This is a genomic window from Pedobacter sp. R20-19 (assembly GCF_000708265.2).
GTDB lineage: Bacteria > Bacteroidota > Bacteroidia > Sphingobacteriales > Sphingobacteriaceae > Pedobacter.
Map to the genome: position 1 here is coordinate 1 of NZ_JCKI01000009.1, position 57,671 is coordinate 57,671.

A 57,671-nucleotide genomic window follows, 5' to 3' on the forward strand; every position below is an offset into this window, starting at 1 on the left:
TTATTATGTCAATACTGTTGGGCAATATGCAAATGAAACAGTTATTATGAAATATATTCAAAATCAGGGAGAGGATAAATCATCTTACAAGATGTTGAATAGAAATCAGTTGAGCTTGAGTCTTTAAATTATGCGATACCCCGATAGCTCTGCTTCGGGGTCATTCATTTTTCATAATTGTGTGATTAACTGGTGTTATTTTAATTAATTACTATGGTTAGGTATAATATGCTTAGCGGAATATTGAGTAATACACAAATGATTGTTACCGCAATATTTTTCCAATGTGCTGTGTGTAAGAAAAGTGCTGCAATTAAGGCTAGTAAAATGATCGTATTCATGATGAAAGCAAGCATTACATAATTTAAACCTATCGCTATCAATAAATTTTGCTTGCTGATTAGAAAAGCGAGCAGAAGAAATGTCCCAATGGCGGCCGAGTAAGGGCTGCCTTTTTTCCAATTCTTATAATCAGTGGTTCCATTACGTTTTTTCGTTTTTAAAAGTGCTTTGTATTTCAAAGTAAATAGTCAAAAAAAATAGCTTATAGCTTTTTTATCATTTTTTCAAGTGCATCCAAATGTGCTTTAAAGGCTTGTTTGCCTAAAACCGTGATGGAGTAGGTGGTACTGGTTTTTCTACCAATGAAACCTTTGTGTACCTTGATAAATTCAGCCTGCTCCAAAGTATTCAAATGCGAAGCTAAATTACCATCAGTAAGTTCTAGCATTTGTTTCAGGTCGTTAAAACTAATTTCATTGTTTACCACAAGCATAGACATTACGCCCAGTCTGATCCTGCTATCGAAAATTTTATTTAAATCTGCTATCGGATTTTTCATCTTAAGCGCCTCTTTCGTATTTAAAATACATCACCAGGCCATAAATAATGTGGAGTACACCAAATCCAAATGCCCAGAAGAATAAGCCATATCCAACATAAAACATGCAGATTAAACCCAATATTACTTCCAGATAACCCAGATACCGGATGTCGCTAAGGGTATATTTACTTGCATTAATGAGTGCAAGACCATAAAAGATTAAACAAGTTGGGGCAATAATGCTGTAGGTATCCGGATGATTAACCAGCAAACCGATGATAAATAAACCACCGGCAATCAGGGGAATCATCAAATTAAATAATAAGGCTTTAGATGTTTTATCCCAGATGGGTAGGTTATTTTGCTGACTTTTTCTATAAGTAAATAAAATACCACCAGCCAATGCCACAAACAATACAATTAATCCGAGTTTGATTAAGTTAAATTCCAAGTCCATTTCGCCTTCCACACCATAACTGTAACCTCTTTTGGCAAAGAATTTTTCTATTTCTTCATGTGCAAAATAAGCGCCAATTATGGCTATTCCTCCTGCAAAAACGCCAGATAAGCCACTCAAAGAAATAAAACGGGATGACCTGTCCATCATTTGTCTGATATCCTTAAGGGTATTAAGTTGTTCTTCTTGATTGCTCATTTCGAAAGTGCTTTGTTTTTCAAAGTTAATTAAGAAATTGATAATTGCAAAATTTATTTTTTTCCAGATTGAGGTATTAAAAGAATTTGGTCTTCAGCTTTAGCCTTGTAGCTTTAATCTTTCAACTTTGATCTTTCAGCTTTAGTCTATCTGCTTTAGTCTTTCCGCTTTGGTCTTTCAGCTTTAGTCTTTCTGCTTTGGTCTTTCAGCTTTAGTCTTTCCGCTTTGGTCTTTCAGCTTTAATCTTTCCGCTTTAGTCTCTAGTCTTTCCTTTAAAACATTCCTTAACATTTGCAACTTTTAACTATTTTTACGGCATGCTAAAAGCCACCGGAGTAAAAAAGTCATATGGGAATCTTCAAATCCTTAAAGGGGTAAATTTTGAAGTACAAAAAGGAGAGATTGTGAGCATCATAGGGCCATCTGGTGCCGGCAAAAGTACATTGCTGCATATTTTAGGTACATTAGATAAACCAGATGAGGGTGATGTAGAATTAAAAGGATCGGTGATTAGCAAACTTCATGGCGATTTACTGAGCACGTTTAGAAATCAGAATATTGGTTTTGTGTTTCAATTTCATCACTTGTTACCAGAGTTTAGCGCCATTGAGAATATTTGCATTCCGGCATTTATTGCCAAAACCAATAAAAAACAGGCAGAAACAAGGGCCTTGGAATTGTTGGATTTATTTGGTCTTAAAAATAGGGCCAATCACAAGCCTAATCAACTATCTGGTGGTGAACAACAGCGTATTGCAATTGCCCGGGCTTTGATTAACAATCCATCTATTATTCTGGCTGATGAACCCTCTGGAAATCTGGACTCTGAAAATGCATCAGCCTTGCATCAGCTTTTTGTGAGTTTGAGGGATAATTTTCAACAAACATTTGTGATTGTTACCCACAATGAACATTTGGCGAAAACCAGTGATCGAGTGGTAACCATGAAGGATGGATTAATTGTATAAAACCAACTGAATTATGGATTTGGAAGAATAAGTTCAATTTTACAATTCTACCATTCATGCAATCATTTTTTCATTCATTCACTCACTCAATAATTCACTAACTTATTCATTCATTAATTCAATCTTACTTATAAATTTTGAAAATACTGATCACCGGCGGAAACAGTGCTAAAGCGTTAAAGCTTTTAAAAGCTTTTCCTAGCCATTTTATTTTATTGGCAGATTATGGAGATGTGCCAGGCGTTATTACTGAAAATTATGCTTTTACTTCCCTAGGTTTACTTAATAAGGATAGTATTGCACACCTTTTACTCAATTTTTGTATTACAGAATCAATTGATAGTATTATTCCGTTGCATGATTATGAGGTGGAGCCACTGGCAAAGTCTGCGGTATTATTTGGGGAATATGGCATTCAGGTTTTAACGCCGCAACCAGAGTTAATTAATTTTTTCCGCTCTGATGAGAAAAATACCTTTAAAAACTTTGCCGTATTTATTCATGGTGAATGTGTTTATTCGAGTGGGGGAGAAATTTTTATTCGTCGTGAAGATGAATTAAATGGTGTGTTCGGTTATAACTCTCCTGATGATGAATTAAAACTTTTTACAGTTTAGCAAATGATGGATATCGCAGCAATTTTAAAAAACAAAGAAGCTGTATTCTTTGAATTGGATGATGTTTTGTTTCCAGAAAAAGATTATCTGCTACAGGTATATTATCTGTTTGCTCAATTTATAGAATACACCGAGCAAAAGGATGCGGGGGCTACTTTAGCCTTTTTACGGGCAGAGTTTGAACAAAACGGAGTTGAAGAACTTTGTAATAAAACAGCTGCCCAATTTGGAATTGACGCTAAATACAGATATAACTTCGAGTTGCTACATCAAAATGCCCGTTTACCTTTAAAATTATTATTGTATCAAACCATGTTGAATTTGATGCAGGAACTGGTGGTGAACAGGAAAAAAATCTTTATTGTAACCGCCGGTAATCCGGAACAGCAACTGAACAAAATTAAGCAAACAGAATGGAATGGACTCGAGCAATACCTCACCGTTTATTTCACTGATGAATTGAAACTACAGAAGGCAGAAATTTTTCAGAACATCCTAAACGACAATAATTTATTGGCTGATGAGGTGTTAGTTATTGGTGCAAATAATTTTGATGAGCAACAGGCTAAAATTGTTAATTTGCAGTATATTAGCTCACTAGAAATTTTCAAATAAGTATGCTGAAAAAAGTTTATTCGCAAAAAAATATTTTGTGTTTTCTGATGATGTCCTTCGGGTTAATCACCTCTTGTAAAAAAAACAACTCTGTAGATGAATCGCCGAGTCAAACCACTGAATCCAATACCCTTCAAACGCCCACAACCAACCGGGCAGAGTTAACCAAAGATTCAATTTTCTTGTATGCAAAGCAAACCTATTTTTGGAATATCGGGATGCCTTCCTATGATGGTTTCAATCCTAGAAAGTACAGCAGCAATGAGCAGGTTTTAACCGCTTTAAAGGCATTACCCAGCACGGGTGGAAAGGATAAATATTCTTTCATTGATGATGGTACAGTTGCCGGCGAACTTGGTGGGGTAAGTGGCGATTATGGATTTTCAGTCAATTATGATGGGGCTAACATCCTACGTGTAAAATATGTTTATGCAACCTCTCCGGCAGCAGTTGCAGGATTAAAAAGAGGAGATATTGTCACCAAAGTTAACGGTCGGACTACTTTGAGAACAAGCCAATCTGATATCGATAATATTAATGATGGCGTTTTTGGAAATAATGCTTCGGTTACATTAACCATCACAAAGGCAGATCAAAGCATTCAAAATCTGGTTATTAACCGGGGTTCGTACAACATCAACCCTATATTGTTTAGCAATACTTATATTGTTGGGGCAAAAAAGATAGGTTACGTGGTATTTAATAGTTTTACTACAAACTCTGTTCCTTTGCTTGATGCCGCGTTCAGTAAATTTGCAACAGACGGAATTACGGAACTGGTTGTTGATCTGCGGTATAATGGGGGCGGTTCTGTTGCTACCTCTGAAGCATTTACCAATCTAATCGCACCATCTGCACAAAATGGGAAAATTATGTACACTACATATTGGACCAAAACCATGCAGGATAAACAAGCTACCATCCTTCAAAATCAAAAGTTTTACCAAACCACTTCAGACGGTGTAAAGCGTTTGTATTCTATGTTTGATTATGATTATAAGCCTATTGCAGCTGCAGGAAATCAGGAGTTTTTTAAAAAGCGGGGATCGCTTAATGGGATCTCAAGAGTGTATTTTCTGGTAACTGGTGGAACGGCTTCTGCCAGTGAATTATTAATTAATAATTTAAAGCCAGTAATGGATGTGAAATTAATTGGTCGCAAAACTTATGGAAAACCTGTAGGTTTCTTTTCTATTCGTATAGATAAGAATGATCTGTACATTCCTCAGTTTCAGACCAAAAATCAGGCAGACTTTGGTGATTACTTTGATGGGATGATCGTTGATAAGGATATTGCTGACGATTTAACGAAGGATTTTGGTGATCCATCAGAAAGCTTACTTGCGCAAGCCCTCAATTATTCGGCTACGGGAAGTTTTACTTCATTTTTAAAGGAAAATACATTGAGTAGTACATCTGGTGCTTCAAGAGTATTGATTGATCAAACGAATGAGAAGTTAGATCATGAATTTAAAGGAATGGTGGAAACCAGGAAGATGAAATTGAATTAAAAATCATTTAATAAATGCAGGCAGTATCATTTTTTATAAATATGATACTGCCTTTTTTATAGATAACTTTCTTAATGCTTTTGCCCTTTATTAACTTTGAAAAGATGCAGGATTTGTGGGAATAATGCATCCATATATTCTTCCACACCATTTTTAGATCCGGGGAAAGTTAATACTAGCGTATCACCAATAAAGCCAGCTACACCTCTGGATAGCATTGCATAAGGCATGCGATCCTGGCCGTAGTTTCTTGCGGTTTCCATAATTCCATCAATTTTGCGTTCAATGAGTGGACTGATGGCCTCAGGAGTGACGTCTCGTGGTGACAAGCCTGTTCCTCCGGTTAAAATCAGCAGATTAATCTCATTGCTCACGAGTTCCGCAGTTGTATTCTGGATCACTTCAACTTCATCAGGTACAATGGTGTATTCTTTTGTAACAATGCCAAATTGTTCCAGTCGGCTTATAATGGCCTTACCAGAATAATCTTTGGCTGTTTTTTCAAAAACAGAATCTGAGCACACCACAACGGCAGCCTTGATTTCAGGAAACTTTAAGTGTTTTAAATCTGATTTGCCACCAGACTTTTGAAGTAAACGGATATTTTGTATTTCTACACCTTTGTCGATAGGTTTTAACATGTCATACATTGTTAACGCCGTAACGGAAGCACCATGCATGGCCTCAACTTCCACTCCGGTTTTATAAATGGTATGCACTTCTACTTTAATCAGAATCGTTAAATCCACAATTTCATAAGTGATGGATGTAAATTCAATGGGTAAAGGATGACAATCAGGAATAACATCACTGGTTTTTTTTACACCAAATAAACCTGCAGCACGTGCAAATTCAAAAACATCACCTTTAGGAATTTTTCTCTGTACAATGGCATCAATTGTTTCCTGTTTTGAAACTTTTACTGTTGCACTCGCCACCGCAATCCGCAAGGAGTTTGATTTTTTAGTAATATTAACCATATTAAATATTTTCTTTCCACTGATGGGTATCGTCTTCAAATATTTCTTTACCCCAAATCGGAAGTTCAGCCTTAATTCGCTCTACCAATTCATTACAAGCTTCTATTGCAGGTTTACGGTGAGCAGATGAAGTGAATACAAATAAACAGATTTCTCCTGCATTTATCGATCCTAAACTATGGTAAACGTGCATGCAGTTCAGTGGATACTTCATAAAAATCTCCTCCCTAATTTCGTTCATTTTTGTGAGCGCCAATTCTTCATAAGCAGTATAATCAATAGCGGCTACAAATTTACCGTTTACTTCATCTCTTCGAATTTGCCCCATGAAAATGCTGTGACCACCAATAGCCGTTTTTGTGGCATGCCTGGAAATGCTTTCAGCTATAAACGAAGGGCTTATCGCCCCGTTCACAAAGATGTTTTTTATTTTCTTTTCACTCATTTTATCTTTTTAGAAAATGATTTCTCCATTTTGCAATGCCCCCCTTTAAGCTATAAATTTTCTTTTTATCGCCATATTTTTCCTGAAGCAATTCTGCAGCGGCAACACTTCTAATGCCATGCTGGCAAAGCAATACAATGCTTTCTGCATCAATATTGTTTTGCATAAAGGTATTAAATTCAGACATTGGTACTTGCAGAAACACATCCTGATCCAATATGGGAAATTCATGTTTTTCCCTTACATCAATTAACAAGGCCAAATCTTGCTTCCTCAACAGTAGCATTTGCGTAAGGTCTATTTCTTCGTAGGCAGGTGCAATAAAATGCGATTGGTTATCTTCCATTAATAAAAAGTCAGCTTTGCTTTTGGGTAAAACATAATCATTACCTACAGAAATATTTAGAGTGTATTGTGTTTGGTTGAGCAAATTGTAATGAAGCAATGTATTAATTAGCGGCTGGCCAACTCCGGCAATCAGTTTAATGGCTTCTGCTGCAGCCATTGTACCTATAATTCCAGGGAGTACACCCAATATGCCATTCTCGGCGCAGTTTTGAATTTCACCAGGTGCAGGCGGAATAGGGAAGATGTCGCGGTAATTGGTTGCAATATTATTTTTATCTTTTACATTAAAAATGGCCAGCTGGCCTTCAAAACCAGATACAGCTGCAAAAATTAAGGGCTTTTGGAGAAATGCACAGGCATCGTTAATGAGGTATCTAGAATCGAAATTGTCGGTGCCATCGATCACGATATCATAATGTTCTATAACGCTGAATATATTGCCTTTATTCAGCCGAAATGGATGTTCTACAATCGAAATTTCCGGATTCATTAACCGCAATCTTTCAGCAGCAACTTTTACCTTAGGCTGGCCGAGGTCTTCTGATGTGAAAAGAATTTGCCTATGCAGATTGGAAAGTGAAATGGTGTCATTATCCACTATTCCGATTGTGCCGATACCGGCTGCGGCAAGATACTGTATTATCGGACAGCCCAAACCACCTGCTCCAACTACCAGTATGCTTGAATTGATAAGTTTGTTTTGTGCTATAGCTCCAAAGCCTTTTAAAACCAGTTGCCTGCTGTAACGTTCATGATCTATCACGTATTAACCTCCAGAAAATGGCGGCATAATGGCCACTACATCTTGATTTTTAAGGGATTGATTGGACTGTATGATGTTTTGATTGACGGCCAGTTTGTACTTCATGTCCGCTAATTCAGGAAATGATGTTTCCAGATAACTTTTAAGCTGATCAGTATTCGTAACATTTGAAATCTCCACCTGCTGATGGTGGATAAATTCAGAAATTTTACCAAAACTGATGATCTCTAATTTCATATCAATTTACTTTTTGAATATTTATTTTATTCAGACCTTTTACAAACCTTCTGCCTGTTGCTACATCAGTCGTCGTAATCATGGCAATATTACCCTTTTCCGCTTTCGCAGGATCAGCAACGAAATCGGTTAAAATTAAAATGTTGTTCTCCGATTTTGTATTGAAAACCTCATTCCATGAAAAAACCACTTTATAGTTATCGGTAGCAGAACATACCAGGTAATATTCACTTAATTTTTTAGGCGATGATTCGTTAATCTCCACCTGACTTAAAATCTCTTTCAAAGGTACACCTTTAATGTTTTTAATACTGCTTTTTCGCTGCAAGAGGTGATTCAAAATGGTTATGCTGTCAATACTAACTTTTTTATAAGTGGAAAGTGATGCCAGATTGATGGTTAGCTTTTGCTTTACATCGCCTTCAATTGTAAATTGTTTGCTTTCTTGTGCCTGGCTTTTCATGCCAAATAAAAATAAAATGGCAAATAGGTATTTAATCATTTTTTTTAAAAAAAAATATTGGTTTAGGGTTAGTTATGGGGTAACAATAGTACGGTTACTTTTTCTCCAGCCATAAAATGCTGCTGATCTTCCTTCAAACGAATGAGACAATTTGAATGCGCAAATGAACTCAAACGAAATGACTCTTGCGCATTTAATGGCTTTGCTTTACCATTTGCGTAAACTCCTTTTAAAAAGTGGGTTAAACCAGGTGGCTTTTCATAATCAGTTTCCAGTTCTGCTTCCACTTCAGCAACACTGTTTGGTAAATTTGATAAAAGCTTAATGGCTGGTAAAACATAATTGTAATAACAACTTAATACAGAAGACGGATTTCCGGGCAACCCAAAAACAAGTTTACGGTTTTGCGTGCCGAAAAACAGGGGTTTACCTGGCTTTTGTTTAATCTTATGAAATTTTTGTGCTATCCCACATTTTTCTGCAGCAGCAATTACAAAATCATAATCACCAACACTTACGCCTCCGGTTAAAAGCACAACATCACTTTGATTTAGTGCTACATGCAGTGTTTCTATAAGTGATTCCAGGTTATCATTTACCCAAAGCACTTCAATGTGCTGAATGCCTTCCAGTTTTAAAGCTGCTGATAAGGAATAAGAATTAGATTCGTAAACCTGACCAAATGCCAGTGGTTTTCCAGGTTGCTGTAACTCATTTCCAGTAAGTACAATGGTTACTTTGGGCATTGGAAAAACTTCAACGGTACTGATACCTATTCCTGCCAGAAAGCCTATTGCAGCAGGTGTGAGTAAACTTCCAATCTGCATGGCTAATGCTCCGGCTTTAATTTCAGCACCTTTTTCTCGTACATTTAAACCTTTAGCAATTTTTGGGTCTTCCAAAGTAATTTGATTTGCAGAAAGTTGAATTTTTTCCTGCATCACTACAGTGTCAGCACCTTCGGGTAATGGGGCACCAGTAAAAATCCGGCTGGTTTCTCCGTGAGCAATCGCGATGGATTGAGTAGTTCCGGCAGCCATTTCTCCAACCAGTGTATAGGTTTTTAATGCTGACTCAAATTTTATTGCATAGCCATCCATAGATGACTGTCTGAATGCAGGAATATCAACTAAGGCATAAATATCTGCAGCTAGAACATGCCCTAAAGTATCTTGTAATGGGATTTCTCGCGGATCTAAAAGGGTAATATTATCACGAATAATTTGTTTCGCCTGGTCTACCGTAATCATTTTATCCTCCGATTGTGATCATACTTCGATTCTTAATAGCATCTGCATCTAACGATTCAAAATGCGAAACAAGTTGACCACCGAGCGCTTTCTTTTTATCCCAAATGGAAGCCATAATTAAAGGAAGCACATCTTCATCATTTCTCAGGGCCGTTAGTAAATCTGTTTCACCGTTAGAGAACAGGCAATTCTTCAACTTTCCATCAGCGGTTAGTCGCATTCTATTGCAGGTACTACAGAAGGGAGCCGTCATGGTACTGATAATGGCGAAAGAACCTTCATGGCCTGGAATCATAAAATGTTTGGCTGTATCATGTGGAGCACCTTCAACAGGTAATACCGTAAAATCTTTTTCAACCGTTGTTAAAATTTCCTGCAGGGAAAACATTTTATTGCTGGTCCATTTGTTGCCACTAAAGGGCATAAATTCAATAAACCTGATTTGTATCGGATTGTGTTTCGTCCAGTCTATAAAATCTTTAATTTCGCTATCATTAAGTCCTTTCATCACCACCATATTAATTTTGACGGTTATTTTTTCATGTAATAGTAACTCAATATTGCTGCGTACCTGATGGAAAACATCACGACGGGTAATGAGCATAAATTTCTCTGCCTGAAGTGTATCCAAACTAATATTAATGGTTTTTATTCCGGCCTCTTTCAATACCGGAAGCATTTCTGCGATCCGGGTTCCGTTAGTGGTGATAACCAGTTCAACAGGGAGTTTGCCTAATGCTGAAATAATGGCAGCAGCATCTTTCCTCACCAGAGGTTCACCACCAGTAAGCCTGATCTTTTTTACACCCTGATTAACAAATATGGTAGCCAATTTGATAATTTCATCCGTTTGCATCAATCTGGAAGCAGGTGTAAAATCGTATTCTTCTTCTGGCATGCAATAAAAGCAGCGGAAGTTGCAGTTATCCGTTAAAGATATCCGCAAGTAATCATGAACTCTTCCAAATGAATCTGCTATCATTATTGCTTAATTAAATTATCGTAATCGGTTTCGGTATCAATATCAATATTACCCAGCGCAAATGCAATAGTTGCCACATCATTACCATGTAATTTTAACATTGATTTTGCACCATTATTTCCAGTTAAGGATAAAAGTTGAGGGAAGTATTGTTTATTGAACAGCACAGGTGTACCAGTTGTTTTGGCATAAGTGCTAGCAACGATACCTTTTTTGGTACTGATTTGTTTCTGCTTTAATGCTTGGAAGATTTCAGCGGTGATAAATGCCTGATCTGAAACCGCAATAATAATATTTTCGATCATTGGCGATTGTTTAATGAGTGCTGCTACCCCGGCAGTAATACTGGAAGACATTCCTGCTGACCAGTTATTGTTAATTACTAAATTAACTTCAGCAGGCAGTTTTTCCTGAATCTCCTTTGCATAAGCGCCCAGTACCACAATGATCGGTTGAAAATTTGCTTGCCAGGCTGCTTTGATAGTGTGCTCAATAAGTGTTGTTTGCTTAAACGCCAATAACTGTTTCGGTTGGCCTAAACGACTAGAATTTCCTGCTGCCAGAATCACAATACCTGTATCCATTAGTTAGTTCTAATATGATGAACGTGGATGGGCGCAATTTTTTCCTTCAACCTACCGGCTGAAGCACCGGATAAAACGGCCTTGATTTCTGCAATAATTGAAATGGCAATTTCTTCAGCTGTTTCTGCACCAATATCCAACCCTATCGGACCATGTACCCTGGATTGATTTTCAGCTGTATTCAGGTTGAGTTCATCCAGCATTCTGATTAATTTCTTTTTAGGCCCTAAAGAACCAATATAGGGCGCATTGGTTAACAGAAGGAGGTGTAACAACTCCAGGTCGTAATTGTAATTGTGGGTCATTAATACAAAAGCGGTATGATCATCTATGGTAATCTGCGGCAAAAGTTGCCCCGGTTTGGTAACTAAAATTTGATTGGCTTTAGGAAAGCGCTGACTCGTGGCATGGGTTTGTCGTCCGTCGGCTATAGTGACGTTCCAGCCCAGTACATCTGCAATATTGGCGAGTGGTTGCGCATCATTGCCGGCACCCGCAATAATTAGCGCAATAGGTGGACTTATAAATTCCAGAAATGCAGTGATTAGTTCTTTACCTGCATTATAATCTAAAAACGTTGATTTTTTTTCTGCTAAAACCTTTTGAAGATCATCAAAAAGTGAGGGGAAGTAGTCATTTTCTTTATTTTTAAATTGATCATGTTGCCTTAGCAACATGTATGTACCAATCTGTTTTTTACCTTCCAAAGAAAATAATACGGCCAATGCTGCATTTTTGCGTTTACTTTCCAGTTCAGCTAAAATGGTAATTGGGTTTACCTCTTGGTCATCAAAAATAGGTTCGAAAAGAATGTAAACAATTCCATTGCATCCCAGCTGTACACCAAATTTAGCATCATCCTCATCCATAGAATCATAAGTGACCAACTTATTTTCCTGCTGATGGATAGCACTTAATGCCTTTCTTAAAGCATCACCTTCCAGGCAGCCACCACTAATGGCTCCCGTTAAGATGCCATCTTCCGTAATCAGCATTCGGGCGCCGGGTCTGCGATAAGATGATCCCTCCACTTTGACCACGGTTGCCAAAGCTGTTTTTTTTCCATCTTTCCTGGCCTGGGCATGTGCTTTTATAATGTCTGCAATTTCTTTCATTGGGCGATTTTCAAATGAAGCAATGTAACCACTATGTTTTGAAATCGGTTATTTGCTATTTAATTAAAACAATGTTTAGCGTCAATGTTTTTATTTTTCAGCGGAATTTGAATTTTAAATAAGCAACACGCTAAATGCTTTTTTGATCATCACCAAAACCCTCTAGCCAATTACCTGTTAATTTAGCTAAATTAGCCATTTGAAATTGGCATCACTTATTTTCATTCATGAAAAAAAAACCTACATTTAGAATTTTAATTTTAACGCTATTATTTTGCTTAGCCGGTAATGCACAGCTTTCTGCACAGGTTTTGCGGATTGCTGTTGCGGCAAATGCGCAGCAACTGATTAAAAGACTACAGAAAGATTTTGAGCGGAAAACCGGAATAAAATCTGAGGCAATAGTGGGTGCATCAGGGAAACTGACAACCCAAATTATGAATGGCGCACCCTATGATGTTTTTCTTTCAGCAGATACTGAGTTTCCACAAAAATTGTATGCGAAACAATTCGGATTGCAACCCCCAAAAATTTATGCATTGGGCAGTTTGATTATTTGCGGCAAAACCAATCTTGATTTAAAGAACTGGCCTAAAATACTATCTGGTAATAAAGCCAGACGAATTGCCATTGCCAATCCAAAAACTGCACCCTATGGAAAAGCTGCAGAAGAGGCGCTGAAATATTATCAATTAAAAGATAAGATCAGCTCCAACCTAGTTTATGCGGAAAGTATTTCGCAGGTAAATACCTATATCCAAACGGGAGCGGTAGAATTAGGTTTTACCACAGAATCTTTTCTATATGAGCATAACGATAAATCAAAATTGAAATGGGCCAGGGTAGATGCTGGAAGTTATGGTGAAATTGAGCAAGGTGCCATCTTACTGGCTTATGCCAAAAAAGGAAAACTTAAGGAAGCAACTCAATTTTTTGATTATCTTTCTTCTTCTGCTGCACAACAAATTATCAGGAAAAGTGGCTATCATTTACCCATAGTAAAGAAAGGTTAAATGGATTTTGAACCAATTTATCTCAGCCTCAAACTTGCGCTCATTACTACAGTAATACTGCTTTTGATTGGAATTCCGGTGGCCTACTGGCTTTCTGGTAAAAGTACCATGGCGAAAATTATCCTGGAGGCTTTAATTACTATGCCCCTGGTATTGCCACCCTCTGTTTTAGGATTTTATCTACTTCTGGCGTTTAGTCCAAACAATGGTTTTGGTAAATGGCTGCATGAGCACTTAAACCTTCAACTTGTTTTTTCATTTGAAGGATTAGTTTTGGCTTCCATTATTTATAGCCTCCCTTTTATGATTAGTCCGGTAAAATCAGCCTTTGGACATTTGCCTAAAACGCTGGCACAAGCTTCTTATACAATGGGTAAAAGCAGGTGGCAAACATTTATCTACGTTTTGCTCCCTAATATAAAAGCTTCCGTTTATACGGCTGCGGTACTTACATTTGCCCATACCTTGGGTGAATTTGGAGTGGTATTAATGATTGGCGGTAATATTCCGGGAGTAACCAAAGTGGCTTCGATTGCCATTTATGATGCGGTAGAAACCATGGATTACCATGCTGCTAATCAGTATGCATTCATTCTTTTTGCCATTACCTTTGCTATTGTACTGGCCGTGTTCATCTTTAATAAAAAAGCAGTTAAAAATCCATTCGAATGATAGAAGTTGACATCACAAAACGGATTAAAACCTATAGAGGCTGGGAAGATTTAAGGGTGAAAACTCAATTCGAGATGGGGAAGATCACGCGGATTACCGGACCATCTGGTATTGGAAAAACAACATTACTTAAGATTATTGCCGGATTGATTACACCGGAAGTAGGAACGATTAAATTTAATGGCGACACTTGGTTTGATGGGGAAAAGAAATTTTCTAAAAAGATTCAGGACAGAAAGGTGGGTTTTGTTTTCCAGGATTATGCTTTGTTTCCAAATATGACGGCGGAAGCACATTTAGCCTATGGTAGCAATGATGAGAACTATATCAATGAGTTACTCCATTTGGGTGAAATGGAGAATTTTCGTCAACATTTACCCCATCAACTATCTGGTGGACAACAGCAAAGGCTCGCTATTTTAAGGGCCTTATCTACAAAACCTGTGTTGCTGTTAATGGATGAATCGTTTTCTGCGCTTGATAAAGAACTGAAAGTTAAATTAATGGAGAAACTGCATGACTTATTTTTAGTTCAGGGTACAACTGTATTGGTTGTTACACACCATGATGAAGTGTTCTATTCCTCTTCGGCATTATTCAGCCTGGAAAATTGATTAGCTAAAATAAATTAGAAACTGGTGGTGATCATTAACTGCCAAACATTAGTTTTTGCATAATCTTCCTCTTCCTTTTGTGTCCAGAATAGATATCCAAATTCTGTATCTATTTTTTTGCTCCACCGATAACCTAAAGAGATAGAACTACGATTCTGATCGAATACACTGCCATTTACATTATTTTTATTGATAACGTTTAGAAAAAGTTCATTTTGAACGGCGGTATAAAGGCCTCTGCTAAATTCTTCATTAGCCACAATTGGAATCTGTGCAGCCGCAAAAAATCTGGCACGTTGTGAAAAATTGGTTTGCTTTTCTGCTGTGATCAATCGCTGTTCCAACCGAAATCTCAAACTCCATTCTGTACGGCCAATGTCGGTATTGAATAGGTATTGCTGATAAATTCGATTTTCAGGGTTTAACGTTTTGAGACCGAAATCATCCTTTTCCCATTTACCTAAAAAGGCATAGCCAACAGCAACAGCATGGTGTTTATTGAAATTGTAATTTAAGGCAGTCCGCAGGAGCAATGCTGAAAAATCACTTAACTGATCTGACGACCGAAACTGTAGATCGGCAAGGACATCAAATTTCTGATTAATTTTCTGACTGTGCGAAATAAACAGCCACCCTGTATTTTCAGTTTGGGCGGCTGTATGAAATGCAATCAGGCAAAAAGTTGCCATTATCCAATACTTTTTAATGCTCATTTCTAAAAGTTGTTGTTGTGAGCATGCATATGATAGCACTTATAATAACTCATCAAAATGAATAGGTAATTTATTGATACGCTTTCCTGTTGCATGATAAATGGCATTCGAAATGGCAGCAGGCATACCTACAAGTCCAATTTCACCAACGCCTTTTACGCCAAGTTCATTAATTAGCTCATCATTTTCTTCTGCAAAAATCACATCAAGCTGACGGATATCTGCATGAACAGGAATATGATACTCACCCAAATTGGCATTGATGTATTTCCCCAGCTTTTCATCCATAATGGTTTCTTCATGGAGCGCTTTGCTAATTCCCCAAACCATCGATCCATAAATCTGACTTTTAGCTGTTTTAGGATTGATAATTTTTCCTGCCGCAACCGCAGTAACTGCTCTGGTCACGGTCACTGTACCCAGATCTTTATCTACCTCAACCTCTACAAAAGAGGCGCTATGTGTAGCCATGCTGTATTTTTTGAGTTTCAGCATATGCGGCTTTCCCATATTGGTGGTTTTAATGGTTTTACCTTTATTAAAAGCAATAATCTCTTTAAATGATACCGCAACATTTGGATCATGTTTCAAGGCAATTGTACCATTTTTGAAAGTAACCTCGTTATCTTCCACTTTTTTGAATGGAGAATCAGTTATTTCCCTGGCTTTTTTTAGTAACTTTTTTCTAAGCTCTTTTGCGGCTACAACAATGGCGACACCAGTTGAAGAGGTCATTGCTGAGCCACCCTGAAACATGGAAAATGGTTTTTTGCTATCTCCATAGCGGAAATCTACATCCTCCATCGGAAGTCCAAGTTCATCGGCTGCAATTTGTGTCATCACTGTAAATGTTCCGGTGCCGATGTCCGTTACCGCATTATTGAGAATCATTTTTCCATCTGCCGTTATCATGGCTTCCACACGAGAAGGAAACTGAAAGGCATCCCAAATTCCGGTAGCCATTCCATAACCAACCAGTTTATTGCCACGTTCCATACTTCTGGGTTTGGGTGTCCGCTTTTCCCAACCAAATTTCTCTGCAGCTTCCAGATAACACGCTTTCAGGGCTTTACTGGTGTAGGGTTTTTCTGCTGATGGATCCATTTCCGTGTAATTGATTAACCGAAATTCCAGCGGATCAATATCCAGTTTGTAGGCCAGTTCATCCATGGTGCACTCAATAGCATGCAAGGCTGTACTTCCTCCGGGTGCCCGCATATCCATTGGGGTATAAACATCCAGCGGAACGAGTTCTTGTTCAAATAAAGTATTCGGGGCCGGGTAAAGCCTATGGCTCCAGGAGGCTATGGGTTCGAAGTAATCTTCAAATGAAGAAGTTTCACTTTTTGAAGAATGGTTCATCGCCATAAGTTTGCCATCGGTATCGGTTGCAAAGCGCAGGTTTTGTACGGTTGGCGGGCGGTGGGTAAATGAAAACATTTGTTTCCGATCCAATACCACCCGAACATTCCTTTTAAGATGCAGGGCGGCCATCACACATAAAAACAGCTGGTATTGCGGGCGAAGGCCTGAGCCAAATCCACCTCCTACAAATGGAGCTAATACCTGTACATTTTTGTATTTAAGTCCAAATATATTGGCTACATAAAGCTGATTATTAATCGTACCCTGTGTTTTATCATATATGGTTAACTTACCATCGCCTTGATAAATAGTAGTGGTTGCAAACAATTCTATTGGGTTATGGTGTTCGGTGCCATGACGATATTCAGTTTCAACTTTTACAGCAGCATTTTGATAGGCTTTTTCAAAATCACCAGTTGGCGGCGGTGGAGGTGGTTTTAAAGCTGTCGCAAAACCTTTTTTAGCAACCCTGGACGAATCAAGATGATGATCCAGGCAGGTTTGAAAAGGTTCTTCACTATAATCAAAAGTGATTTGTGTGGCTGCATAGCGGGCCATTTCAAAACTCTCCGCTACCACCAGGGCAATTGGCTGGCCGTTGTATAAAATGTTTTCATCATAAAAAGGCTTAAAAACAGTTCCCGGAGGGGCATCCATATCGGTATATTGCAAATCAAACCAGGCCAGTTTGGTTCTGTTTTCATGAGAAAGTACTTCTATTACACCTGGTAAAGCCAGTGCTTTACTCAAATCAATACTTAAAATTTTTCCTTTGGTGATGGTACTGTTTACCACATAGCCATAAAGTAAATTGTGTACATCATATTCTGCAGCATATTTAGCTGTACCAGTTACTTTGAGTTTACCTTCTAAACGGCTAATGGGTTTACCTACAGTTTTATTTGTATCTATTTCCGTATGTTTCATAAAATATTATGCTGATGGCTGTGCGCCGGGTAACTGACTGGCTGGATTTAAAGCCATTAAACCATTTCGAATAATCGCTTTTTTAGAAAGTTCAATTTTAAAATCATTGTAACCAAAGCCTTTAGCATCACGTAAAATAATATCAGCTGCTGCTGAAAAATTTTCTGCGTTTGCTTCCTTATCTTTTAAAAATTCTTCTGCTTCAACACTACGCCAGGGTTTATGGGCAACACCACCTAATGCAATTCGTGCAGATTCGATCATGTTTCCATTAAGCTTTAATGCTGTAGCTACTGATACCAATGCAAATGCGTAGGAGTGGCGGTCTCTCAATTTTAAATAAGAATAGTGATCTGCAAAACCCTCTTCTGGTAAATCGATAGAAGTAATAATTTCTCCGTCGTCTAAGGTATTATCCAGATCAGGTCTGTCACCAGGTAAACGGTGAAATTGTGAAAATGGAATGTTTCGATCGCCATTTGGCCCGCTCACATTTACAGTGGCTTCCAGTGCGGCGAGTGCGATACACATATCCGATGGAAATACTGCGATACAAGCTTCACTCGTACCTAAAATGGCATGCATTCTATTATACCCGTCTTTTGCAGGACAACCAGAGCCTGGCTTGCGTTTATTACAAGGTACATCCGGATCATAAAAATAATAACAACGGGTACGCTGTAACAGATTGCCACCATTGCTGGCCATATTTCTGATTTGTGCAGATGCACCTGCCAGAATGGCTTTAGAAAGTAATGGATATTTTTGAGCAATTAAAGGATGGTATGCCGTATCTGCATTTTTTACGGCAGCACCTAAACGGATATTCCCATTTTCTAAGATTGATATTTCTGCATTTTCATGGAGGTGATTGATATCTACCAAACTGGATGGATTGGTCAGGTTGTACTTCCAAAGATCGATGATGTTTGTACCGCCGGCAACAAATGCAGCTTCAGGCAAATGATTAATTAAATCTATCGCATCCCGGGTATCAGTAGCCTGCTTAAATTCGAAATTATTCATGATTACCTCCATCTTTAACCTGCATAATGGCATCTATAATCCCAATGTTGGCTCCACAGCGGCACAAGTTACCACTCATTAATTCTTGAACTTCTTCACGGGTGTGGGCATGACCTTCCTGCAGCATACCAACTGCACTACAGATTTGTCCGGGTGTGCAATAACCACATTGAAATGCATCGTGATCAATAAAAGCTTGCTGAATGGGGTGGAGGGATTCACCTCCGGCAATGCCTTCGATAGTCGTAATTTCAGAATCATTCTTCATCACGGCCAGGGTTAAACAGCTTATAATTCGTTTGCCATCACAAATAATGGTACATGCGCCGCATTGCCCATGATCGCAACCTTTTTTAGTTCCTGTAAGTTTAAGGTGTTCACGTAAAGCATCAAGTAAAGAAACCCATGGAAGCAGGTTAAGCTCATAACGCTGTTGGTTAACGGTCAGTGTTGTTTTTGTCATTATAAATCTGTTTTGTAGTTCGGAAATACCCTATTACACAACTGACTTCATACAGAAAAGTTTTGCGGGAAATGATTTATACCATATTATTTATACACTGAAAATATCAATACCAATATTGCCTGTTACATAATTTTAACGCTGGCATCCTTAAGCTTTTTTACCAGCTGTTGTAAGAAATCACTTTTAAATTCTGCTTCAACATAAATGTTATTGATCCAAAGCAGCACTTTAATTTCTAAACTATCTGCGGTGATGTTATTGAGCAATACTTCAGGTGGTAATTTTTTGACTGTATTTTCTGCATCATCCAACATCTCTGAGATGATTTTTTTGATTTCTTCGAAATTACTTTCTGCACTCACTTTAAAAAGAAGTTCGGTTTTGATAAAATCATTACCCAATGTCCAGTTCACTAACCTTCCAGAAAGTAAGTCGCCATTCGGAATAATCACTTCCGAACCCTGAGGTGTTAAAAGTTTGCTGGATCGGATTCCAATGTCACGGACTTTTCCTTTTTTATCTGCAAGTTCTACATAATCTCCAATGCGAAAGGGTTTTTCAAAAATCAAAATGATGCCGGAAACGAAATTATTAACAATGTTTTGCATACCTAAACCTATCCCAACACCGAATGCACCCAAAACAACAGTAAGCTTATCCATAGGTAAACCAGAGGCCATTACGGCAAGGAGTAACCCAATTACAATGATAACCAGGCGAACCAGGGCCACCTTCGATCCTTTATGTCCGCTATCTTCATTAAAGGTGATGCGCTCTTCACCAAATAAAAGGGGAACATGTTTTTGCAGTTTATTGGCAATGTAAATAATGGTAATGAAGAAGAAGATGTTTCCTAAACTGAAATGAATGCTTCCAAATGCACGTGGTTTTGAAAGTATTTCGGTCGCCCAACCCCATAAACCACCCAAAATGCTCATGTTGATCATTAATACCATTACCCATAGCACCACGCAAAGGATTGAAAGCATTTTTTTAAGCTTAGCCCTGGTTTTATCATGACTGATTCTCGAAAAAATACCTTTGTTACAGGAGCTTATTTTCATCTGTAGATCAAGTGCATCCAGTATAATCTGCATAAATACACCTAACCCAATGAGTTGAACCAATCCTATTACACCAGTTAAGCTGGTTACTTTTGCCAAATCTACCCTTCCAAATACATTTAGTAGGATGGAGAGTATATTCATAAATATCAGGATATAGAACACCCAACGGACATACTTTTTGGAAAACTCTTTAAAGACTAATTTCCTGGACAGTTGAATACCCATCCATATAAAAAAGATGTTAATAGCCATTAGCACCATGCGAAAGGGCAAACTCTGATCTACAGCTGCATTTCCTAGAATTAACACAGCGTATAAAGAAATGAGGATGATCCAAAACTGAAGTTGCTTCTTTTCCAATACCTTCCAGAGGTGTATTGTCATCACCAATAATAGGAGGAATTGAATGAGCTCAACATATAATGAAGGCGCATCAGGCTCAAAAAGAGGGGTAATGTTAAGCAATACAATAAGTGAAGAAAGAATAGGGAAAGGTTTTAAGTATTCGAATTTTAATTCTCCAATTTGCTTTCTGATTGCTGCCCGCTTAGAACTTTTGAAATTTCGGCGCACCCAAATGAAAAATATAATGGATGTTAATATGGCCAGAAACCGGTTATCCCAGGTGGAGTCTATAAAATATTTAAGAATTTGCTGTTGTCCCTGAAAGGAAGCCTTAATTAAATTATCAGTACTTCGATGTGCAGGATTTTGAAGTGGCGCTTCCCACAGATATGGATCGCGTTTGCTCCAGGCTTGTTTTCCAGAAATTTCTAATCTTTCTGCAGTTTGTGTTTGCAGGTTATTCACCTTAACATTTAAGGCAGATGCACTCGCCAAGAGCGTATTTACCTGATTAAGTTGATCTCCAGTTGTTTTGCCGGCAGACTGCAAGCGTGATTTAATTTCTGTAATCTGAGGTTGATACAATTGAATTTCCTTCGTATTTTGATCGTTTTTTAGCAGGGTATCATTGCTTAAAGCAACTACCTGATCAGACATTTTTTGAAGGTTGTTACTACTTTGAACCAAGATAGCGGTAATACTTTTGAGTTTGGTATCTGCATCCCTTAAAATGAGGTCATAGCTTAACAAGCCTTTGGTATCGAGTTCTTTTTTGGTTTCAAAAGATTTAATCAGAGGTGCTACATTATCCCTGATGGATTCAATTTGTTTCTTAATGGCCTCGGTTTGATAACCTTTTTTATTGGCAACATTAATCTCCGTAATGGCCGATTGGGCTGTCTGCAATTTAAAGAGCAGCGTATCAGGAATGGTTTTAACGGTGGTATCTTTTGATGGTGTTGCTTGATTCTGCGCTTCACAGTGATAACCAGAAAACACAAATGCTAGAATCAGGTTAAAGAAAATACAGTTTTGTTTGACGGTAAATTTCATTATGGATGAAGAAATAAATTTAAAATAGGGAAGTCATGCACAATAATCCTAAAATCGATTATTTTATCTGCTGTTCATTTTTTACTGGATTAATAAAATTAGCAGTTTTTATAGGTGGCCTTGTTGATGGTTTTTTTTGTTGCTGGTTTAATAGCTTTTTTACTCCAAATCTGGCAGCGGCCGAAAGTATGATTCGCTGGAGGAAACCTTTTTTACGAAGTACAGTTGCATTGAGTATTTTTCCAGCCATACGTGGCAAAAATTCTTGCCTCATATTGCCCATTGCTTCAATATCACTTTGCCATGCTGATTTACCAACGTTCAGATTGATTTTTTTTAAATCAACCTTTTTCAATTTACTTGCTGAATGTAACAAATAGCTATTGCTCTTTTCAATTTGTTTTCTTATTGCATTACGCTGCAAATCAAACGTTGCAATATCATTAATATTTCTATTGATTATGGTCTTCATTGCCTCGTGTATTTAAGAACTTTCGAATGGTAAAATTAATGATGACAGACTCTATAAAATTGGTTTTCATCATCGTAACGAATATGGCAACAAGTGCATAAAATAAAGTGAGTCCGCCAAAGCCTAATGCATAACTATTAAATAAATCGGAGAAGAAAAACCCCAAGGTTACTGTTCCAAACAGAAAGGCTAAAAGACCGCAGATTAAGGTGAAAATATTTGTAATTAAATTGGCACTTAACTTTGCTACATAATGTACAGTGTCTAGTTTCAGAAGTGCTACCCGCAGTTCAGCATTCTTTTTTACTTCTTCAAAAATAATTTCTGCTTCCTTTAGTTTTTCATCAATCATAGGCCATTTATTTGAGTTTTATAGGAGGTTGATCTGAATTATATATAAAATAATAAGATAAACCACTTGAGTAAATTCTAATACCTATAGCAACCGATGTAAACTAACATTGTTTTATTTTTATGGAATTATGAACTAACTGATTAGAAGATTTATGGGCTGTCGGATGCTAATCTGTAGGAATTGATCTAAGAACTTTTGCGTCATCCTGATAATGATTAGGCTTATCAGTAAGAATACTGAAATGAAAATGAGTTCATTACAACCAGGCAAAAGCTGATGCAATGAACTCATTATTTACAATATTTGAAATTATAGGATTGTCTTTTCAGGTTTAATCATTGCATACTGCCCAAACCGATACTGAACCGGCATCACATAGAAATTCTCCCCATCCATTTTCATCAATGGTCACCTGTTGTTCTAAGTGTCCTAAACAATCTGTAAAAGTTTTTCCTGCAAATTGAGCACCCATTTCCATACGCTTATTGCCTGCCTCGCCATTTGATAAAACCACAGCCAAACCAGAGCCTTCATGTTCCTCATCGCCTGCTCTTGTCCAACCGATACAGCTTGGATGGTCAAAATAATCACGCTGAAAACCATAAGCTTTGTGTTTTCTTAAGCTTAATAATTGCCCCAATTGCGGAAGTGATTCCATGGTTACTTCATGATCCTTTCCGTCTGTTCCTTTATCTGTATAAGAAGATCCATAAACATCCGAGTAGAATACACATGGATAACCTGCTTCGCGAAGTAAAATAATGGCATAAGCATGCGCCCTGAACCATGGTTCTACAGTTTGTTCTAAGGATTGCAGTGGTTGTGTATCATGGTTTTCTACCAGGGTAACTGCCAGTTCCGGGCGCACCTGTACCAAACTTCCATTTAAGATAGTCGTTAAATCAAATGACTCCCCAGCTTTAGAGGCCTTTGAGAAATTCGCCTGCAGACAAGCATCAAAAAGCGACATGCGTCCTTCGGTAGCATCAATATAATTAAGCATGGACTGCAAATCGTATGGCGACCAATATTCACCTACCGTAAAAAGCTCAGCACCCAATTCTGCACGAAGGTAGTCAAGCCATTCATTAAAGAAAGCATGGGGCATATGTTTGATTGCATCCAGTCTGAAACCATCAAAACCTACGGTTTCATGAAACCATTTTCCCCATCTTTTAAGTTCTTCTCTTACAGCAGGGTTTCTAAAATCTATATCAGTTAACATGAGGTAATCATAGTTGCCGTTTTCATGGTCTATTACCTCTTCCCAACCCTCACCATATTGATTTTGAATGCTATAAACTGCTGTTTCTTGTGTTCTGGCATCATAATCTACACCAGTAAAACATTGATAATCCCACTTAAATTCAGAATATTTTCCATTCCGGCCAGGATAGGTAAATTTGGTATAGGCATCAATTTCAAATGGCTCTGAAATAAATTCGTTCCGGTTTTCAGGATTTACCTTTCTTACCATCACTGGCTCAAAGTCATCAGCACCGCCAAGGTGATTAAGCACAATGTCTACATATACCTGAAGCCCTGCTTCTTTTGCTGCTTTTACAGCTTCAATATATTCTTCTTTAGTTCCGTATTTAGTTGCAACACTACCTTTCTGATCAAATTCGCCCAAATCATAAAGATCATAAGAATCGTATCCAGTAGATTCTGTGCCGTCCATCCCTTTATGGGCTGGGGGTAACCAAATCGAATCTATTCCCATTTCCTTTAATCCATTTGCATCGTCACGAACTTTTCTCCAAAGGCTACCATCTTTAGGGTAATACCATTCGAAGTATTGAAGCATTGTATGATTTTCCATTAATTTTTATTTTTGAATACAACTCTAAAAGTTTGTGTTTGTTTGGGTTATTGCACAAATCTTCTAAAAGGTAATTAATAACCATAACAGGCAAGCTTTTAAGCAGTCTATCGCAAAAATGTTTGATACAATTCTAAAGCTAAGTGCAGATTATATTATGATATTAATCCATTACCTTTTTTTTTGATGATAATATAATCAGTTAAATTCATTAATAGTTGTTGATAAAAATCAAAAGAAATTAAGTTGTCAAGATGCTGTATTTTTCATATAATCAAGGTTATAAGTTTTTTATGACGTTTATGTAAATAATTTGTTTGTTTTAAAAATACCAAATGTATTTTTTACGTTACATGTTAATCATATGAGCTATTGTTTTTTCATCTTAGAAATACTACATTTAAACATTATTTATTGAAGCAGATATAACAATGCTCTCCAACATAAACATCCCGTATGTTTCTGCAATGCGATAAGCTCGTCTTATCGCATTTGCATTTTTTATAAAGCTTTTATAAGTTTGATCACTAGCTCAATATCCATAATCACTGGTTGATGAATACATCCCCATTTTGAAATCAATTAGTTATACGCTGGATCTTACCATTTTCTCCTTTAACCTCTGTAAATCAGCTCTTAAAATATTCTAACCATCAATATTTCTACCCAAAACGAAATGAAAATTCAATACTATGCACAGATTGACCAGTGCAACATATTAATGGATTTAATTACTTTCTTTTCCAGTGCGGAAATTTAAGGCAATCTCTTTATCCATTACCGAACTTTCTATTGGATTAATAGAAGTTTTTAAAGCTGCGAAATTTTCAAAGGTTAGCCTGGGCGCTTTACCTGTAACAAGGAAATGGTTACCTGTAGATCCGCTAAGGGTCAATTTTGACTGATCTGAAATATTAGTATAGAGCGAAGAGGTTTCACTATTTATTTCTACCTGAGACTCGCCCTTCAGGAATATTTGAAGATTTGGAATTTTCAATTTGCCCTGGGTTTTCAAAACAGCATGATCTTCAGCTTCAATTCTATAAAGATCATTAACATAAATGAAGATTTTACTCCTCTCTGTACCTTTGGCTGTAATGCGAAGCAATGGACCAATTTGAATTACATTTACAGATCCAAGGTTATCTTCTGCATAGCTAATACCAATGTCTTTTGTTTGCACCAGTATCACTTCTATATTACCTTTTACTGAAATTTTTCTAAATGAAGCTAACGACTTAATCTCAATAGGATAGGCCTTTACGGCATAGATAAATGTCGGAAAGATGGTGGTTAGAAAAAGGATTGCGATAAATACAGTTGCGATCTTGGTTTTGATAGTGATTTTCATAATTTCTATTTTTAAATGAATAGTGTTTTTATTTTAATTTTGCATGTTAACCAAGGTTATGCCAACGCAAAAAAAACTATTCTAAATAGCTTTAATCAATGGTTTAGAGAAATTGAGGATCAAAGGTGTCCGGTATCGATCAGTTTCTGTTCATATGCGTACAAGAAGACCAGGCTGCCCTTTATACAAACAAAACGGTAAAATTATTAATGCAACAATGTTGCTATAATTTGGATAGTTTCCATTCGGTCAGTACCTTTGAGGCAATTTAGATTTAGTTAATGATAAGCAGGGGAGAGTGGTTCCTTCCTTGCTTTTTTTTTGAATTTAATTGTATCAGCTTTATGATAAATCTAATCTGGTAAAGACCACTCTAGTATTTAATACTTTATTCGATTTAGTAATACGTTAAACGCTAAAAATGCGCTTAGGAGCACTTTTAAGTATGATTAACTAAGTTCATTGAAAAGTCATTACGTACAACAATTTCTACTATTGTATGTTTAATAAGTCCAAAATATGTGTAATTACGTAGTTTTGTGACAATGATTCCTTTTTCTTTTTAGCCGCAAGTAAAATATTCCCTCTTCCCCTTTTTGATGATTTTATGTAAACTAATACATACCCTTTGGGTATTTTATGAAAAAATTTATTTTATTTTTGATATTTATTTTATGCTGTACAAACGAGATGTTTGCACAAAATGCTGTAAGAGGTTGCCTTGTTGATAATGTACTTTATACTGAACCCTCTGGCAGAGGTAATGATTATTTCCTTCGGACACCAGGCAACAGAACATCAACATGTGGTTTTACAAGGGTTGGTAATACCAGTAACTGCAGGCTATATAATAGCGGCGATAAATCTGTTGAAAGCAGTTATACATTATATCCTGATGCTGCCAGTAGTGGTTGGGTTGAAGTTGCAAACTGTCCGGTAGATGGTGATGTATGGATTCTTTTTGTACCGGTATCATTATTAAGTGCGGTGACTATAGCCAGAAGAGGAAATCATTCTTATAAAGAACTTAGCCGGAAAAATTTTGTTGATCAAAAGAATAAACCCACTCGTAACCGTTCATTAGTTTTTAATTACAGCGATGCGCTTCAAATTGATAAAGAAGCTGTCGCTGATTTTAAAGGATGATACATCAAAAATGTTTGATCCTGTTTTATAGCCCATAAATTTAAATACTGGCCTGGCATTTAGTTGCTGATCCTGGTTAATAGATTTTTTTAATAAAATCCTTAGATATTATAAGTCACCTCCAATCCTAAATATGAGAAATTCAACTCAACATCCCCAAAACGAAGCTGATAGGTTAAAAGCACTTAATCGCTATCAAATTCTTGGTACATCAGCTGAAGCCAGTTTTGATCGGTTAGCCGAACTGACTGCCAAAATTTTTGACCTTCCAATTTGTCTGATTTCTTTTGTAGACAAAGACGAGGTATTCTTTAAAGCTAATATTGGATTTGGAAGTCAATCGAAAGTTTACAGTAGGGAAAGCCTTTGTAATGAGGTGATTAAATATGATGATGCAACCGTTATTGAAGATGTTTTTAAAATACCTGAATTGGCAAATAACGTATATAATGTGCGTTTTTATGCAGGCGCACCATTAATTTCTGACAATGGATATCGGATTGGTGCATTGTGCGTAATGGGGTACGAGCCTATGGAATTCGATGAAACAAAACAGGGAATTTTGAAGGGACTTGCCAAAGTGGTGATGGATCTGGCTGGAATGAAGCTGCAAACAGATCATTTAATGATCGAGAACGAGCATATTGTAGCTGATAATGCCGGATTAATCGATTATCAACAGCAAATCGCAAAAGCCAATCGGGATCTGGAAGGCCTTCAGGATCATTTTGAAATTCTGTTTCAGCAGGCGCCTATGGCCATTGGAGTTATTTCAGGAGATGATCATATTTTCGAGCAGGCCAATCAAACTTTGCTGGAAATTTTAAATAAAGATGCTACTGTTATTGGGGAATCACTTTCTACAGTGATTCCGGATTTGGAAGAACAGGATTTTCTGACATTAATTAAAAAGGTTTGGAAAACAGGAATGCCTCAGCAAGGTAAAGAGCTTAGGCTATTGGTATGGAATGATCATCAGTTAAAAAATCTATACATCAATGTAACCATGCAATTGACCAGGGGTATAGAAGATGGATCAAATCATATCATCTTTATACTGGCAGATATTACCGAGCAAGTTATAGCAAAACAATTGAATCAGGAAGCTAACATTGTTCTGATGAGTGCAATTGAAGCCGGAGAAATGGGCTACACTGTAGTTGAATTTGCTACCGGAAAGATGACATCAAATGATCAATTTAAGCGAAACTATGGTTATCAGATAGATGACGAATTTGATTATTCTGATCTTTTCGAGGCCATGTTACCCAAATACAGACAGCAGATAAAAAAGTCTGTTAAAGATGCTATAGACCGTAATGATGTATATCACGCAGAATATGAAGTGAAATGGAAAGATGGATCTATTCATTGGATCCGGGCATTCGGAAAGCCAAGATATGACATGCATGGAAGGGCTTCACACATTATTGGTTTAAATAAAATTATAGAAAAAGCTTAACAGTGAGGATAAAGTTAAGTTGATTGACAAAGTTTTATCAGGAATAAGGTGAGTAAACCTTTTCAATCTGCAAGTGAAAATGGCGAAGTCTTTCTGCCGCACAGGGCTTTCAGACTTCGCAGATTGATTTATGATGATTTAGATTGATCGATCAGTTCATGAATGGTTTTGCGTTCTTCTCCACGATCTGCAGCATTGGCATCACCTGAAAAACCATCCGCATCATTATCTCTTTTTATTAGAGATCCCTTTCGGTCGAAGTGATGATGATCATAAAATAACTTACGATCCAGTTCAGTTATTTTTTCCTCCATTCTTAACGCAGCAGGACTACCAATAACATCTCTGATGGTATCTTCTGTTTGATGGGTAACTTCACCTTTAATGTATAACGGCATGGCATGAAGTTGATCTGTATGAAAGTCTGGCACCACCACATTTTCCTGATCATGCAGATGACCTAAACCAATCGGAATCAGAATAGGCTTTTCATCAGGCTCATTGCCAGTATTTTCCAGGTTAACCACCATATACCTCACGGCAAGGTGCTCCGGGTCAAATAACAGATCCTTTACTTCACCAATTGTAATGCCGCTTTCGTTTCTTACTTTCCACCCTTTTATGTCTTGTTCACCTTCCGTTAACCGATAATCGCTCGTAGAAAGTTCTAGTAAATTGCTGTATATTATTTTGTTTTCTCCCATCATATATATTATTGCTATTATAGCTTTAAGTATTCAATTTCAATACTCAAACAACATCCTATAATAAGCAAAGGTTTTACTGTAAGATGGGCTAATTTTTCAGCGGTGATGTGCAGCAATAATTTTATAAGCTGATTTGTAGGTTATTCACCTCAAAACCTTTGTAACTTAACATCTCGGCATTGTGTGAAACTTCCAGGTTCAGCTCTAGCATTTCAATGATCTCCTTTGCGTGGGTAATATTTCGGTGCATATCATTAATTCCACGAATTTCTATGCCTTTAGGCATCACCTTAAATTTAGAAGGCTCAAATTTATTAATGAATGCCTGAAGATCAGCACTGATTTTTGATGACATGTTTTGCATATTTAGATTCTATTAAATAATCGCAAAGCAAGTAAAGTATCTTTAACTTATTACACAGTTGATGTTATCTTATCAATAACTATTAATCGCATCAGTAATAATGTGAACGCAATAGCAATTCTCTCTTAAAAAATTTAGGTAGTGATTAACTCAAAAATCATCTGTTTTTAAGCTAAAAGGATTTACAACACGGCATAATTTTAATATTCTGTTAAAATAGAGCGCCGTATGTTAACAATAACATAACCCTGACTAACCAAATTCCTAACGCTGTCATTCCATCTTTGTGGCACCTAACAAGCACCTGATTGATGTTTGCCTGAAGGGTTAAAAACCAAACAATCATAACTATTCATTCATGAAATCAAATTACAAATTCATTTCTTTGTCTTTTCTCAAGAGGTGGCAGTGTCTGGCCATGTTAATGCTACTTTTCGCCCTAAATAGCTACTCCCAGAGTAGTAAACTGATTACGGGCAAAGTTATTGACGAAACCAATCAATCTATTCCTGGTGTTACCATCAGAATTAAAGGGGGTAATATTGGTACATCAACCAATTCAGACGGATTTTATAGTATTCAGGCTAAAAGTACCGATATGTTGGTTTTTTCCATGCTTGGAGGAATCACAAGGGAAGTAAATGTTGGTAATCAAACAAAGATTAACGTAACCATCATGCCTGATAACCAAACCTTAAAAGATGTAGTGGTAATTGGTTACGGAACAGCAAATAAAAAAGATTTAACTGGTGCAGTAACTTCTATTAAATCTGAAGAATTTAATCAGGGTGTAATGGTAAATCCGGCACAACTTTTACAAGGAAAGGTAGCCGGACTAAACGTAACTAAAAGCGGTGATCCAAATGCCAAACCCTCTACCATTTTACGTGGCCCATCTACATTAAGAGAAGGTGCGGCGCAGGAGCCATTTTATGTTATTGATGGCGTGCCTGGTGCATCTATTGATTTATTGGCACCATCTGATATTGAAAATATCGACATTCTGAAAGATGCTTCTTCAACAGCAATTTACGGCTCACGCGCAGCCAATGGCGTAATCATCGTCACCACAAAAAGATCTAAAAATGGGCAGTCAAGGCTTTCATACAACGGTTATGCTGCGGTAGAAAAGGTATCAAAAAAATACGATATGCTTTCTGCACCTGAATTGAGACAATACCTTGCAGATAATAAACAGACTTTAAACTCGGTTGATGACGATGGTTCTGATACCAACTGGCAATCTTTATTAGAAAAAACAGGTTATTCACAAAATCATAATGTTTCTTTTGGTGGTTCGGGTCAGGCTTCAGATTATGGCGCCAGCGTAAACTACCTGGATAATCAGGGAATTTTAAAAAACACTTCGTTAAAGCGGACAATTGTAAGGGGATATTTAAACCAAAAATTTTTTAATGATAGGTTGAAGCTCGGTTTAACGGTTACCAATAGCAATTCAAAAAGCTCAGATATTTACCAATCACAGGCTTTATCTAACATGCTGTTTTATTTGCCAACGGTGAGCCCTTTCAATGCTGACGGAACCTATAAAGAAAACTATAACCGTACCGGAAGCGGCACCCGGAATCCTTTATCCATAGTAGATAACAATGATATTGATAACCTGAACAACAAAACGTTGATTAATGGAATGGCACAGCTAAACATTATCGACGGATTAAAATTTACAGCGAGTGTATCATCGCAACGAGATCAGAATAATTATAGCACTTACCTGAATAGCCAATCTGGTTTGGCAAGAGGAGTAAATGGTCAGGCGCAAAAAATCGATGTTTTAAATAAGAGTCAGGTACTGGAAGGCTATTTTAATTACGATAAAACTTTTGGAAAACACAGTCTGAAATTACTAGGTGGTTATTCATGGCAGGAAGATAGAACCAATGATGGATTTGGTGTAACTACACAGAATTTCTCAAATGATAATTTAGGTTATAATAACTTGTTTCTTTCCAATCCTAGTTTACTATCACAGATAGCTTTTAACAATGCGCCCATTTCTACCTTGAGGTTAATTTCTTATTATGGTAGGGTTCAGTATAATTATAACGAAAAATACCTGCTACAGGCTTCTTTAAGGAATGATGGTTCATCTGCCTTTGGAAGAAACAACCGTTGGGGTTTATTCCCGGCTGTTTCTGCAGGATGGAGAATTATAGGTGAAGACTTTATGAAAGCGGTTCCAGTAATCAGTGATTTAAAATTGCGTGCTGGTTATGGGGTATCAGGAAATAGTTTAGGTTTTGATGCTTTTTCTTCATTGCTGATTTACGGAACACTTTCCGGAAGTAACAAGTTCTTAAATAATGGAAACATCAGCAATGCCATTGGCCCGGTTAGAAATGAAAATCCTGATTTAAAATGGGAGAGTACGGCAACCACTAACATTGGTTTAGATTTTGGTTTGTTTAAAGACCGGATTTCGGGCTCGGTTGATTTTTACATCAAGGAAACTTCTGATTTAATTTACGATCGTTATGAAGTGTCTACCACACAATTTTTCTTACCTACTATAACAGCGAACGTAGGTAAAATTAAAAACACAGGTGTGGAGTTTACTTTAAATGCGGTAGCGGTTAAAACAAATAATTTTAAATGGACAACCTCTCCAAACCTTGCCACCAATAAAAATAAGGTTGTTACCTTATCAGATGATTTTTATAAGATAGCAGCCATCCAAACGGCACAGTTGGGTGGTAAAGGCCAATCCGGAAATTTCAGTCAGCTGATTCAGCCAGGTTATGCCTTAGGTACCTTTAACCTATGGAATTACGCTGGTAAAAATGCTGCAGGTGTAAGTACTTATATTAATGCTGCCGGACAAACCATTGCCACACAGCCTTTAACCACTGATGCAAAAATTGCTGGTGATGCACAGCCTAAATTAATTTACGGCTGGGCAAATAGTTTCAACTACAAAAACTGGGATATGAATTTCCTTGTTCGCGGTGTGTTGGGAAATAAAATTTTAAATGCTACAGCAGCATCTTTAAATAACCCGGCCGATGCAAAATTGCAGAATATTCCTCGCAGTACCTTAGGCGAATCTTTCAATGATATTAATGCTTACCTCATTTCCGATCGTTATCTGGAAAGTGGTTCTTACCTGCGTTTGGATAACGCCACGGTAGGATATACCATTAAACCTAAAACACCTTCTATTAAGGCCATCAGGTTATACGTTACCGCAAACAACCTATTTGTTATTACTAATTATACAGGGATAGATCCTGAAATTAACATCGGAGGATTAACTCCGGGAATAGACAACAACAATTATTATCCAAAAACAAGAACATTCAGCTTTGGTGTAAGTGCATCATTCTAAAAATTATAAAAATGAAAAAGTTTATCATCCTATTTAATATTCTTGCTTGCCTGGTGGTTCTGGAATCATGCAGCAAACTAGATGTCGATGTAGAATCTCAATATGTGAAAGATAATTTTCCGGTTACTAATTCTGATTATGCAGCACTTTTTGGAACCATGTATTCTAATTTATCTTCACAGTATGGTGTGCCTTACTGGAGAATGCAGGAGCTTTCTACCGATGCAGCAATCATTCCTGCCCGGGATGGAAATTTTGACGACGGTGGTCAGTATCGCCAGCTTCATTACCACACCTGGACCATCGATCACCCGAATGTTCGAGACATTTGGCAGTGGGGTTTTGGTGGCATTAACAATTGCAACCGTTTAATCAATCTTACCAATGAATCTGCTGTTTCAGCGGCTTCTAAAACAGCAAGTTTAGCTGAAGTGAGAGCCATGAGGGCATTATATTATTACTTCATGATGGATTTGTATGGAAACGTGCCTATTATTGATACTTTCCCGGTAAGTACCCTGCCTGGAAATCAAACCCGTGAAAAAGTTTTTGAATTTATCGAAAAAGAACTTTTAGCCGTTGTGTCACAACTTCCTGTTAAAGATAACAACAATCGTGTACTGGTTTATGGCCGGCCAACGCAGGCGATGGCTTATGCTTTATTGGAAAAAATGTATCTAAACGCAGAAGTTTATACTGGAAAGATACGATATAATGATGCGGTAACCATGGCTGATCAAATTTTGAAAAACAGCAATTATGCACTTGATGCGAAGTATAGCGATATTTTTGATGTAAATAACGGACCACAGGTAAACGAAACCATTTTTGCCATTCCTTACGATCAGCAGATTCCAGGTAACCAAATAACCAGGTTTGGTTTCTATCCGGCATTGGCAGCATCATACGGTATAAACGTAGGTTTTAGTATTGCCATGAGTACCACGCCAGAATATTACAACCGTTTTAATTTAACCAATGATATTCGCAACAGTTTTTGGTTAATCGGTAAGCAATATGCGCCAGATGCAAACCGCAAGCCTGATTTATCAAAACCTGTTTTTGTTGCTGGTACAACTACTCAAATTGAAATTACACCAGATTTAATTCTTAAACCAGGCAAACCGATGGATTTAGGCAATACCGTAGCCGATCAGGCAAAAGGTGTGCGTTCCGTAAAATACTGGCCAGATGTAAATGCTATCCAGGCCACCCGTTTAAATGGAAATGACATGCCGGTTTTACGTTTAGCCGATGTGATGTTGATGAAGGCGGAAGCTATTTTAAGAGGCGCAGCAGCCACTACTGTAAATGGCGAATTGCAAACACCATTGTTGCTGGTAAATAAAATAAGAAGTCGCGCTGGTACCACTGCAGCCACTACGGTAACCTTAAGCACTTTGCTTGATGAAAGAGCCCGTGAATTTAGCTGGGAAGCCTGGAGAAGAAACGATTTAATCCGTTTCGGACAATTTGAAACAGAATATCCGCTCCCGAACGATGTATTATCCATGAACAAAGATTTAACCAGAAGAATTTACCCGATTCCGGCTAATGAGTTAAAGTTAAATACCAATTTGAAACAAAATCCTGGTTATTAATTTACCTATAAACTATAAAAATATGAGACTGGTTACCTGTATTGGCTTATTGATGGTATTGCCTGCAATAGGCTTGATTGCTAAAAAAGAAGACTTACCCATAAATAAAATTCAGGTAATTGGTTCTCATAACAGTTATAAACAGGCCATTAATCCTGCATTGTTTAAGGTATTTAAATCTCAGGATACTATTGCTGCCAATGCATTGGATTATGAACATATCCCGATGCCGGCACAGTTGAATCTGGGCTTAAGAAACTTAGAGATTGATGTGTATGCTGATGAAAAAGGCGGTAAATACGCACATCCTAAAGGTTTTGATCAGGTAAAAGGACAGCCAGCTTTTGATCAGCAAGGAGAAATGAAGACACCAGGTTTTAAAGTTTTACACGTTCCGGATTTGGATTTCAGGTCTTCTGCGCTCACCTTAAAAACTGCTTTGCAACAATTAAAAAAATGGTCGCTGGCCCATCCCGATCATACACCTGTTTTTGTCACTTTAGAGGCAAAAGATGATACGATCAGGAGTAAGGGATTTACTATTCCTGAAGTATTTACAAGTAAAATTTTCGATCAGCTGGATGCTGTTATTCTCGAAAATTTAGGTCATGATAAGGTAATAACACCAGCAGATGTTAAAGGAAAATACAAAACTCTGGAAGAGGCTGTATTGCACCAGAACTGGCCTTTGTTGAGCAAGGCAAAGGGCAAATTTATATTTGTTTTAGATGCTACCGGTAGAAAGCGATCAACCTACATGGCAAATCATCCTTCATTAATCGGACGGGTAATGTTTGCCAATGCAGATCCTGGAACACCAGAAGCTGCACTGATGATTCGAAATAATCCGAAAGATGCCCAGATTCCAGCATTGGTGAAAAAGGGTTATATCATTAGAACCAGGGCTGATCATGATACCAAGCAAGCCAGAAAAAACGACTATAGTGATTTTGAAGCCGCTTGCAAGTCGGGAGCACAAATCATTACTACAGATTACTATCAAAAAAGTACGCATTTCACATCTACATACGCAATCAGCTTTCCGGGCGGAAAGTACTTTAGAAAGAATCCTTTATTTTAAAAGGTAAGAAAAGATATGAATAGAAGATCATTATTAAAAGGAGGTTTGCTCACCGGTTTGGGCTTACCTTTTGTAGGTTTAAAAGATGTGGTAGCCAAACCACTGATAGGCGGTAAAAAAGCTAAAAACATCATTATGATGGTTAGTGATGGGATGAGTATCGGTACGCTGAATATGGCAGATTTATATGCCAATCGCACCTTTGGTAAAAGCAGCAAATGGTTAGGTTTATATCGCGATAATAAGGCCGTTAGGGCTTTAATGGATACCGCTTCTGCCAGCTCTATGGTAACTGATTCTGCTGCGGCAAGCTCCTCATGGGGCGGCGGTATGCGGGTGAAAAATGGTTCGCTAAATGTTGGGATGAATGGTGAAAAGCCACAACCTATTTTACAAAAATTTAAAGCGCAAGGTAAAAAAGTTGGCTGCGTAACTACGGTGCCCATTACCCATGCTACGCCGGCAGGGTTTTGTGTTAATATTGATAACCGTGGCGGGCAGGATATTATTGCTGAAATGTACCTCAGCCTGAAATTTGATGTAATGATGGGTGGCGGGCATAAATACTTTGGCGAAAAAAGAGCAGGCGGTAACCTGATTCCTAAATACCTAACCCAAGGGTACCAGGTTGCAGAAAATCGCACAGAAATGTTAGCCTTTACTTCATCTAAACCGGTTCTGGGCTTATTCGCTGAAGATGGAATGCCATATGAGGTAGATCGCCAACATGATCAGGAACTGATTAAAAGCACCCCAACATTAGCAGAGATGACAGTGAAGGCCATTGATCTAATGAAAAATAATAAAGCTGGTTTTGCACTTCAGGTAGAAGGTGGTAAAGTAGATTGGGCTGCGCATGCGAATGATTTAAGCGGATTAATTTTTGATCAGCTGGCTTTTGATGAAGCCGTTGGAAAAGTAATTGAATTTGCTGAAAAAGATGGCGAAACATTGGTTATTATCACTACAGATCATGGCAATGCAAACCCCGGTTTATTCTATGCAGATGAAGCAAATAAAAAATTTGATACCCTGCAGCGTTTTAAACACAGCAATAGCTGGCTTTTAGCGCAGCTGAATCAATCTTTTAGCGAACAAAAGATTATTGATCTGATCAAAGAAAATCAAGGTTTTGAAATGAAACCTGATGATGTAAAGTCGCTGCTGGTGCATTTTAAAGATATTGTTCCAGGGCAACTTTACAATGAATCTAACCTTCCATTTTATGAATATGGAAAAATTTTGGGGAAATGTACAGATGTACAATGGGCGGGCATGAACCATACCGGAGATTATGTGGAGTTAACCATGTTTGGGCCTGGATCTGAAAACCTGAAACCCTTTGTTAAAAACTATGAGCTTCACAACTTTATGCTGAAAGCAGCAGAAATGCCAGAAGCCTTTTTAGTAAAAGCTTAAACTAAACTACAACCTCATCATCAAAATGCCTGCTTTTGCAGGCATTTTTTCCTATTAATCATCTTTAAAATTAATCATGATATTTAATTTAAAATACATACTGTCAATAGGTTTTGTTATGCTATTGCTCAACCTTAATCAAGCTAACGGACAAGAAAGCAATACACCAAAAACAATTGATTTAGGTTCTGGCATTTGGCTAAAGGGCGATTTACATGTCCATTCAAGGCACAGTACGGAATCTTCAAATAATTCTATCTCTAAAATTATCAACTTTTCGAAAGCTGTAAAAATGGATTATTTATGCATCACCGATCATGATAATCATGTAAACGGCGATGTGGCACACCACACCTGGACTGATCCTGAATTTAAGTCAGATTCTTTGTTGCTGCTTTATGGAGCAGAATGGACCACCACCAGGGGCCATGGAAATGTATTTTCTGCTAAGCCATATGATCATCAGCGACTGTTTGATGTACGAGATCAACGTGATGTAAATATTGGAAAAGTTAAAAAATCACTGAATATCCATTTATCGGCTAACCACCCAAGCGGTAAGGATAATTTTGGTTTTTCTTATGATTTGGTACAGTCGATAGAAGTCTGGAATTCGGCCATGTGGACTAAAAATGCAAATGCCATGATGATTTGGGATGATATGCTTTCTTCAGGCCGAATGATGACGGGTAGAGGAGGAAGTGATACACATCATGGAACGCCAACTGCTGGAGAAAAACCAAGTGAAAATACTTATCAGGCTGCATTTAATTATATTGGAACACCAACTACCTGGGTATACGCAAAAACAAGAAGTTTGAGTGCCATTGTTGATGCCTTAAATCATGGTAGGGTAGCAGTGAGTGCAAACCCTTATTCGCCACGTGTGGAGTTTTATGCAGATGCTAATGGAACGGGTAAGTTCGACCTGATGATGGGTGATAATACCGTTTCAACAGGCAAGCCAGTAAAATTTCAGGTACAGTTGATGGGTAACACGCTTTCAGGTGAAATGTATTCGGTTTCCGTTATTAAAAATGGAAAGACACTAAATACTTATCAGGTTAAGGGCGATGCTCCGGTGATTACCTTTACAGATGTTCCTGATTTGAAGGGACGTACTTATTATCGGGTAATGGTACAGGGTAAGGTTAATGATTATCCTCAGGTTCCAAAATCAATGGCCTTGAGTGAGAAAATGGTGAGCTTGTCTAATCCAATTTACTTTAATTTTGATCCGAAATTTTAAATGCTGTATTAACTGCAGGAACATGACGATTTAAGAATAGTGAAGGGATTTTGAAATATATATCAGATTTTAAATGTATTTTAAATCTTATGGTATTGTATGTATTATTGTTAATTAATAATCTTTGCTTACTGATTACTATCTGCAAGATCATTTCTATAGATATTTACCTCCTTTGGCAACATTGGTTTTATCGTAATTGCTTATATAAATACGATTTTGCCGCTTAAATCATACTAAACATTTGTGCTAGAAAATTATTTAATTGATCCAGTTATCCATAAATGCATTGGGTAATTTTATTTCAATTAATAATTTATCTAACCAAAAATAATTCCAATGAAAAAAAAACTATTCAGTGTTATCGCCATTGCATTGCTTATGGCAGGCTGTTCCAAAAATGAGGTTGACAATGTAAAGCCACAAGGTTTGTCTGATAAAAATAGTTCGGTGCAAACAGATTCTGCAAAAAAAGCTGCGGTGGAAGGAACCGCATCAATTGATGCTTCAACAATTCAGCAAACTATTAAAGGTTTTGGCGGGGCGAATATTGTTGCCTGGACAGGAGATTTAACCAGCGCACAAAGAACTACTGCATTTTCACCAACAAATGGTATAGGTTTAAGTATTGTCCGCGTACGTGTGCCTAATTCCAGTTCAGAGTTTGCCGCAGAAAAGCCTACTATCGATGCTTGTAAATCATTCGGAGGTTCAGCAATTGCATCTGCCTGGTCTGCACCTGCATCTATGAAAACCAACAATAACATTGTGGGTGGCAAAATTAAAACTGCTTCTTATGGTGCTTATGCTGCGCATTTAAGTTCATTTAATTCTGCAGTAGGAGGCCTTGCCGCCATTAGTCCAACCAATGAGCCAGATTATCAGGTAAATTATGAGTCTATGGAACTAACTGCACCAGAAGTGGCTGATTTCGTAGCTGCACAAGGTAGTAATTGTGGTGCGCCAATCATGGCCCCGGAGCCTTTTCAAATGAATCAAACTTATATCAATTCATACCTTAGTAATGCAACGGCAAAATCTAAAACAAGTTTTGTTTGCGGTCATATTTATGGCAAAACACCTTATAATTTGGGTAACGTAGGTAAACCCGTTTGGATGACTGAACACTACACCAACTCCAGTATCAGTGGTGATGATTGGTCTAATGCCATGAATGCTGCAAAAGAAATTCATGATTGTATGAATGCTGGCTGGAGCGCCTATGTATGGTGGTACATCAGAAGAAGTTATGGACCAATGAGTGAAAGTGGAAACATCCAGAAGGTTGGTTATGTAATGGCCCATTATGCACGGTATGTACGCCCTGGATATAGTAAAATTTCTTGTACTTCAAACCCAACAACTGGTGTTTATGTAACAGCTTACAAAAGCGGATCTAAATTGGTAATTGTAATTGTGAATCAGAACAATGCCGTAACCTATCAGCCATTTAGCTATAGCGGGATCACAGTTAGCGGTTTTAACCGTTATTTTACAACCAGTTCTACCAATCTCAGCACCAATAGTATTGCTGTTTCTGGTGGAAGCTTTGGAATTAATCTTGAGCCTTCAAGTGTAACCACCTTGGTGTCATACTAAATAGCCCTGATATTTAACATTGAGTTAAAGGCTGTATCATTTTTTTAGAAAATGATACAACCTTTTTTTCTTAAATGTTACATTAAAAGCATTTATGGGCTTGTTTTTTCTGCTAAAATTTAATAAGCTTGTTTATTATAATTAGTTAGAAGCAGATTATGTCAATAGAGATTGTAGCGAAAGAACATATAGAATATTTAAATATTATTAACGCAAAAGAAGATCATACCACAGACCTGAAAACTAAACTTGATGAAGCGCAGCGACTTGGGAATGAATTTAAATCAAAAGCTGTAATTACATTTAATACCACAATCGGACCAAAACGGGTTGATACTACTGTTTGGTCTGTAACAGAAAAATATATTCAACTTAAAAATAACATTCATATTCCTCTTAAAAGCCTGATTGATATCGAATTTTAGGTTGCTTGTAAAGGAAATAAATCATCCCGCATTTATTAACCTTAACCTAAAATGAATGAGTACGCTCCATAAAATTGCTTTAACGTTTATCAAATCCATTGGTCCGGTAAATGCTAAAAACCTGTTGGCCTATTGCGGAAGTGCCGAAGCTGTATTTTCAGCCAGTCGAAAACAATTACTCCAAATTCCTGGGATAGGAGAGAAAACCGTTGAGGCCATTTTAAAAACCAATGCTTTAAAAAGAGCACAGGAAGAGTTAAATTTTGTAGAAAAGCATGGAATAGAAATTCTATTTTTTTCTGATGAAAATTATCCCAAAAGGTTAAAGAACTGTATTGATTCACCTATTTTACTTTATTTTAAAGGTAAGACTAATTTCAATCATCCACGCATCATTAGTATCGTAGGAACCAGGAATGCAACAGATTATGGGAAGAATTTGTGTAAGCAACTTTGTGAGGTACTCTCTAATTACGATGTGTTAGTAATAAGTGGCTTAGCCTATGGGATTGATGTTACTGCCCATAAAGAATGCCTGGCAAATAATATTGCTACGGTAGGTGTTTTAGGTCATGGATTAGACAGGTTGTACCCGCAAATTCATAAGCCTGTTGCACAGAAAATGGTGCTCAATGGTGGCTTGCTTTCAGAATTTCCTACACTAACCAATCCTGACCGGCCAAATTTTCCGCAGCGCAATCGCATTATTGCTGGTATTGCAGATGCAACTATTGTGGTGGAGGCTTCCATTAAAGGTGGCGCACTGATCACTGCCGAAATTGCCAATTCTTATAATAAAGATGTTTATGCTTTCCCTGGCAGAACCAATGATGCGTTTTCTGAAGGCTGCAATTTTCTCATTAAAACCAACCGTGCCGGATTGATTAATAGCGCTAAAGATTTAATTTATTATCTGGGATGGGATGATGATATAAAGGAAAAGAAGAAACAACCTCAAACTACTTTACAGCTTCACCTCACTGCAAATGAGCAAAAGGTTATTGATTTGCTACAGAATGGCCAGCTGGCTATTGATGAACTCTCTATAGCTACAAATATCCAGCAAAGTAAACTGGCCATTGTTATTCTTACACTAGAAATGCAGGGGATTATCATTTCATTACCTGGAAAGGTTTATAAGTTGGCGTGAAGGTTTATATTTAACTTCAAAGATTTCTTGGCTACGCTCAAAATGAAGATTAATATTCTGAATGATTGTCATTTTTACACTACAAATAATAATGATGTCGTTATCGATGAGATGAGGACTAATACTCCGAGCGATTGTCATTTCACGCTCGAAATGATAGAGAAATCCTTATTGCGAAGCACGAATCAATCTATTTTATCGATTCTTCTATGGAGATTGCTTCATCGGCTGAAAAATCCTCTTCGCAATGACGATTTTTCGTAAGGCGAATCATTAATATTTAATTGCTATATGTCTTTTTACTAAAGTGCAATGGTAGCTTAGAACGCTGTTAACTAGGCTTACTAAGTTCAAAGATTTCTCGGTTACGCTCGAAATGACGATTAAAACGCCGATAATTCACATCGCATAAAAAACCTTAATTGTATTTTACCCAATATTCAACCTATAATGCCTATGTAAATTGTAGTTAATGAAATATAATTCTATTAAATGAATGTTTTTAAAATTATGTTTCAAATAAAATATAGATTATAAAATACTTAATGCCTTTGCTTAAATTTGTTGCATGTGGTATAATAATATTTTAGAAACCATTGGCAATACGCCTTTGGTAAAATTAAATACAATAACGAAGAATGTTCCGGGTACAATCCTGGCCAAAATAGAAACAACTAATCCAGGCAATTCAATCAAAGACCGTATGGCGGTTAAAATGATAGAAGATGCTGAGAAGAGTGGTAAGTTAAAACCGGGTGGAACCATTATTGAAGGAACCTCAGGTAATACAGGAATGGGGCTAGCTATGGCTGCGATTATTAAAGGCTATAAATGTATTTTTACCACCACTGATAAGCAATCAAAAGAAAAGGTTGATGCTTTGCGTGCTTTTGGTGCAGAAGTAATTGTTTGCCCTACCAATGTTGAACCTGAAGATCCACGATCTTATTATTCTGTTTCTTCGCGTTTGGAACGTGAGGTTCCAAATTCATGGAAACCAAATCAATATGATAATTTAGCCAATTCTCAAGCACACTATGAACAAACTGGTCCGGAGATCTGGGAGCAGACCGAAGGTAAAATTACTCACTTAGTGGTAGGTGTAGGTACCGGTGGAACCATCTCCGGAACTGGTAAATATTTAAAGGAAAAAAATCCCAATATCAAAATCTGGGGAATTGATACTTATGGATCAGTTTTTAAAAAATATAAGGAAACTGGGATTTTCGATAAGGATGAAATTTATCCTTATATCACTGAAGGTATTGGAGAAGATTTTTTACCCGCAAATGTGAACTTTGATGTCATCGATTTATTCGAAAAAGTAACAGATAAGGATGCGGCCTTAATGACTCGGGATATTGCCCGTAAAGAGGGGATCTTTGTTGGGAATTCTGCTGGTGCTGCTATCGGAGGTTTAATTCAGTTGAAAGATAAATTAAAACCTGAAGATGTGGTGGTGGTGATTTTTCATGACCACGGAAGTCGTTATATGGGTAAAATGTATAATGAAGACTGGTTACGTGAACGTGGATTTTTGCAAGATGAAAAACTGACAGCAAAATCAATCATTGCAAAAAAAGAATCAACAGAGATTGTTACACTTGATACGCAGAAATCCGTTCTGGAAGCTATCAATACCATTAAATCAATGAATATCTCTCAAATTCCGGTTACACAGCAGGGCATGATTGTAGGTAAAATTGCAGAAAGTGATATTTTAACCGCGTTACTCGAAAATCCAGGATTGAAATCAGCGCCAATTTCTGAAATCATGACGGCTACTTTCCCTTTTGTTGATTTGAACACTTCGATTGATAAAATTTCATCATTAATTAATAAAGAAAACTCTGCTGTTTTGGTTGAAGATGCATCTGGAAAAATTGAGATCATTACGCAATATGATATTATCAATGCTATTTCTGGGTAGAAAGGGTAATGGGAAACAGATAATAGAATGTTGTCAATAGAAAATAGAAATGGTGAAGTCTTATCTCAATTTATTGATTGTATTAAAGGGCTAAATTAATTGCAAACGGAAACGAACTATTATAAATTACAAGAATCAACTCGCTTTATCTTCATTGAGAACCGAAGCGTTTGATGAAGCGAAGGAGTGAAGCAATCTGACTAACAGATTTAACAAAATAGATGGCTTCCCCGAAAATTCGGGGCGGGCTGTCGTGCCTCCTCGCAAGAACGAAAATGTAAATAAAAAACGCCCAGGAAAAATTTTTCCCGGGCGTTTTTACTTTAATGCTCTCTTCGCTTTAAGCGCTAATTTTTCGGCTTTAATCCTTCAGCTTAACCTAGTGGCTTGGCGCATCAGCATTCACACGCTTAATTTGTGCACCTAAGGCACGTAAACGCGTATCAATATCCTGGTAACCACGTTCAATCTGTTCGATGTTATAAATGGTTGATTTACCTTCTGCAGAAAGCGCTGCAATCAATAAAGAAACACCAGCCCTGATATCTGGAGAAGTCATGCTAATTCCACGAAGTTTATATTTTTTATCAATACCATTAACCGTAGCACGGTGTGGATCGCAAAGAATGATTTGTGCACCCATATCAATCAATTTATCCACAAAGAATAAACGGCTTTCGAACATTTTCTGATGGATTAAAACATTGCCTTTCGCTTGCGTAGCCACAACCAAAACGATGCTCAATAAATCTGGCGTAAAACCTGGCCAGGGAGAATCGGCGATGGTTAAAATTGAACCATCTATAAAGGTGTCAATTTCATAATGTTTTTGCGAAGGCACATAAATATCATCACCTCTGCGCTCTAGTTTAATCCCCAGTTTCTTAAAAACTTCAGGTATTACACCAAGTTCATCATAACACACATTTTTGATCGTGATTTCTGATTCTGTCATGGCAGCCATACCAATGAAAGAGCCAATTTCAATCATATCAGGCAGCATTCTATGTTCTGTACCGCCTAAAACTTTAACACCTTCAATAGTTAATAAGTTAGAGCCGATACCAGAGATTTTTGCACCCATTCGGTTCAGCATTTTACAAAGCTGCTGTAAATACGGTTCGCAGGCTGCGTTGTAAATGGTGGTTGTTCCTTTGGCTAAAACTGCGGCCATTACAATGTTGGCTGTTCCCGTTACTGAAGCTTCATCCAATAAAATATAAGCACCTTGCAAGTTGGTTGCATCAACATTAAAGAAAGCTTTTTTGCTATCATAAACGAATTTAGCACCCAATTTTTCAAAGCCAATGAAGTGTGTATCCAACCTTCTGCGGCCGATTTTATCACCGCCTGGTTTAGGAATAGCAGCCTTACCAAAGCGGGCCAACAGTGGGCCGACAATCATAATTGAACCACGTAAACCACCACCTTTAGCTTTAAAAGTTTCAGATTCGAAGAAGTTTAAATTGATGTTCTTAGCCTCAAAAGTGTAAGTGTCTTTATTGATGCGTTCAACCAAAACACCTAAATCGCCCAGTAATTCGATTAATTTATTTACATCTTTAATATCCGGAATATTGCTGATGGTTACCTTTTGTTCGGTAAGCAATACTGCTGATAAAATCTGCAAAGCCTCATTTTTAGCGCCTTGTGGAGTGATTTCGCCTTTTAATTTAATTCCGCCTGTTATTTCAAATGCGTTCATATATTTTTCTTTTACTAACCCGTTCGTCATGCTGATCCGATAGCTATCGGATTTATTTCAGCATCTAATTTTATTGATTCTGAATCAAGTTCAAAATGACGGATGGTTATTAATATTTTGGTTTATTGTTGTTATTTGTCCTTCCGCGGTTATTGTTGTTATTGGTATTATTCTGGCGGTTTTTTCCGTTGTTGTTATTGGTTCTTCCGCGGTTGTTGTTATTGTTATTATTCTGACGCGGATTTTGTGCCCTAAATTCAACCTTTGCCAAATTTACGCCTTCATCCAGTGATAACAAGCCACCAGATAGATATTTTAAATCTTTAATAATAGTATCATCACTCACATTATCCTTATTCCAGGTAACGTAAGCCATTTTCATAAAGTTTGCAATCCCCTGAACCATTACTTTTTTATTTTCAGGATTTTCTTCACGCATGGCTTTCTCAATCAGGTTTTCTACCGTTTTACCATAATGTTTGTAGGTAATTCGCTGCTGCGGATAGGGAAGAGGCTCTGGTTTTTTAAAGGCGTTTTCTGGAAGTGGTTTCGGATATGGACTTTCCACATCGATCTGATAACCAGAAATGATGTGGAGGTGATCCCAAAGCTTGTGTTTAAAATCGGCAACATCACGTAAATGAGGTTGCAAAAATCCCATTAGGTCGATTACGGCCTGTGCATATTTATTGCGTTCTTCAATGGTGGGTAATTCGCAAATATACTTCACCATATTCTGAACATTGCGGCCATATTCTGATAAAATCAGATGACTGCGCGTTGTATTATAATCAAAATTCATGTATAGATAATTTAATGGATAAATCTTCCGGCGATACGAATTATGAAATAACCAAGGGGGGGAGATGAGGTTATGAATTCACCGAAATGTCTATTGCCGGACTTTCGTTATTATATTTTCAAAGATAATAAAATATATTAAAGTTACTAACCCGGAATAAAGTTACTAACCCTAATCAACATATTGCCTGATAGGGTTAGTAACTTTTAATTTTAAACCTCATCACTATTTTTTGGGTAATCGAAAAATACTAAATCTCCGGTACCTTTGCTTACCATTTGCCATGAATCAAAAGGGAAGGAGATCAATACCATGCCGGCAGTAGGAACATTATAAATATCGGCATTGCTTAATTCGTTAGCTAAATCTGTAAAACCAGGATTATGACCGAACATTATAATGCTGTCTGCAGCATCATCAAAACCATTAATTACTTTTAGAAGCGTTTTAGAATTTGCTTCGTAAATTAATTCTTCAAATTGGATTTCATCAACCTGATAGGCTTCAGCGAAATATTTTGCGGTAGATTTCGCCCGTTTTGCCGGACTACTTACCATCAAATCAAATTTGAAACCACGGTTGATCAATCGCTCTGCCATTTCCGGTGCATTTTCTTTACCTCGTTTATTCAGTGGACGATCAAAGTCTGTTAAACCTGCATTTCCCCAGTCAGATTTTCCGTGTCGAACCAATAATAATTGCTTAGCCATTTAAGTTTTCTTTAATTTTGTTTACAATGGTTTGTGGATCAATAATATCCATGCAACTTTCAACACCACACAGGCAGGGTTTGTTTCCATAAATAGAATTTGGCCTGGAGGGATGCTCGATTTGAACACAGTTGCTTTCAGATTGACCATAGCCTAAGAAACCAGCATAAGGATGTGTTGGCCCCCAAATAGAAACCACAGGCACGCCGACCAGAGATGCCATATGCATGCCGGAAGAATCCATGCTTAACATTACATCAAGATTAGAAATAAGGGCAAGTTCTTCCAGAAGATTATACTGGCTTATTAAACTATAAGTATTTGGGAATGTTTTAGCCCATTTTTCTGCCTTTTCCTGCTCTTGCTTGCCTCCCCCAAAAATGAAAATCTCGTAACCCGATTTAGATAAATCTGCTATTACTTTTTCCATTTTTGCAGTAGGATAAACTTTATAGATGTGTTGCGCAAAAGGAGAGATGCCTATCTTTTTTTTCAGCTCATTGGCAAATAAATGCTTGGCCTTTTCCGGTATGATTTGTGGCTTTTGATTTAGCTTATGACTTAATTCAACTTTAAAACCCAATGCTCTGAAAACATCAGCATAACGCTCTACGGTTTGACGCAGCGGCTTAAAAATTTTATTAACAGAACGTGTTAACGCCTTCTTTTCTGCCCTTCCTTTATCAATCCTGTCGATTTTTATTCCTGTAAACCGGAAGAAGGTTGAAACTATCCTGCTGCGGAGATTGTCGTGTAAATCGGCTACAGCGGTAGGCTTATAACTCTGAAGTTCTTTATAAAGTTTGAATAATCCAAAAATGCCTTTATGGGTAGTTTTAGGTTGAATGGCGTGGAAAGTAAGGTTTTCAATTCCTTCAAAGAATGGCTGAAAAGCTCCACGACTAACCATAATGATTTCCGTCTTTGGATTTTGCCGGGAAAATTCTTTCAATACACAAGCGACCATTGCCACATCACCCATGGCTGAAAAGCGTAAAACGATAATTTTTTCTTTTATTAACATTGGCTTTCCGCTTTAACCTTTTAGCTTTAATCTCTCAGCTTTTGGCTTTCTGCTTTAATCTTTCACCTCTAACCTTTATTATACAACACCGGATTCAAACTTGGATCGTTATACATTTTCATCTGTTTATATACTTTCATGTATTTCTTGCCGGCTTCAATATCTGCCAGTAATTCATCAATACTGTTTGATAAATCTTCGCGCTGCGATAATAGAATATTAAGTTTAGTTTGGCATTGTAAACGGTGTTCGGCTGTAGCTGTTACACGTTCTGCTTCCTCCTGCATGTGGTAAATTTTCAGTGCCAGGATCGAAAGCCTGTCAATTGCCCATGCCGGACTTTCCGTATTAATTTTTGCCTCTGGCAAAGCTGTTATTCCCTGGTAAAGATTTAGAAAATAACCATCAATAAATTCAACCATATCCGTACGGACCTGGTTTTGTGCATCTATCCGTCTTTTCCAGCTTAAACCTTCAACCGGATCAATGTTCGGATTGCGAACCACATCTTCCATGTGCCACTGTGCCGTATCAATCCAGTTTTTTACATATAAAAGATGCTCCAGGCTTTCAGCATCATACGGGTTTTCAACTGGGTAGTCAATATCGTCGAATTGATGGTAATCGGTAATAACCTGATTAAATATGCGGTTGGCAATTTCACTGATCATGAGGGCAAAGATATTAAATTTAGGATGATTACACAGATACCTTTGGCATGATTACATTGATTGATGGATGACACAAATTAATTTGAAGAGATTAAAACAAATAAAGAAAGTTTAATTTTTCCCTAAAGCCTAAAGCCTAAAGCCTAAAGCCTAAAGCCTAAAGCCTAAAGCCTAAAGCCTAAAGCCTAAAGCCTAAAGCCTAAAGCCTTTTTCCATCAAAATATGTCGTGATCTCTTCCAAAGAAAAAGCATTTAGGCATTTATCTGCACTTAAGCCCCCTTTCCGGGCAACCAAAATTCCATAACGTGTATCATGAAAACCATCAGTTCGGTGGGCATCTGGATTTACTGAAAGTAGTACACCTTTTTCAAGCGCGTAACGGTGCCAGCGCCAGTCAAGATCCAATCGAAGGGGATTTGCATTAATTTCGATCACCACCTGGTTTGCAGCACAGGCATCAATAATCTTTTTATAATCGATCGGGTAACCCGCACGACTCAATAACAAACGGCCAGTTGGATGGCCTAAAATAGTGGTATAAGAGTTTTCAACCGCTTTTAACAAACGGGCAGTTGCCTTTGCTTCATCCATTCTTAAATTGCTGTGAACTGAAGCCACCACAAAATCAAAAGTTTTTAAAATATCGTCAGAATAATCTAAAGAACCATCACTTAAAATATCACTCTCAATGCCTTTAAATATTTTAAAAGGGGCCAGTTTTTGATTCAATTCGTCTATTTCCTGGTGCTGGCCAAATACCCGCTGTTCATTTAATCCTTTAGCATAAACCGCGGTTTTGGAGTGATCGCAGATACCTAAGTATTCGAGATTTAAAACATCCTTGCAATACACAGCCATTTGTTCTAAAGTATGTACGCCATCGCTCCAGGTAGAGTGATTGTGCAGACTGCCTTTTAAGTCCTTATCGGTTATTAAAACCGGTAGCTGATGGGCTTTAGCCAATTCAATCTCATCAAAATCTTCACGAAGTTCGGGTTCGATAAAAGAGAGTCCTGCTTTAGTGTAAATTTCATTTTCATTTGCAAAAGGACCATCACCAGCAAGTGTAAGTACTTTTTTTGCATGCTCAGGATTTCCTGTAAGCCTAAACCATTCTAAATAAAAATCAGCTTTATTTACCACGAAGATTTTAATTCTTAAACCAGCTTCAGTAGTAGTCATAAAAGCTTCTTCACCAGCAATAAGCGACAACGGTTCAAAAGAGACTAATTGATCTTGAACATGTTCAAGATTTTCTGCTCCGACAACGATTTCAAGCTCGTCTATAATTTCACAGGCCCGGCGGTACTGCCCTGCAAATCCCAGTAATGAGTGGTTATCTATGTTGATCAGCCATTCAGAAATCTGTGTAAACAGCGTATTGGCAAAACCTTCCACCTGTGCAAAAAGAAATCTGCCGTTCGCTGCCAGTTTAAACTCAATGGCATTTTTGATTTCTTCCTGGGTTTTCAAACCAAAACCTTTAGCCTCAATTAAGCGATTTTCGTTACAAGCATAATACAATTCACCAATGCTTTCAATGCCGAGTGTTCTCCATATAATCAGAATTTTTTTTGGTCCGATACCTTTAATACTCAACATTTCTATCACACCATCAGGCGTTTGTTCAATAATATCATTAAGTTCTTTCAGCTCTCCGGTTTGTAGTAACTCTACTATTTTTGCGGCTAAACCTTTGCCTATCCCTTCAATCTGATCAATTTCATTTATGGGCTTATCTTTCAGTGCAAAAGGTAGTTTATCCACTTTAAAATAAGCATTGGCCACTGATTTTATTTTGAAAGGATTCTCTTCATGCAATTCCATTAATTGCGATAAAAAGCGTAAAGTACGGGCGATGGTTTTGTTTTCCATAAGCGGTAAAATTAGAAAATATTGTGCTAAAACTGTTGAGGGTGGTAATTTTTCAAACAGAAATGGTAAGGCATTGTTTTTCAGTGATGAAAGTGGTAAAAATGATCTTATTGGGTTTAAGCCTGAGCTTATCTGCCTGCAAATCAAACCCAAAAACGGATTTAAATGGCAATCAGGCAACAGCAAATGATAACGGTTCCGGTAAAATTTTAGATGAAAAGTTTTTGATTGTTCCGGGCCGATCAGTAGGTGAGATTTCTTTAGGCGATGATATACATATGCTGAATAAACTTTTAGGAAAGCCTGATTTAAGCGACGCTGCAATGGGTAAGGCCTGGGGAATATGGTTCAGCAAAGATTCTGTTGATGGAATGCGTAATGAAATAGCCATTTATTCTGCTTATCGTGATACCAGTATGCGGGTAAAGGAGGTAAAACAAATCCGATTTACTGCCGGTCAATTTAAAACACAAGGTGGGTATTCAACGGGGAGGACTTTAAACGATACCAAATTAAAGTTTCCGGCAATAGAAAAAATTGTTTCTTATTTGAATGAAAAATTAGATACTGTAACCGTATATGATTCAAAGGCTGATGGCATTAGTTTTGAATTTTTGAAACAAAAAAGCATCGCCATAACTATTCATCCCCTCAATCAAGCCATGAATAATACCTATTTTACCTTGCATCCAAATTGGAAGTTAATAGAATAGCCAGCTCCATTAATAAAAGAAACATCAAACAAGTAGTGAAACAAAATCAATAATCAAAGTTTCTTTTGTAAGCTGAAAATTAAATCTCCACCTTGCAAGCCAAATATCATATAATGAAAAAGTACTTTTTAATGCTATGCTGCATATCCGTTATTGATGCCAATGTCTTTGCACAGGCACCAAATCCTATATTTAATCAGGATAGTTTAAAACTTATTTCTTCACAATTCAAGTTTACCGAAGGTGCATCTGTAGATCGGAATGGGAATGTTTTCTTTACCGATCAGCCAAATGATAAGATCTGGAAATATGACATAAATGGAAAACTAAGCTTGTTTATGGAAAAATCGGGCAGGGCCAATGGTACCTATTTTGACAAAAAAGGCAACCTGATTGTTTGCGCTGATGAACACAACGAGATCTGGGCAATTGATCAGCATAAAAAAGTAACTGTTTTATTTTCTGATTTTGAAGGGAAGAAGGTGAATGGTCCGAATGACCTTTGGATAAATGCCAAAGGTGGAATTTATTTTACTGATCCCTATTACCAGCGCGATTACTGGACGAGGAAATCGCCAGAAGTTGATGGAGAAAAGGTGTATTATTTACCTAAAGGGAAAAAGCTTGCAAAAGTAGTAGCAGAGGGGATGGTGCGACCGAATGGTATTGTCGGTACGCCTGATGGTAAATATTTATATGTGGCCGATAGAAATGCCGATGTTACCTATCGGTATGAGATTAATCCTGATGGTTCATTAAGCAATCGAAAACTTATTTTAAAGCAGGGATCTGATGGGATGACATTGGATAGTGCCGGAAACATTTATATTACAGGAAAGGGCGTAGATATTTACCAACCGAACGGAGAAAAAATTGGACATATTAATGTGCCGGAAGATTGGTGTGGAAACATTTGCTTTGGAGGAAAGGATAGAAATGTACTTTTTATCACTGCATCTAAATCGCTATATATGATTAAGACAACTGGGAGAGGTGTCGAATAATAGCGCTGGATGTGTATGTCATATTCTATTCACTAAAGAGTATTAAAATGAATTAATTTTATTTCTGTTCAGTTTATTCAACCCCCTAAAATATTAAATCGATTAATTAGTTTTGGTTTCCTACTTATAGGGATAGACAACTAAAAAAGGCCTTTTCAGGATTGAAAGGCCTTTTTCTTTTTACAGCCCGTTACCTCCATTCTAAAACATGCTTATCAGCTAATTCATAAAAATAAGGTAGCGCATTTCTGTATAAATCTGTAGAAAAGTGTAAACTTAGCTTTACGATTTTTGATCATAATGAGATGCTAATGCTGAATTGCTGACCATCAGCGGTAATTTTGTTTCAAATTGTCTGATTATGAAACGATTGTTATTTTTATTCTTGTTCCTTTTTCTCTTTGCTAAGTTGAATGCACAGCAGAAGCCAAGAGTACTCACTGCAAAAGTGGTATATGATGCAGTTTATCATGCGGAGAAAGGAATGAAAATTTATCCTAAATTTCAAGGAAGTATAAATGATCATGCAGATTTGGTATTTAATACCTGTTTTTATCTCGAAAATGGGAAGGAACTAGAAAGTTTTAATAACTTTTATTGTTGTGAAAGCGGTAAGATAGCCACAGTCGAACATCCAACCGCCCAGAATTTGATTGCAAATGATGGATTATTTATTTTTATACCTTATGCTAAACTCAATCTTAGTCCGAAGAAAGTACATAAAGTTAAATTTGCACTAATGGCATTTGAACAAGACCAGTTGCCAAAATCAAGTGTATATTACCATAGTATTATCAATATGCTATAAAACTGGTTTTCATTCAAAGGCCGATTTAAAACTTAAATTATTTTTCAATAGAACAGGTTACCACAGGATGGTTCGTACCCCTGATTTTTGCATATTTGAACATTAAAATTTAGTTTAGCTCAACGAGATCTCACCCTTGATCAAACATTTCGGAGATTCGTAAATCAACAAGGCATTTTCATGAGTAGCAACGTTTTATCAGTCAATTCAAAAATCTTTATGAATTATAAGTCGCTGTTTCTACTTAAAATATTTTTGTTCGTACTATTTTCGAATGTATCATTTGCACAGCAAACGCATTATAAATTTGATTTTGGTTCTGGTAGAATCGCTAAGGGTTTTCTGAATGTTTCATCTAATACCAGGTTTGAAAATAATGGGAAATATGGTTTCGACTTTAATTCTAAAGTTAAAGATGTAAAGCAGAAGGGTAAAAGTCCGCTATTGACTGATGGCGTAATAAGTAACCAACCTTTCTATTTTTCAGTGGCTGTGCCTGAAGGAAATTACCAGGTAACACTAACCTTTGGAGATGCAAAAGCCGCTACATTAACCACTGTTAAAGCAGAATCTCGGAGGTTAATGCTAGAAAACGTAGAAACAAAAGCCGGAAAGTTTCTGACTAAAACTTTTATTGTAAATATTAAAAATCGAAATATTGCAGGTGGGCAAGTCGTTGTTTTAAAACCTCGTGAACTCACCAAACTGGATTGGGATGATAAGTTAACTCTAGAATTTGATGGACATACTGTGCTGAGGACTATGGAAATCAGTAAAGCAGATAACCAGATTACGGTGTTTTTGGCTGGAAACTCTACGGTGGTCAATCAGGATGACGAACCCTGGGCCTCCTGGGGGCAAATGATTCCCCGTTTTTTTAAACCCGGCGTAGCCATTGCCAATCATGCAGAATCTGGATTAACTTTAGCTTCATTTATCGGAAGCGGGCGTTTAAGCAAAGTCTTGAGTGTTATGAAACCTGGCGATTATTTATTTATCGAATTTGGTCACAATGATCAAAAAGAAAAGGGTGCAAATGATGGTGCTTACCGATCTTATACCGAAAGGCTTAAAATGTTTATTTCTGAAACCAGGAAGAAAGGTGGGATTCCTATAATTGTAACCTCTACCAGCAGAAGATCATTTGATTCTGTAGGTAAAATTCAGAATACTTTAGGTGATTTTCCTGAAGCCGCCAGGAAGGTCGCTCAATCTGAAAATGTTGCTTTAATAGATCTGAATAAGATGACCACCCAACTTTTTAATGCTTTGGGTGAAGAGCCGTCAAAAAAAGCTTTTGTACATTATCCAGCAAACCGTTATCCTGGTCAAAATACGCCTTTAGCTGATAATACTCATTTTAACCCATACGGTGCTTATGAAATTGCAAAATGTGTAGTTCTTGGCATTCAACAGCAAAAGTTAGGCTTAAACAAGTACTTAATCAACAATCGACCGAGTTTTGATCCATCTCAACCAGATGATCCAGCCAGTTGGATTTGGCCTGAAAGTCCTAAAAGTAGTTTAGTTAAACCTGATGGGAATTGACATTTATCCCCGACTTACGAAGTTTCGGTGGCTAGGTGAGAAGAGAAAACTTCGTCAGTCTAAATAAAAAATCACTCTAATGGTTAGTGTCTCACCGACCAGTTTAAATATGTTAGCCTTGAATTTGTATGCACTTTTCTCGGTTGGTGAGACACCAACCGATAGATGAAATAAAAAATCACTCTAATGGTTGGTGTCTCACCGACCAGTTAAATATGTTAGCCTTATTGAATTTTGTATGCACTTTTCTCGGTTGGTGAGACACCAATAGATAGATCAATATATAGATTTCATTTAAACTTGCGAAGTTCTGCCCCGCTCAGGTCTTTAAGACTTCGCAAGTTAGCATTTCGACTTACGAAGTTTCAGCGGCTAGTTGAGAAGGGGAAACTTCGTCAGTCTAAACATTGATTTAAACCAACAGATAGATGAAACATATAAACTGGCGAAGTTCTGCCACGCTTCAGGCCTTTTAAACTTCTCAAGTTGGTTTACTGCTTCAGCAACTCATCAAGTTCTTTCTGTTTGATGGTCAAAATTGTTCCATGTCTTAATCCTTTTGGTAAAGAAATCTGATCAGAAACATCCTTCCAATTTTTTAAATCTGTCGACAAAATAGCGCCATACTGATGATCACGGTATTTATCAAAATAGACGAGCCAACTCTTCCCTATTTTTACAGTAGTCGGTCCTTCTGCCCAATAATTACCAGTTATTGCAGCGCTGGCTTTTGAATAGGGGCCAATGAGTTGATTTGCATAAGCGATTTTAATATTCTTTTGGACTGGCTCCCGGGTTTCATCTTTTAAAAACATGATGAATTTCCTATGATCCTTTACAATGGATGCATCAATTACATTAAATCCTGGCTCATAAAGCAATCTCGTTTCGGAAAAAGTCTTAAAATCCTTCGTTATGATATAATAGATTCTATGGTTATAAGCATCTTCCATTTTTGATGCAGTTTCTATAAACTTACCCGAAACAGTAGAAGCCCAATAAATCATATAGTTTTTGGTACCACTGTCATAAGTAATTTCAGGTGCCCAGGTATTTCGGGCGCCATCTTCTTTAGCCATAACCGGGATAAATTGTTGCGCACTCCAGGTAATTAAATCTTTAGAACTGGCATAGCCAATCCCCTTATCTTTCCAGCTCACTGTCCACACCATATGAAATAATCCATCTGCACCACGAATGATACAAGGATCTCTCATTAACTTATCCTTACTAACAGTAGGTTTTAAAAATGAAGAATCGTTTTTTAAAGCCTTCCATTGATAAGCATTATGGCTATAGGCCAGGTGTAACCCATCTTGTCCGTTATTTTTAAAATAAGCGAATAAATAGACATCCTTCTTTGATTGAGCCTGGGCATCAACTTGGATGAAAAGAAGCCATAAAGCGATATAAAATAGTTTCCTCATTAGCTGACTCTTATTCCATAACGATCACAAATCCGCCGTAGGGTTTCATCGTTATTTTAGTGTTAGCATTTGGTGTTATATCACTTTGAACAAATGAACGATCTTCATTACCATCAAGAATCAACTTTCCTTTTTTACCAAATGTAGTGCTATCGAAGGTAATTTCTTTAGCAGTATTTTCACCGTTGATGCCCGCTATATACCATTTTTTACCCGCCTTTCTGGCCATTACAACAAACTTTCCAGGGTAACCGTCAATCAGTTTGGTATCTGTCCAGCTTGCCGGAAATTCCTGTAAAAAGGTTTTCACATCAGTAGGAACTTTCGCCATTCCTTCGGGGGTTTCTGCCAGGTGTTGAATGCCAGAATGGAAAATAACGGGTAAGGCCAATTCAAAGGTACTGGTGGTTTTAAGGTTAATATTTGGCAATTTATTTAGCGACATTGGTGTAAAATCCATTGGATCGAACACATTTCTGGTAAATGGAATAGTTGTAGCATGAGCAGGTTCCTCGTTGGCATTATCCTGTTCAAAGGTGATGAATTCCATTCCCTTAATCGATTCCATAGTAACCAGGTTTGGATAGGTACGTTGCCAGCCTCTTGGCAAGGTAGCGCCATGGCAATTTACACTTAAACCAAATTTTGCTGCATCTTCAAAAATTTCCAGGTAATATTTAATCATCGATTGCCCATCGCCACCAAAGAAATCTACTTTTATACCTTTAATTCCCATTTTTTGTAACATGGCGAATTCTTCCTGGCGACTTTCCTTATTCGTTAATTTATTTTTTGGCGTGTATTTCACGGTGTTCCAGTCGCCTGCAGAATTATACCACAGGAGCAAACCCACATTTTTAGTTTTTGCATAATCGGCCAGTTCCTGCATCTTTTCATAACCAATTTTTCTATCCCAATCGGCATCAATCAGGCAATATTCCCATTTCATATCGGCAGCAAAATCAATATATCTTTTTTGCACGTCATATACAATGGAATTATCTTTCAAAATAATCCAGCTCCAGGAAGCCTTACCCAACTTAAACTGATCAGGATTAATATTACTTTTTGCCGGATAGGCCAAGTCAGTACCTAAAGTAGATTCTGTTACCGTTTTTAAACTGCCAATGGCAATTATCCGCCAGGGTGTATACCAGGGCAATGAAGATTCAGGATTTACATTTTGTCCGGTAAATGCCTCTCTTTGGTCAGGAAAGCCGATTTGGTAATTGCCGTCCGGAGAATTTTGCTTTAGACGTGTAGCACAGTAATTGCCATCTAAACCCGTTTCGGAAACCAATAACCAGGTATCTTTACATTGAAACAAAGCCGGATAAACCCATCCTGCCTGGGTTGGTGCAGGTGTGCCTACCTTAATTTCTTTTTTATAATTTTCCTCGTAAGATGGGTTGGTACCTTCCCAGCCGGTTTTGGCTACCGACATCGGCTGCATCCATGCTTTTGAATTTTCTAAGAAATGAAAAGAAGTTTTTTCTTCTGATAAAGCTTTAACTTTTGCATCGCGATCGGGGAAATTATAGCGAAAGGCAATACCATCATTCGATACCTGAAAGATCACATCCATTTTCTTTTTAGATTGACTTTCAAGATGGATGATTTTCTTGTTAGCTAAATAATTATTAACCAATCGCTTGGCATTTTTTAGGGTATAAGTGTCTTTTACAGTTTCATTTTTAGAAACAGAAAGCAGTCGGAGTTTTTTGGAAAAATCTTCATCAGATCTCACCAGACCTAATGTTGAAGTGTTTAAAACCTGAGCTCCATTTCTATTTACCGTGTAGAACAGTTGCTGGTCTTTTAAAAAAACATTAACCTTCAATGTTTGATCGGGGCTGCTGATTTCATATTTAGTTTGCGATTTAACGGTTTGTAAAACCGTAAACACAAAAAGGGCAATGGTGATAATTTTATATTTCATGTTGGATTATTTTAATTCCAGAACCACTACAGATTTCGCCGGAAGTTCTACTTTAAGCATATTTCCTGATTTTTTAGCGCCATTAAATTTTGCGTTTACCACTTTATTTGCTACAGAAAATGTATTCACATCTGTTAACTGAGCAGAGGTTAAAATTTGGCCGGTTACGGTTTTCCATTTCAGATCACCCAAATTGGTATTTAAGGCAATTTTATTTTTTGGATCAAGATTCACCAAAGAAATATGAACGGCACCGGTAGAATCCTGTGAAGCTGAAACATTTAAAGCCGCAATCTTTTTATCGCCTAATTTATAATCCGGACTGCTGAAACTAATCGGTAAATACTT

Annotated in this window: 54 protein-coding genes (1 of these 54 running past the window's edge); 22 read left to right on the plus strand and 32 right to left on the minus strand. The window is 37.3% G+C overall.

What is annotated here, in order from left to right:
- Nucleotides 1-200: 200 nt before the first annotated feature.
- Genes AN34_RS19325 through AN34_RS19335 form a run of 3 tightly spaced genes read right to left on the minus strand, consistent with a single transcriptional unit; the run spans nt 201 to nt 1,478 of the window.
- Entirely contained in the window at nt 201-521 is a 321-nt protein-coding gene (locus AN34_RS19325) for a hypothetical protein (protein WP_029288313.1), read from the minus strand.
- Nucleotides 522-544: 23 nt separating this feature from the next.
- The gene (locus AN34_RS19330; protein WP_029288316.1) at nt 545-841 is read right to left on the minus strand and encodes a transcriptional regulator; all 297 of its coding nucleotides are present in this window, start codon (nt 839-841) and stop codon (nt 545-547) included.
- Between the two features lies 1 nt (nt 842).
- Nucleotides 843-1,478, minus strand: a complete 636-nt coding sequence (locus tag AN34_RS19335; RefSeq protein ID WP_029288318.1) for a hypothetical protein — start codon at nt 1,476-1,478, stop codon at nt 843-845.
- Between the two features lie 317 nt (nt 1,479-1,795).
- Here AN34_RS19335 and AN34_RS19340 point away from each other — a divergent pair, with 317 nt between their 5' ends.
- The 4 genes from AN34_RS19340 (at nt 1,796) to AN34_RS19355 (ending at nt 5,189) form a co-directional block, all read left to right on the plus strand.
- Nucleotides 1,796-2,446, plus strand: a complete 651-nt coding sequence (locus AN34_RS19340) for an ABC transporter ATP-binding protein (RefSeq protein ID WP_029288321.1) — start codon at nt 1,796-1,798, stop codon at nt 2,444-2,446.
- Between the two features lie 137 nt (nt 2,447-2,583).
- A complete protein-coding gene (locus AN34_RS19345) occupies nt 2,584-3,063 on the plus strand; it encodes a hypothetical protein (protein ID WP_029288323.1) in 480 nt (159 codons plus the stop codon).
- A gap of 3 nt (nt 3,064-3,066) precedes the next feature.
- Nucleotides 3,067-3,678: an HAD family hydrolase gene (locus AN34_RS19350; protein WP_029288325.1), complete on the plus strand. Its 612-nt coding sequence runs from the start codon at nt 3,067-3,069 to the stop codon at nt 3,676-3,678.
- Between the two features lie 2 nt (nt 3,679-3,680).
- On the plus strand, nt 3,681-5,189 hold the full coding sequence (locus AN34_RS19355) for a S41 family peptidase (RefSeq protein ID WP_051666731.1): 1,509 nt from the start codon (nt 3,681-3,683) through the stop codon (nt 5,187-5,189).
- 71 nt (nt 5,190-5,260) lie between these two features.
- Here AN34_RS19355 and moaCB read toward each other — a convergent pair whose 3' ends face one another.
- From moaCB to AN34_RS19400, 9 genes are read right to left on the minus strand one after another with little or no spacing between them, the layout of a single operon-like run.
- Nucleotides 5,261-6,169, minus strand: a complete 909-nt coding sequence (gene moaCB, locus AN34_RS19360) for a bifunctional molybdenum cofactor biosynthesis protein MoaC/MoaB (protein ID WP_029288330.1) — start codon at nt 6,167-6,169, stop codon at nt 5,261-5,263.
- 1 nt (nt 6,170) lies between these two features.
- The gene (locus AN34_RS19365) at nt 6,171-6,614 is read right to left on the minus strand and encodes a molybdenum cofactor biosynthesis protein MoaE (RefSeq protein WP_029288332.1); all 444 of its coding nucleotides are present in this window, start codon (nt 6,612-6,614) and stop codon (nt 6,171-6,173) included.
- A gap of 1 nt (nt 6,615) precedes the next feature.
- Nucleotides 6,616-7,725: a ThiF family adenylyltransferase gene (locus AN34_RS19370; protein WP_029288334.1), complete on the minus strand. Its 1,110-nt coding sequence runs from the start codon at nt 7,723-7,725 to the stop codon at nt 6,616-6,618.
- Between the two features lie 3 nt (nt 7,726-7,728).
- Nucleotides 7,729-7,962, minus strand: a complete 234-nt coding sequence (locus AN34_RS19375; RefSeq protein ID WP_029288337.1) for a MoaD/ThiS family protein — start codon at nt 7,960-7,962, stop codon at nt 7,729-7,731.
- 1 nt (nt 7,963) lies between these two features.
- Nucleotides 7,964-8,464, minus strand: a complete 501-nt coding sequence (locus tag AN34_RS19380) for a molybdopterin-binding protein (RefSeq protein WP_231625586.1) — start codon at nt 8,462-8,464, stop codon at nt 7,964-7,966.
- A gap of 29 nt (nt 8,465-8,493) precedes the next feature.
- A complete protein-coding gene (gene glp / locus AN34_RS19385; protein ID WP_029288341.1) occupies nt 8,494-9,675 on the minus strand; it encodes a gephyrin-like molybdotransferase Glp in 1,182 nt (393 codons plus the stop codon).
- Between the two features lies 1 nt (nt 9,676).
- On the minus strand, nt 9,677-10,657 hold the full coding sequence (moaA, locus tag AN34_RS19390; RefSeq protein ID WP_029288344.1) for a GTP 3',8-cyclase MoaA: 981 nt from the start codon (nt 10,655-10,657) through the stop codon (nt 9,677-9,679).
- Nucleotides 10,657-11,241 carry an NTP transferase domain-containing protein gene (locus AN34_RS19395; protein WP_029288346.1) on the minus strand — a complete coding sequence of 195 codons (585 nt, stop codon included), beginning with the start codon at nt 11,239-11,241 and terminating at the stop codon, nt 10,657-10,659. Before AN34_RS19395 ends, moaA begins: the two co-directional genes overlap by 1 nt.
- A complete protein-coding gene (locus tag AN34_RS19400; protein ID WP_029288348.1) occupies nt 11,241-12,356 on the minus strand; it encodes an XdhC family protein in 1,116 nt (371 codons plus the stop codon). The genes AN34_RS19395 and AN34_RS19400 overlap by 1 nt, the downstream gene beginning before the upstream one ends.
- A gap of 227 nt (nt 12,357-12,583) precedes the next feature.
- Here AN34_RS19400 and modA point away from each other — a divergent pair, with 227 nt between their 5' ends.
- Genes modA through AN34_RS19415 form a run of 3 tightly spaced genes read left to right on the plus strand, consistent with a single transcriptional unit; the run spans nt 12,584 to nt 14,655 of the window.
- Entirely contained in the window at nt 12,584-13,369 is a 786-nt protein-coding gene (gene modA, locus AN34_RS19405; protein ID WP_029288350.1) for a molybdate ABC transporter substrate-binding protein, read from the plus strand.
- Nucleotides 13,370-14,041, plus strand: coding sequence for a molybdate ABC transporter permease subunit (gene modB, locus AN34_RS19410; protein WP_029288352.1), 672 nt, complete (start codon nt 13,370-13,372; stop codon nt 14,039-14,041).
- Nucleotides 14,038-14,655 (plus strand): ATP-binding cassette domain-containing protein, encoded by a 618-nt coding sequence (locus AN34_RS19415; RefSeq protein ID WP_029288354.1) that lies wholly within the window; start codon nt 14,038-14,040, stop codon nt 14,653-14,655. Before modB ends, AN34_RS19415 begins: the two co-directional genes overlap by 4 nt.
- A gap of 14 nt (nt 14,656-14,669) precedes the next feature.
- Here the strand turns inward: AN34_RS19415 and AN34_RS19420 are convergent, their stop codons facing one another.
- From AN34_RS19420 to AN34_RS19460, 9 genes are all read right to left on the minus strand, one after another.
- Nucleotides 14,670-15,344 carry a DUF2490 domain-containing protein gene (locus AN34_RS19420; protein WP_197285564.1) on the minus strand — a complete coding sequence of 225 codons (675 nt, stop codon included), beginning with the start codon at nt 15,342-15,344 and terminating at the stop codon, nt 14,670-14,672.
- Between the two features lie 63 nt (nt 15,345-15,407).
- The gene (locus AN34_RS19425; protein WP_029288359.1) at nt 15,408-17,660 is read right to left on the minus strand and encodes a xanthine dehydrogenase family protein molybdopterin-binding subunit; all 2,253 of its coding nucleotides are present in this window, start codon (nt 17,658-17,660) and stop codon (nt 15,408-15,410) included.
- Nucleotides 17,661-17,666: 6 nt separating this feature from the next.
- The gene (locus AN34_RS19430; RefSeq protein ID WP_029288361.1) at nt 17,667-18,686 is read right to left on the minus strand and encodes a xanthine dehydrogenase family protein subunit M; all 1,020 of its coding nucleotides are present in this window, start codon (nt 18,684-18,686) and stop codon (nt 17,667-17,669) included.
- A complete protein-coding gene (locus AN34_RS19435; RefSeq protein WP_029288363.1) occupies nt 18,679-19,149 on the minus strand; it encodes a (2Fe-2S)-binding protein in 471 nt (156 codons plus the stop codon). The genes AN34_RS19430 and AN34_RS19435 overlap by 8 nt, the downstream gene beginning before the upstream one ends.
- Before the next feature lie 125 nt (nt 19,150-19,274).
- Nucleotides 19,275-21,617, minus strand: a complete 2,343-nt coding sequence (locus tag AN34_RS19440; RefSeq protein ID WP_051666733.1) for a mechanosensitive ion channel family protein — start codon at nt 21,615-21,617, stop codon at nt 19,275-19,277.
- A gap of 58 nt (nt 21,618-21,675) precedes the next feature.
- On the minus strand, nt 21,676-22,089 hold the full coding sequence (locus AN34_RS19445) for a hypothetical protein (protein ID WP_029288368.1): 414 nt from the start codon (nt 22,087-22,089) through the stop codon (nt 21,676-21,678).
- Nucleotides 22,070-22,441, minus strand: coding sequence for a hypothetical protein (locus AN34_RS19450; protein ID WP_036677674.1), 372 nt, complete (start codon nt 22,439-22,441; stop codon nt 22,070-22,072). Before AN34_RS19450 ends, AN34_RS19445 begins: the two co-directional genes overlap by 20 nt.
- Before the next feature lie 334 nt (nt 22,442-22,775).
- Entirely contained in the window at nt 22,776-24,266 is a 1,491-nt protein-coding gene (locus AN34_RS19455; protein ID WP_029288370.1) for an alpha-amylase, read from the minus strand.
- Nucleotides 24,267-24,993: 727 nt separating this feature from the next.
- Nucleotides 24,994-25,617, minus strand: coding sequence for a GIN domain-containing protein (locus AN34_RS19460; protein ID WP_029288372.1), 624 nt, complete (start codon nt 25,615-25,617; stop codon nt 24,994-24,996).
- 690 nt (nt 25,618-26,307) lie between these two features.
- Here AN34_RS19460 and AN34_RS19465 point away from each other — a divergent pair.
- Both AN34_RS19465 and AN34_RS19470 read left to right on the plus strand, forming a co-directional pair.
- A complete protein-coding gene (locus tag AN34_RS19465) occupies nt 26,308-26,763 on the plus strand; it encodes a hypothetical protein (RefSeq protein WP_036677677.1) in 456 nt (151 codons plus the stop codon).
- A 133-nt stretch (nt 26,764-26,896) separates the two neighbouring features.
- Nucleotides 26,897-28,225 carry a PAS domain-containing protein gene (locus tag AN34_RS19470; protein ID WP_029288377.1) on the plus strand — a complete coding sequence of 443 codons (1,329 nt, stop codon included), beginning with the start codon at nt 26,897-26,899 and terminating at the stop codon, nt 28,223-28,225.
- Between the two features lie 128 nt (nt 28,226-28,353).
- Here the strand turns inward: AN34_RS19470 and AN34_RS19475 are convergent, their stop codons facing one another.
- Together AN34_RS19475 and AN34_RS19480 are read right to left on the minus strand one after the other, a co-directional pair.
- Nucleotides 28,354-28,932, minus strand: coding sequence for a PRC-barrel domain-containing protein (locus AN34_RS19475; RefSeq protein WP_029288379.1), 579 nt, complete (start codon nt 28,930-28,932; stop codon nt 28,354-28,356).
- 121 nt (nt 28,933-29,053) lie between these two features.
- A complete protein-coding gene (locus AN34_RS19480; protein ID WP_231625587.1) occupies nt 29,054-29,287 on the minus strand; it encodes a hypothetical protein in 234 nt (77 codons plus the stop codon).
- Between the two features lie 367 nt (nt 29,288-29,654).
- On the opposite strand from AN34_RS19480, the gene AN34_RS19485 reads away from it, so the two are divergent.
- From AN34_RS19485 to AN34_RS19525, 9 genes are all read left to right on the plus strand, one after another.
- Nucleotides 29,655-32,642, plus strand: coding sequence for a SusC/RagA family TonB-linked outer membrane protein (locus AN34_RS19485; protein WP_029288383.1), 2,988 nt, complete (start codon nt 29,655-29,657; stop codon nt 32,640-32,642).
- Nucleotides 32,643-32,653: 11 nt separating this feature from the next.
- On the plus strand, nt 32,654-34,243 hold the full coding sequence (locus AN34_RS19490; RefSeq protein WP_029288385.1) for a RagB/SusD family nutrient uptake outer membrane protein: 1,590 nt from the start codon (nt 32,654-32,656) through the stop codon (nt 34,241-34,243).
- Nucleotides 34,244-34,265: 22 nt separating this feature from the next.
- Nucleotides 34,266-35,324, plus strand: a complete 1,059-nt coding sequence (locus AN34_RS19495; protein ID WP_029288387.1) for a phosphatidylinositol-specific phospholipase C1-like protein — start codon at nt 34,266-34,268, stop codon at nt 35,322-35,324.
- Between the two features lie 15 nt (nt 35,325-35,339).
- Entirely contained in the window at nt 35,340-36,743 is a 1,404-nt protein-coding gene (locus AN34_RS19500; protein ID WP_029288389.1) for an alkaline phosphatase, read from the plus strand.
- A gap of 118 nt (nt 36,744-36,861) precedes the next feature.
- On the plus strand, nt 36,862-37,992 hold the full coding sequence (locus AN34_RS19505) for a CehA/McbA family metallohydrolase (RefSeq protein WP_231625588.1): 1,131 nt from the start codon (nt 36,862-36,864) through the stop codon (nt 37,990-37,992).
- 339 nt (nt 37,993-38,331) lie between these two features.
- Nucleotides 38,332-39,591, plus strand: a complete 1,260-nt coding sequence (locus tag AN34_RS19510; RefSeq protein WP_051666734.1) for a hypothetical protein — start codon at nt 38,332-38,334, stop codon at nt 39,589-39,591.
- A gap of 158 nt (nt 39,592-39,749) precedes the next feature.
- Nucleotides 39,750-40,016, plus strand: a complete 267-nt coding sequence (locus tag AN34_RS19515; RefSeq protein WP_029288396.1) for a hypothetical protein — start codon at nt 39,750-39,752, stop codon at nt 40,014-40,016.
- A gap of 55 nt (nt 40,017-40,071) precedes the next feature.
- A complete protein-coding gene (gene dprA, locus AN34_RS19520) occupies nt 40,072-41,166 on the plus strand; it encodes a DNA-processing protein DprA (protein ID WP_029288398.1) in 1,095 nt (364 codons plus the stop codon).
- 568 nt (nt 41,167-41,734) lie between these two features.
- Nucleotides 41,735-43,096, plus strand: coding sequence for a pyridoxal-phosphate dependent enzyme (locus AN34_RS19525; RefSeq protein WP_029288400.1), 1,362 nt, complete (start codon nt 41,735-41,737; stop codon nt 43,094-43,096).
- 379 nt (nt 43,097-43,475) lie between these two features.
- Here the strand turns inward: AN34_RS19525 and murA are convergent, their stop codons facing one another.
- From murA to AN34_RS19555, 6 genes are all read right to left on the minus strand, one after another.
- The gene (gene murA, locus AN34_RS19530) at nt 43,476-44,801 is read right to left on the minus strand and encodes a UDP-N-acetylglucosamine 1-carboxyvinyltransferase (protein ID WP_029288403.1); all 1,326 of its coding nucleotides are present in this window, start codon (nt 44,799-44,801) and stop codon (nt 43,476-43,478) included.
- A 109-nt stretch (nt 44,802-44,910) separates the two neighbouring features.
- Complete coding sequence (locus AN34_RS19535; RefSeq protein WP_029288405.1) at nt 44,911-45,603, minus strand: DUF4290 domain-containing protein; 693 nt, start codon at nt 45,601-45,603, stop codon at nt 44,911-44,913.
- A gap of 212 nt (nt 45,604-45,815) precedes the next feature.
- A complete protein-coding gene (locus AN34_RS19540; RefSeq protein ID WP_029288407.1) occupies nt 45,816-46,313 on the minus strand; it encodes a histidine phosphatase family protein in 498 nt (165 codons plus the stop codon).
- The gene (locus tag AN34_RS19545) at nt 46,306-47,337 is read right to left on the minus strand and encodes a glycosyltransferase family 9 protein (RefSeq protein WP_029288410.1); all 1,032 of its coding nucleotides are present in this window, start codon (nt 47,335-47,337) and stop codon (nt 46,306-46,308) included. Before AN34_RS19545 ends, AN34_RS19540 begins: the two co-directional genes overlap by 8 nt.
- Nucleotides 47,338-47,405: 68 nt before the next feature.
- The gene (locus AN34_RS19550) at nt 47,406-48,008 is read right to left on the minus strand and encodes a DUF4254 domain-containing protein (protein ID WP_029288412.1); all 603 of its coding nucleotides are present in this window, start codon (nt 48,006-48,008) and stop codon (nt 47,406-47,408) included.
- A 199-nt stretch (nt 48,009-48,207) separates the two neighbouring features.
- Nucleotides 48,208-49,884, minus strand: coding sequence for a DNA polymerase/3'-5' exonuclease PolX (locus AN34_RS19555; protein WP_029288415.1), 1,677 nt, complete (start codon nt 49,882-49,884; stop codon nt 48,208-48,210).
- Nucleotides 49,885-49,970: 86 nt separating this feature from the next.
- Here AN34_RS19555 and AN34_RS19560 point away from each other — a divergent pair, with 86 nt between their 5' ends.
- From AN34_RS19560 to AN34_RS19575, 4 genes are all read left to right on the plus strand, one after another.
- Complete coding sequence (locus tag AN34_RS19560; RefSeq protein WP_036677683.1) at nt 49,971-50,597, plus strand: hypothetical protein; 627 nt, start codon at nt 49,971-49,973, stop codon at nt 50,595-50,597.
- Between the two features lie 113 nt (nt 50,598-50,710).
- Nucleotides 50,711-51,601, plus strand: a complete 891-nt coding sequence (locus tag AN34_RS19565) for an SMP-30/gluconolactonase/LRE family protein (RefSeq protein WP_029288421.1) — start codon at nt 50,711-50,713, stop codon at nt 51,599-51,601.
- Between the two features lie 361 nt (nt 51,602-51,962).
- Nucleotides 51,963-52,409: a hypothetical protein gene (locus AN34_RS19570; RefSeq protein ID WP_029288423.1), complete on the plus strand. Its 447-nt coding sequence runs from the start codon at nt 51,963-51,965 to the stop codon at nt 52,407-52,409.
- A 255-nt stretch (nt 52,410-52,664) separates the two neighbouring features.
- Nucleotides 52,665-53,957 carry a rhamnogalacturonan acetylesterase gene (locus AN34_RS19575; protein ID WP_231625589.1) on the plus strand — a complete coding sequence of 431 codons (1,293 nt, stop codon included), beginning with the start codon at nt 52,665-52,667 and terminating at the stop codon, nt 53,955-53,957.
- A gap of 491 nt (nt 53,958-54,448) precedes the next feature.
- Here the strand turns inward: AN34_RS19575 and AN34_RS19580 are convergent, their stop codons facing one another.
- The 3 genes in view from AN34_RS19580 to AN34_RS19590 are tightly spaced (at most 10 nt apart) and all read right to left on the minus strand, a layout consistent with a single transcriptional unit that may run on beyond the window.
- Entirely contained in the window at nt 54,449-55,384 is a 936-nt protein-coding gene (locus tag AN34_RS19580; protein ID WP_029288428.1) for a glycoside hydrolase family 43 protein, read from the minus strand.
- A 10-nt stretch (nt 55,385-55,394) separates the two neighbouring features.
- Entirely contained in the window at nt 55,395-57,323 is a 1,929-nt protein-coding gene (locus AN34_RS19585; RefSeq protein ID WP_029288431.1) for a glycoside hydrolase family 97 protein, read from the minus strand.
- A 6-nt stretch (nt 57,324-57,329) separates the two neighbouring features.
- On the minus strand, nt 57,330-57,671 hold the 3' end of the coding sequence (locus AN34_RS19590; RefSeq protein WP_029288433.1) for an alpha-N-arabinofuranosidase. Its footprint extends 1,200 nt past the window's final position; only the last 342 of its 1,542 coding nucleotides appear in the window; the start codon falls outside the window, past its right edge; it ends in the stop codon at nt 57,330-57,332.

Coding starts and splice junctions, on each gene's coding strand:
- AN34_RS19335 (WP_029288318.1), bottom strand. CDS start 1,478: ATGAGCAATCAAGAAGAACAACTTAATACCCTTAAGGATATCAGACAA.
- AN34_RS19475 (WP_029288379.1), bottom strand. CDS start 28,932: ATGATGGGAGAAAACAAAATAATATACAGCAATTTACTAGAACTTTCT.
- AN34_RS19480 (WP_231625587.1), bottom strand. CDS start 29,287: ATGTCATCAAAAATCAGTGCTGATCTTCAGGCATTCATTAATAAATTT.
- AN34_RS19375 (WP_029288337.1), bottom strand. CDS start 7,962: ATGAAATTAGAGATCATCAGTTTTGGTAAAATTTCTGAATTTATCCAC.
- AN34_RS19550 (WP_029288412.1), bottom strand. CDS start 48,008: ATGATCAGTGAAATTGCCAACCGCATATTTAATCAGGTTATTACCGAT.
- murA (WP_029288403.1), bottom strand. CDS start 44,801: ATGAACGCATTTGAAATAACAGGCGGAATTAAATTAAAAGGCGAAATC.
- AN34_RS19565 (WP_029288421.1), top strand. CDS start 50,711: ATGAAAAAGTACTTTTTAATGCTATGCTGCATATCCGTTATTGATGCC.
- AN34_RS19465 (WP_036677677.1), top strand. CDS start 26,308: ATGTTTGCACAAAATGCTGTAAGAGGTTGCCTTGTTGATAATGTACTT.
- AN34_RS19440 (WP_051666733.1), bottom strand. CDS start 21,617: ATGAAATTTACCGTCAAACAAAACTGTATTTTCTTTAACCTGATTCTA.
- modA (WP_029288350.1), top strand. CDS start 12,584: ATGAAAAAAAAACCTACATTTAGAATTTTAATTTTAACGCTATTATTT.
- moaCB (WP_029288330.1), bottom strand. CDS start 6,169: ATGGTTAATATTACTAAAAAATCAAACTCCTTGCGGATTGCGGTGGCG.
- AN34_RS19495 (WP_029288387.1), top strand. CDS start 34,266: ATGAGACTGGTTACCTGTATTGGCTTATTGATGGTATTGCCTGCAATA.
- AN34_RS19580 (WP_029288428.1), bottom strand. CDS start 55,384: ATGAGGAAACTATTTTATATCGCTTTATGGCTTCTTTTCATCCAAGTT.
- glp (WP_029288341.1), bottom strand. CDS start 9,675: ATGATTACGGTAGACCAGGCGAAACAAATTATTCGTGATAATATTACC.
- AN34_RS19490 (WP_029288385.1), top strand. CDS start 32,654: ATGAAAAAGTTTATCATCCTATTTAATATTCTTGCTTGCCTGGTGGTT.
- AN34_RS19555 (WP_029288415.1), bottom strand. CDS start 49,884: ATGGAAAACAAAACCATCGCCCGTACTTTACGCTTTTTATCGCAATTA.
- AN34_RS19425 (WP_029288359.1), bottom strand. CDS start 17,660: ATGAAACATACGGAAATAGATACAAATAAAACTGTAGGTAAACCCATT.
- AN34_RS19540 (WP_029288407.1), bottom strand. CDS start 46,313: ATGGCTAAGCAATTATTATTGGTTCGACACGGAAAATCTGACTGGGGA.
- AN34_RS19395 (WP_029288346.1), bottom strand. CDS start 11,241: ATGGATACAGGTATTGTGATTCTGGCAGCAGGAAATTCTAGTCGTTTA.
- AN34_RS19570 (WP_029288423.1), top strand. CDS start 51,963: ATGAAACGATTGTTATTTTTATTCTTGTTCCTTTTTCTCTTTGCTAAG.
- AN34_RS19545 (WP_029288410.1), bottom strand. CDS start 47,337: ATGTTAATAAAAGAAAAAATTATCGTTTTACGCTTTTCAGCCATGGGT.
- AN34_RS19560 (WP_036677683.1), top strand. CDS start 49,971: ATGAAAGTGGTAAAAATGATCTTATTGGGTTTAAGCCTGAGCTTATCT.
- dprA (WP_029288398.1), top strand. CDS start 40,072: ATGAGTACGCTCCATAAAATTGCTTTAACGTTTATCAAATCCATTGGT.
- modB (WP_029288352.1), top strand. CDS start 13,370: ATGGATTTTGAACCAATTTATCTCAGCCTCAAACTTGCGCTCATTACT.
- AN34_RS19400 (WP_029288348.1), bottom strand. CDS start 12,356: ATGAAAGAAATTGCAGACATTATAAAAGCACATGCCCAGGCCAGGAAA.
- AN34_RS19510 (WP_051666734.1), top strand. CDS start 38,332: ATGAAAAAAAAACTATTCAGTGTTATCGCCATTGCATTGCTTATGGCA.
- AN34_RS19435 (WP_029288363.1), bottom strand. CDS start 19,149: ATGACAAAAACAACACTGACCGTTAACCAACAGCGTTATGAGCTTAAC.
- AN34_RS19470 (WP_029288377.1), top strand. CDS start 26,897: ATGAGAAATTCAACTCAACATCCCCAAAACGAAGCTGATAGGTTAAAA.
- AN34_RS19420 (WP_197285564.1), bottom strand. CDS start 15,344: ATGGCAACTTTTTGCCTGATTGCATTTCATACAGCCGCCCAAACTGAA.
- AN34_RS19515 (WP_029288396.1), top strand. CDS start 39,750: ATGTCAATAGAGATTGTAGCGAAAGAACATATAGAATATTTAAATATT.
- AN34_RS19445 (WP_029288368.1), bottom strand. CDS start 22,089: ATGAAGACCATAATCAATAGAAATATTAATGATATTGCAACGTTTGAT.
- AN34_RS19415 (WP_029288354.1), top strand. CDS start 14,038: ATGATAGAAGTTGACATCACAAAACGGATTAAAACCTATAGAGGCTGG.
- AN34_RS19485 (WP_029288383.1), top strand. CDS start 29,655: ATGAAATCAAATTACAAATTCATTTCTTTGTCTTTTCTCAAGAGGTGG.
- AN34_RS19380 (WP_231625586.1), bottom strand. CDS start 8,464: ATGATTAAATACCTATTTGCCATTTTATTTTTATTTGGCATGAAAAGC.
- AN34_RS19460 (WP_029288372.1), bottom strand. CDS start 25,617: ATGAAAATCACTATCAAAACCAAGATCGCAACTGTATTTATCGCAATC.
- AN34_RS19340 (WP_029288321.1), top strand. CDS start 1,796: ATGCTAAAAGCCACCGGAGTAAAAAAGTCATATGGGAATCTTCAAATC.
- AN34_RS19455 (WP_029288370.1), bottom strand. CDS start 24,266: ATGGAAAATCATACAATGCTTCAATACTTCGAATGGTATTACCCTAAA.
- AN34_RS19330 (WP_029288316.1), bottom strand. CDS start 841: ATGAAAAATCCGATAGCAGATTTAAATAAAATTTTCGATAGCAGGATC.
- AN34_RS19355 (WP_051666731.1), top strand. CDS start 3,681: ATGCTGAAAAAAGTTTATTCGCAAAAAAATATTTTGTGTTTTCTGATG.
- AN34_RS19535 (WP_029288405.1), bottom strand. CDS start 45,603: ATGAATTTTGATTATAATACAACGCGCAGTCATCTGATTTTATCAGAA.
- AN34_RS19430 (WP_029288361.1), bottom strand. CDS start 18,686: ATGAATAATTTCGAATTTAAGCAGGCTACTGATACCCGGGATGCGATA.
- AN34_RS19450 (WP_036677674.1), bottom strand. CDS start 22,441: ATGATTGATGAAAAACTAAAGGAAGCAGAAATTATTTTTGAAGAAGTA.
- AN34_RS19585 (WP_029288431.1), bottom strand. CDS start 57,323: ATGAAATATAAAATTATCACCATTGCCCTTTTTGTGTTTACGGTTTTA.
- AN34_RS19350 (WP_029288325.1), top strand. CDS start 3,067: ATGATGGATATCGCAGCAATTTTAAAAAACAAAGAAGCTGTATTCTTT.
- moaA (WP_029288344.1), bottom strand. CDS start 10,657: ATGATAGCAGATTCATTTGGAAGAGTTCATGATTACTTGCGGATATCT.
- AN34_RS19365 (WP_029288332.1), bottom strand. CDS start 6,614: ATGAGTGAAAAGAAAATAAAAAACATCTTTGTGAACGGGGCGATAAGC.
- AN34_RS19500 (WP_029288389.1), top strand. CDS start 35,340: ATGAATAGAAGATCATTATTAAAAGGAGGTTTGCTCACCGGTTTGGGC.
- AN34_RS19505 (WP_231625588.1), top strand. CDS start 36,862: ATGCTATTGCTCAACCTTAATCAAGCTAACGGACAAGAAAGCAATACA.
- AN34_RS19525 (WP_029288400.1), top strand. CDS start 41,735: ATGTGGTATAATAATATTTTAGAAACCATTGGCAATACGCCTTTGGTA.